Source organism: Escherichia sp. WS2035 (assembly GCF_046487065.1).
Lineage (GTDB): Bacteria > Pseudomonadota > Gammaproteobacteria > Enterobacterales > Enterobacteriaceae > Escherichia > Escherichia coli.
On the sequence record NZ_JBJQKD010000006.1, the window covers coordinates 230,686 to 273,457 of the forward strand.

Below are 42,772 nucleotides of genomic sequence, written 5' to 3' on the forward strand. Positions count from 1 at the left end.
TAAATGGTTCATTGACTGGATTGCTCCTTTCGGGGATAACGGTGCCCTGTACAAATATATGCGAAAAAAATTCCCTGATGAACTATTCCGAGCCATCAGGGTGGATCCCAAAACTCATGTTGGTAAAGTATCAGAATTTCACGGAGGTAAAATTGATAAACAGTTAGCGAATAAAATTTTTAAACAATATCACCACGAGTTAATAACTGAAGTAAAAAACAAGATAGATTTCAATTTTTCATTAACAGGTTAAGAGGTAATTAAATGCCAACAATAACCACTGCACAAATTAAAAGCACACTACAGTCTGCAAAGCAATCCGCTGCAAATAAATTGCACTCAGCAGGACAAAGCACGAAAGATGCATTAAAAAAAGCAGCAGAGCAAACCCGCAATGCGGGAAACAGACTCATTTTACTTATCCCTAAAGATTATAAAGGACAGGGTTCAAGCCTTAATGACCTTGTCAGGACGGCAGATGAACTGGGAATTGAAGTCCAGTATGATGAAAAGAATGGCACGGCGATTACTAAACAGGTATTCGGCACAGCAGAGAAACTCATTGGCCTCACCGAACGGGGAGTGACTATCTTTGCACCACAATTAGACAAATTACTGCAAAAGTATCAAAAAGCGGGTAATAAATTAGGCGGCAGTGCTGAAAATATAGGTGATAACTTAGGAAAGGCAGGCAGTGTACTGTCAACGTTTCAAAATTTTCTGGGTACTGCACTTTCCTCAATGAAAATAGACGAACTGATAAAGAAACAAAAATCTGGTAGCAATGTCAGCTCTTCTGAACTGGCAAAAGCGAGTATTGAGCTAATCAACCAACTCGTGGACACAGCTGCCAGCATTAATAATAATGTTAACTCATTTTCTCAACAACTCAATAAGCTGGGAAGTGTATTATCCAATACAAAGCACCTGAACGGTGTTGGTAATAAGTTACAGAATTTACCTAACCTTGATAATATCGGTGCAGGGTTAGATACTGTATCGGGTATTTTATCTGCGATTTCAGCAAGCTTCATTCTGAGCAATGCAGATGCAGATACCGGAACTAAAGCTGCAGCAGGTGTTGAATTAACAACGAAAGTACTGGGTAATGTTGGAAAAGGTATTTCTCAATATATTATCGCACAGCGTGCAGCACAGGGGTTATCTACATCTGCTGCTGCTGCCGGTTTAATTGCTTCTGTTGTGACACTGGCAATTAGTCCACTCTCATTCCTGTCCATTGCCGATAAGTTTAAACGTGCCAATAAAATAGAGGAGTATTCACAACGATTCAAAAAACTTGGATACGATGGTGACAGTTTACTTGCTGCTTTCCACAAAGAAACAGGAGCTATTGATGCATCGTTAACAACGATAAGCACTGTTCTGGCTTCAGTATCTTCAGGTATTAGTGCTGCTGCAACGACATCTCTGGTTGGTGCACCGGTAAGCGCGCTGGTAGGGGCTGTTACGGGGATAATTTCAGGCATCCTTGAGGCTTCAAAACAGGCAATGTTTGAACATGTCGCCAGTAAAATGGCCGATGTTATTGCTGAATGGGAGAAAAAACACGGCAAAAATTACTTTGAAAATGGATATGATGCCCGCCATGCTGCATTTTTAGAAGATAACTTTAAAATATTATCTCAGTATAATAAAGAGTATTCTGTTGAAAGATCAGTCCTCATTACCCAGCAACATTGGGATACGCTGATAGGTGAGTTAGCTGGTGTCACCAGAAATGGAGACAAAACACTCAGTGGTAAAAGTTATATTGACTATTATGAAGAAGGAAAACGTCTGGAGAAAAAACCGGATGAATTCCAGAAGCAAGTCTTTGACCCATTGAAAGGAAATATTGACCTTTCTGACAGCAAATCTTCTACGTTATTGAAATTTGTTACGCCATTGTTAACTCCCGGTGAGGAAATTCGTGAAAGGAGGCAGTCCGGAAAATATGAATATATTACCGAGTTATTAGTCAAGGGTGTTGATAAATGGACGGTGAAGGGGGTTCAGGACAAGGGGTCTGTATATGATTACTCTAACCTGATTCAGCATGCATCAGTCGGTAATAACCAGTATCGGGAAATTCGTATTGAGTCACACCTGGGAGACGGGGATGATAAGGTCTTTTTATCTGCCGGCTCAGCCAATATCTACGCAGGTAAAGGACATGATGTTGTTTATTATGATAAAACAGACACCGGTTATCTGACCATTGATGGCACAAAAGCAACCGAAGCGGGTAATTACACGGTAACACGTGTACTTGGTGGTGATGTTAAGGTTTTACAGGAAGTTGTGAAGGAGCAGGAGGTTTCAGTTGGAAAAAGAACTGAAAAAACGCAATATCGGAGTTATGAATTCACTCATATCAATGGTAAAAATTTAACAGAGACTGATAACTTATATTCCGTGGAAGAACTTATTGGGACCACGCGTGCCGACAAGTTTTTTGGCAGTAAATTTACTGATATCTTCCATGGCGCGGATGGTGATGACCATATAGAAGGAAATGATGGGAATGACCGCTTATATGGTGATAAAGGTAATGATACGCTGAGGGGCGGAAACGGAGATGACCAGCTCTATGGCGGTGATGGCAACGATAAGTTAATTGGGGGAGCAGGTAATAATTACCTGAACGGCGGAGATGGCGATGATGAGCTTCAGGTTCAGGGAAATTCTCTTGCAAAAAATGTATTATCCGGTGGAAAAGGTAATGACAAGCTGTACGGCAGTGAGGGAGCAGATCTGCTTGATGGCGGAGAAGGGAATGATCTTCTGAAAGGTGGATATGGTAATGATATTTATCGTTATCTTTCAGGATATGGCCATCATATTATTGACGATGATGGGGGGAAAGACGATAAACTCAGTTTGGCTGATATTGATTTCCGGGATGTGGCCTTCAGGCGAGAAGGTAATGACCTCATCATGTATAAAGCTGAAGGTAATGTTCTTTCCATTGGTCATAAAAATGGTATTACATTCAGGAACTGGTTTGAAAAAGAGTCAGGTGATATCTCTAATCACCAGATAGAGCAGATTTTTGATAAAGACGGCAGGGTAATCACACCAGATTCCCTTAAAAAGGCACTTGAGTATCAACAGAGTAATAATAAGGCAAGTTATGTGTATGGGAATGATGCATTAGCCTATGGAAGTCAGGATAATCTTAATCCATTAATTAATGAAATCAGCAAAATCATTTCAGCTGCAGGTAATTTTGATGTTAAAGAGGAAAGAGCTGCAGCTTCTTTATTGCAGTTGTCCGGTAATGCCAGTGATTTTTCATATGGACGGAACTCAATAACTTTGACAGCATCAGCATAATTTATTAATTTAAATAATAGCAATCTTATTGGGCTGTGCCACATAAGATTGCTATTTTTTTGGAGTCATAATGGATTCTTGTCATAAAATTGATTATGGGTTATACGCCCTGGAGATTTTAGCCCAATACCATAACGTCTCTGTTAACCCGGAAGAAATTAAACATAGATTTGACACAGACGGGACTGGTCTGGGATTAACGTCATGGTTGCTTGCTGCGAAATCTTTAGAACTAAAGGTAAAACAGGTAAAAAAAACAATTGACCGATTAAACTTTATTCCTTTGCCCGCATTAGTCTGGAGAGAGGATGGACGTCATTTTATTCTGACTAAAGTCAGTAAAGAAGCAAACAGATATCTTATTTTTGATCTGGAGCAGCGAAATCCCCGTGTTCTCGAACAGTCTGAGTTTGAGGCGTTATATCAGGGGCATATTATTCTTATTGCTTCCCGTTCTTCTGTTACCGGGAAACTGGCAAAATTTGACTTTACCTGGTTTATCCCTGCCATTATAAAATACAGAAAAATATTTATTGAAACCCTTGTTGTATCTGTTTTTTTACAATTATTTGCATTAATAACCCCCCCTTTTTTTTCAGGTGGTTATGGACAAAGTATTAGTACACAGGGGGTTTTCAACCCTTAATGTTATTACTGTCGCATTATCTGTTGTGGTGGTGTTTGAGATTATACTCAGCGGTTTAAGAACTTACATTTTTGCACATAGTACAAGTCGGATTGATGTTGAGTTGGGTGCCAAACTCTTCCGGCATTTACTGGCGCTACCGATCTCTTATTTTGAGAGTCGTCGTGTTGGTGATACTGTTGCCAGGGTAAGAGAATTAGACCAGATCCGTAATTTTCTGACAGGACAGGCATTAACATCTGTTCTGGACTTATTATTTTCATTCATATTTTTTGCGGTAATGTGGTATTACAGCCCAAAGCTTACTCTGGTGATCTTATTTTCGCTGCCCTGTTATGCTGCATGGTCTGTTTTTATTAGCCCCATTTTGCGACGTCGCCTTGATGATAAGTTTTCACGGAATGCGGATAATCAATCTTTCCTGGTGGAATCAGTCACGGCGATTAACACTATAAAAGCTATGGCAGTCTCACCTCAGATGACGAACATATGGGACAAACAATTGGCAGGATATGTTGCTGCAGGCTTTAAAGTGACAGTATTAGCCACCATTGGTCAACAAGGAATACAGTTAATACAAAAGACTGTTATGATCATCAACCTGTGGTTGGGAGCACACCTGGTTATTTCCGGGGATTTAAGTATTGGTCAGTTAATTGCTTTTAATATGCTTGCAGGTCAGATTGTTGCACCGGTTATTCGCCTTGCACAAATCTGGCAGGATTTCCAGCAGGTTGGTATATCAGTTACCCGCCTTGGTGATGTGCTTAACTCTCCAACTGAAAGTTATCATGGGAAACTGGCATTACCGGAAATTAATGGTGATATCACTTTTCGTAATATCCGGTTTCGCTATAAGCCTGACTCTCCGGTTATTTTAGATAATATCAATCTCAGTATTAAGCAGGGGGAGGTTATTGGTATTGTCGGACGTTCTGGTTCAGGAAAAAGCACATTAACTAAATTAATTCAACGTTTTTATATTCCTGAAAATGGCCAGGTCTTAATTGATGGACATGATCTTGCGTTGGCCGATCCTAACTGGTTACGTCGTCAGGTGGGGGTTGTGTTGCAGGACAATGTGCTGCTTAATCGCAGTATTATTGATAATATTTCACTGGCTAATCCTGGCATGTCCGTCGAAAAAGTTATTTATGCAGCGAAATTAGCAGGTGCTCATGATTTTATTTCTGAATTGCGTGAGGGGTATAACACCATTGTCGGGGAACAGGGGGCAGGATTATCCGGAGGTCAACGTCAACGCATCGCAATTGCAAGGGCGCTGGTGAACAACCCTAAAATACTCATTTTTGATGAAGCAACCAGTGCTCTGGATTATGAGTCGGAGCATGTCATCATGCGCAATATGCACAAAATATGTAAGGGCAGAACGGTTATAATCATTGCTCATCGTCTGTCTACAGTAAAAAATGCAGACCGCATTATTGTCATGGAAAAAGGGAAAATTGTTGAACAGGGTAAACATAAGGAACTGCTTTCTGAACCAGAAAGTTTATACAGTTACTTATATCAGTTACAGTCAGACTAACAGAAAGAACAGAAGAATATGAAAACATGGTTAATGGGGTTCAGCGAGTTCCTGTTGCGCTATAAACTTGTCTGGAGTGAAACATGGAAAATCCGGAAGCAGTTAGATACTCCGGTACGTGAAAAGGACGAAAATGAATTCTTACCCGCTCATCTGGAATTAATTGAAACGCCGGTATCCAGACGGCCGCGTCTGGTTGCTTATTTTATTATGGGGTTTCTGGTTATTGCTTTCATTTTATCTGTTTTAGGCCAGGTGGAAATTGTTGCCACTGCAAATGGGAAATTAACACTCAGTGGGCGTAGCAAAGAAATTAAACCTATTGAAAACTCGATAGTTAAAGAAATTATCGTAAAAGAAGGAGAGTCAGTCCGGAAAGGGGATGTGTTATTAAAGCTTACAGCACTGGGAGCTGAAGCTGATACGTTAAAAACGCAGTCATCACTGTTACAGGCCAGGCTGGAACAAATTCGGTATCAAATTCTGAGCCGGTCAATTGAATTAAATAAACTTCCTGAACTGAAGCTTCCTGATGAGCCTTATTTTCAGAATGTATCTGAAGAGGAAGTACTGCGTTTAACTTCTTTGATAAAAGAACAGTTTTCCACATGGCAAAATCAGAAGTATCAAAAAGAACTGAATCTGGATAAGAAAAGAGCAGAGCGATTAACAATACTTGCCCGTATAAACCGTTATGAAAATGTATCGAGGGTTGAAAAAAGCCGTCTGGATGATTTCAGGAGCCTGTTGCATAAACAGGCAATTGCAAAACATGCTGTACTTGAGCAGGAGAATAAATATGTTGAGGCAGCAAATGAATTACGGGTTTATAAATCGCAACTGGAGCAAATTGAGAGTGAAATATTGTCCGCAAAAGAAGAATATCAGCTTGTCACGCAGCTTTTTAAAAATGAAATTTTAGATAAACTAAGACAAACAACAGACAGCATTGAGTTATTAACTCTGGAGTTAGAGAAAAATGAAGAGCGTCAACAGGCTTCAGTAATCAGGGCCCCTGTTTCGGGAAAAGTTCAGCAACTGAAGGTTCATACTGAAGGTGGGGTTGTTACAACAGCGGAAACACTGATGGTCATCGTTCCGGAAGATGACACGCTGGAGGTTACTGCTCTGGTACAAAATAAAGATATTGGTTTTATTAACGTCGGGCAGAATGCCATCATTAAAGTGGAGGCCTTTCCTTACACCCGATATGGTTATCTGGTGGGTAAGGTGAAAAATATAAATTTAGATGCAATAGAAGACCAGAAACTGGGACTCGTTTTTAATGTCATTGTTTCTGTTGAAGAGAATGAATTGTCAACCGGGAATAAGCACATTCCATTAAGCTCGGGTATGGCTGTTACTGCAGAAATAAAGACAGGAATGCGAAGCGTAATCAGCTATCTTCTTAGTCCTCTGGAAGAGTCTGTAACAGAAAGTTTACATGAGCGTTAAGTCTCAGAGCCGCGGTATCCGGCTCATATCTTCTCCTGTCATGTGTGACTGCACTGTTTTGTGGCAAACCAGTACTGACTATCCACTGGAATTCGGTAGTCATTAACTATGGCATTGATGTCCTTTATAACTGTCTTACAGGGCGTATAACACATCCCGCGACGGAAGCTTATCACAGAGGAAGAGATAAGCTTCAGAATGGAAAGTATATGAGAAGACTGTGATTGTTTAAAAATACACAATCCGCTGTGAGGTGGAGTCAGGGGCGGTACTGTCCCGCAGAAGCGGAGAATGGTTTATGTATGAGGTGTGTGTGACATTTTACATGAGAGTAAAACAGGTGATAACCTCCTTTAGTAAGGGGTATTCACAGGTATTATTACAGAACAATGTTGTTTCTGGCTTGTTCTTTTTTTTGGCGACTGGAATAGCCTTTTTTAATATGGGGCACCCCGAAATACTGTATTTCTCAGCCATCAGTGCAGCACTTTCTCCGTTCTTTGCCTGGTATTTGCGGTATCCTGATGAGGAGATTAATGAAGGTATATGGGGATATAATGCTGTTCTGTATGGCATAGCCTGTGGCATGCTTGTCCCTGTGTCAGTCTCCGGAATTGCTGTACTTATTGTCGGAACACTGGAGATGCTCCTTTTAATGGGGTTCAGATAATACTTAACCTGCTGGCCCGACCTGTCCTGGTGATGCCTAGTTTACCAGTTTTCTTTCAATGTGGAATATATTAATAGAAATCCAGTGGTTTTGCATACCGGGATGTTGTGTAGTGCAAAATTTATACTACAGGGATCGGAGTAGTGATGTTTAAGATTCATTAAATAGTTTCAAAGACGCTTTGTATACGACATGATTGCTAACCTCTCGCCCAGTGATTAGGTATTCTGATAAGGTGTGGTAAAATATTAATCTTCACAGAGGAGTTAAAAATATTATGGGTAACCAATGGCAACAAAAATATCTTCTTGAGTACAATGAGTTGGTATCAAATTTCCCTTCACCTGAAAGAGTTGTCAGCGATTACATTAAGAATTGTTTTAAAACTGACTTGCCGTGGTTTAGTCGGATTGATCCTGATAATGCTTATTTCATCTGCTTTTCTCAAAACCGGAGTAATAGCAGATCTTATACTGGATGGGATCATCTTGGGAAATATAAAACAGAAGTACTGACACTCACTCAAGCCGCTCTTATTAATATTGGTTATCGTTTTGATGTTTTTGATGATGCAAATTCAAGCACAGGAATTTATAAAACAAAGAGTGCAGATGTGTTTAACGAAGAAAATGAAGAAAAAATGCTCCCGTCGGAATACCTGCATTTTTTACAAAAGTGTGATTTTGCAGGTGTTTATGGAAAAACTCTGTCAGATTACTGGTCGAAATACTATGATAAATTTAAGCTTTTACTAAAAAATTATTATATTTCTTCTGCTTTGTATCTTTATAAAAATGGAGAGCTTGATGAGCGTGAATATAATTTCTCCATGAACGCCTTAAATCGCAGTGATAATATATCACTATTCTTCTTTGATATTTATGGATATTACTCATCTGATATTTTTGTAGCCAAAAATAATGATAAGGTAATGCTTTTCATTCCTGGTGCAAAAAAACCTTTTTTATTCAAGAAGAATATCGCTGATTTGCGGCTTACCCTTAAAGAACTTATTAAGGATAGTGACAACAAACAATTACTTTCCCAACATTTTTCATTATATAGTCGTCAAGATGGAGTTTCCTATGCAGGAGTAAATTCAGTTCTACATGCAATAGAAAATGATGGTAATTTTAATGAGTCTTACTTTCTGTATTCCAATAAGACACTTAGCAATAAAGATGTTTTTGATGCTATAGCTATTTCTGTTAAGAAACGCAGTTTCAGTGATGGTGATATCGTTATAAAATCAAACAGTGAAGCTCAACGAGACTATGCTCTGACTATACTCCAGACGATTTTATCAATGACCCCTATATTTGATATCGTAGTCCCGGAGGTATCTGTTCCGCTTGGACTGGGGATTATTACTTCCAGTATGGGGATCAGTTTTGATCAACTGATTAATGGTGATACTTATGAAGAACGTCGTTCTGCTATACCTGGTTTGGCGACAAATGCAGTACTGCTTGGTCTGTCTTTTGCAATTCCACTCTTGATTAGTAAGGCAGGAATAAACCAGGAGGTACTTAGCAGCGTTATAAATAATGAGGGCAGGACTCTGAATGAAACAAATATCGATATATTTTTGAAGGAATATGGAATTGCTGAAGATAGTATATCCTCAACTAATGTGTTAGACGTTAAGCTTAAAAGTTCCGGGCAGCATGTCAATATTGTAAAGCTTAGTGATGAAGATAATCAAATTGTCGCTGTAAAAGGGAGTTCTCTGAGCGGCATCTACTATGAAGTGGACATTGAAACAGGATATGAGATTTTATCCCGAAGAATTTATCGTACCGAATATAATAATGAAATTCTCTGGACTCGAGGTGGTGGTCTAAAAGGGGGGCAGCCATTTGATTTTGAAAGTCTCAATATTCCTGTATTTTTTAAAGATGAACCCTATTCTGCAGTGACCGGATCTCCGTTATCATTTATTAATGATGACAGCTCACTTTTATATCCTGATACAAACCCAAAATTACCGCAACCAACGTCAGAAATGGATATTGTTAATTATGTTAAGGGTTCTGGAAGTTTTGGGGATAGATTTGTAACTTTGATGAGAGGAGCTACTGAGGAAGAAGCATGGAATATTGCCTCTTATCATACGGCTGGGGGAAGTACAGAAGAATTACACGAAATTTTGTTAGGTCAGGGCCCACAGTCAAGCTTAGGTTTTACTGAATATACCTCAAATGTTAACAGTGCAGATGCAGCAAGCAGACGACACTTTCTGGTAGTTATAAAAGTGCACGTAAAATATATCAACAATAATAATGTTTCATATGTTAATCATTGGGCAATTCCTGATGAAGCCCCGGTTGAAGTACTGGCTGTGGTTGACAGGAGATTTAATTTTCCTGAGCCATCAACGCCTCCTGATATATCAACCATACGTAAATTGTTATCTCTACGATATTTTAAAGAAAGTATCGAAAGCACCTCCAAATCTAACTTTCAGAAATTAAGTCGCGGTAATATTGATGTGCTTAAAGGACGGGGAAGTATTTCATCGACACGTCAGCGTGCAATCTATCCGTATTTTGAAGCCGCTAATGCTGATGAGCAACAACCTCTCTTTTTCTACATCAAAAAAGATCGCTTTGATAACCATGGCTATGATCAGTATTTCTATGATAATACAGTGGGGCTAAATGGTATTCCAACATTGAACACCTATACTGGGGAAATTCCATCAGATTCATCTTCACTCGGCTCAACTTATTGGAAGAAGTATAATCTTACTAATGAAACAAGCATAATTCGTGTGTCAAATTCTGCTCGTGGGGCGAATGGTATTAAAATAGCACTTGAGGAAGTCCAGGAGGGTAAACCAGTAATCATTACAAGCGGAAATCTAAGTGGTTGTACGACAATTGTTGCCCGAAAAGAAGGATATATTTATAAGGTACATACTGGTACAACAAAATCTTTGGCTGGATTTACCAGTACTACCGGGGTGAAAAAAGCAGTTGAAGTACTTGAGCTACTTACAAAAGAACCAATACCTCGCGTGGAGGGAATAATGAGCAATGATTTCTTAGTCGATTATCTGTCGGAAAATTTTGAAGATTCATTAATAACTTACTCATCATCTGAAAAAAAACCAGATAGTCAAATCACTATTATTCGTGATAATGTTTCTGTTTTCCCTTACTTCCTTGATAATATACCTGAACATGGCTTTGGTACATCGGCGACTGTACTGGTGAGAGTGGACGGCAATGTTGTCGTAAGGTCTCTGTCTGAGAGTTATTCTCTGAATGCAGATGTCTCCGAAATATCGGTATTGAAGGTATTTTCAAAAAAATTTTGATTCGGGAAATTATTTATTGGCCATTGTTATAGCTACTCCCTTGTGCTGTTTTGTTAGCGCAAGAGAGTGTCAGTTCTGCATTTTGATATATTCAAGTCACCATCCTCCAAAGGCAAACAAATGAGAAAAGGTCATCAGGCACAAACATCCAGTGAAAAGCTCCCCAGTCTTCTCCTGCTGGCTTCTGCCCCCTACTTTGCCACAATACTCTGTGCCCCTGTCGGTCAGTATTCTCTACATTGGCAGGTCATGCGACTCATAAAATGGCAGTACACGATCATTCAGCAGGCCAGTCGCTGTAATCGCATTTTGGTGACATACAATTTGCAGTGAACGACCTTTGAGTATGTATCAACAAAGGTCTGGTGATAAATTACGCGACACCTTTCAGGTTGCCTACATAGAACGTGTCCTGCGAACCCAGATATCCCGGATGAGCCGTTTCGATTTCGCCACAGGCCTCGTCATCACTGGCTTTACGCTCCAGTGCTGCGATCTGGCTGTCAGTTAGCTCAATGCCATCACGGGCTACTTTTTCTTCCAGTGCTTTCAGATGTTTTTTGAAATTCTCAAGGTTATGGCGTAACCAGACAGAACGGACACCACTGCCGGAGATAAAAACGCCCTGTTTACGCAGCTCGTTGCTGGTCCGGTGCTGACCGTGTGCCGGGAAAGCGACGGCGTAATCAACAACAGCCTGTTCAGTTGCCTCATCGGTACGGTTCTTAAGGTTAGGAGCGCGGCGACTACGATTAATCAGCGCATCCACACCGCCTTCATCGACCAGTTCGCGGTAACGATAAAATGTATCACGCGAAACGCCCATGATTTTACAGACTTTTGATACGTTGCTGAGTGATCTTACCCACCAATAGTGGACACAGGACTAAGTGAGTAAACTCTCAACCAGAGGTGACTCATGACAAAACCAGTATCAATCAGCAAGAAGCCCCGTAAACAACATACGCCTGAATTTCGTAACGAAGCCCTGAAACTCGCTGAACGCATCGGTGTGGCCGCCGCAGCCCGTGAACTCAGCCTGTATGAATCCCAGCTTTATGCCCGGCGCAGTAAACAGCAGCAACAAATGAGTTCGTCAGAGCGCGAAAGCGAACTGGCCGCTGAAAATGTCCGCCTTAAACGACAACTGGCGGAGCAGGCTGAGGAACTGGCCATCCTCCAAAAGGCCGCGACATACTTCGCGAAGCGCCTGAAATGAAGTATGTCTTCATCGAAAATCATCGGGCAGAGTTCAGCATCAAAGCGATGTGTCGTGTACTTCGGGTTGCCCGCAGCGGCTGGTATGTCTGGCTCAGGCGTCGTCACCAGATGAGCCTGCGCCAACAGTTTCGGCTCACCTGCGATGCCGCTGTCCATAAGGCATTCTTTGAGGCAAAGCAGCGATACGGTGCTCCCCGCCTTGCTGACGAACTGCCGGAGTTCAATATTAAAACCATTGCCGCCAGCCTGCGTCGTCAGGGGCTGCGGGCGAAAGCCAGCCGGAAGTTCAGCCCGGTCAGCTACCGTGCACATGGCCTGCCCGTATTGGAGAATCTGCTGGAGCAGGACTTCAGCGCCAGCGGCCCGAACCAGAAGTGGGCGGGTGACATCACGTACTTGCGTACCGATGAGGGCTGGTTGTATCTCGCAGTAGTCATCGACCTGTGGTCACGCGCCGTTATTGGCTGGTCGATGTCACTGCGAATGAAAGCACAACTGGCCTGTGATGCACTGCAAATGGCGTTGTGGCGGAGAAGACGCCCGGAATGTCAGCGCCAGTGATATAAGACGGTAATTCACCATTTGGATTGTCCGCTCCACCCAACATGTTGTTTCCTTAAGGTTCTCACACCAGAAAGTTTCATCCATTTTCTTCCACCCAAGTTGCGGAAGAGCCGCTTTTCATCCGTCGTTGACAGCTATGATGTCGGAAATCTGTGAGGCACCACACACTCCTGCTTTTTCCTTCATCCGTCACCATGCTCTTCAGTTAATGGTAGGACGTCTTCATTACATTTCTGTAAGCGTAAACTGACCGCCGTATGTAGCCATTAAGCCAGTATTGGTAACGTAGGTGCCCACTTTTTCAACTAGTGGACACCTGTTATGGAACAGAAAATATTATCCGCAGAACCCCGCAGAACCCCGCAGAACATTTTCAAATGAGTTTAAACTTCAAATGGTTAAACTGGCTTCACAACCAGGAGCCTCTGTTGCCCGTATTGCCAGGGAACACGATATCAATGATAACCTCCAGTTCAAATGGCTCAGGCTCTGGCAGAACGAAGGGCGTATATCGCGGGTCTTCCGGTAACAACCTCTTCTGGCGCTGGCGTTGAATTATTACCTGTTGAGATAACGCCTGATGAGCAGAAAGAGCCTATGGCGGCTCTTACTCCGCTTTTATCCACTCCTTCACAAAGCACAGTCAGTGCCAGTTCCTGTAAAGTTGAGTTCCGCCACGGTAACATGACGCTGGAAAATCCTTCACCAGAGCTGCTCACGGTGTTGATCCGTGAACTGACCGGGAGAGGACGATGATCTCGCTCCCATCAGACACTCGAATCTGGCTGGTTGCCGGCGTTACTGATATGCGTAAATCCTTCAACGGTCTGGGTGAACAGGTACAACATGTGCTGGATGAGAACCCCTTCTCCGGTCACCTGTTTATCTTTCGCGGCCGACGGGGTGACACGATTAAAATCCTGTGGGCTGATGCTGATGGTCTGTGCCTGTTCACCAAACGTCTGGAGGAAGGCCAGTTTATCTGGCCTGCGGTGCGTGACGGTAAGGTATCCATTACCCGCTCGCAGCTGGCAATGCTCCTCGATAAACTGGACTGGCGTCAACCCAAAACATCCCGCCTTAATGCACTGACAATGTTGTAAAAATGTCATGGCCGGATTATAAAAACGGTCATGAGTCGGAAATACCTCATTCGTATCACTGAGCTGGAAAGGCTACTCTCTGAGCAGGCTGAAGCCCTCCGTCAGAAAGATCAGCAACTGAGTCTGGTTGAAGAGACGGAGGCCTTCCTGCGCTCTGCACTGGCACGTGCCGAAGAAAAGATCGAAGAGGAGGAGCGGGAAACAGAACATCTGAGGGCCCAGATAGAAAAACTGCGCCGGATGCTGTTCGGTACCCGTTCTGAAAAACTGCAGCGTGAGGTTGAACAGGCTGAGGCCCAACTGAAACAACGCGAACAGGAAAGCGATCGTTACAGTGGGCGTGAGGATGACCCGCAGGTTCCCCGCCAGTTGCGACAGTCACGTCATCGTCGTCCGTTACCAGCACATCTTCCCCGTGAAATACACCGCCTGGAGCCTGAAGAAAGTTGTTGCCCGGAGTGTGGCAGTGAGCTGGATTATCTGGGTGAAGTCAGTGCTGAGCAGCTGGAACTGGTGAGTAGCGCCCTGAAAGTGATCCGCACTGTTCGGGTAAAAAAAGCCTGTACAAAATGTGACTGTATAGTTGAAGCGCCAGCGCCGTCCCGCCCGATAGAGCGCGGCATCGCGGGCTCCGGATTACTTGCCCGCGTGTTAACGGGACAATACTGCGAACACCTGCCACTGTATCGTCAGAGTGAAATCTTTGCCCGACAGGGTGCCGAACTGAGCCGTGCATTACTCTCCAACTGGGTTGACGCGTGCTGCCAGTTAATGACTCCGCTGAATGATGCCCTGTACCGTTACGTGATGAACACCCGCAAGGTTCACACTGACGACATACCAGTAAAAGTGCTGGCACCGGGCAGAAAAAAGGCAAAAACAGGACGCATCTGGACGTATGTCCGGGATGACCGGAATGCGGGCTCATCAGAGCCACCGGCGGTCTGGTTCGCCTACTCACCAGACAGGCAGGGAAAACATCCGGTACAACACCTTCGTCCCTTCCGGGGTATCCTGCAGGCGGATGCATTCAGCGGTTACGATCGGCTGTTCAGTGCCGAACGTGAAGGTGGTGCACTGACAGAAGTTGCGTGCTGGGCCCATGCCCGGCGAAAAATCCACGATGTATACATCAGCAGCAAAAGTACGACGGCAGAAGAAGCTCTGAAGCGCATCAGTGAACTGTACGCCATTGAGGATGAAATACGGGGCTTACCGGAGTCTGAACGTCTTGCAGCCAGGCAGCAGCGAAGCAAAGCGTTACTGACGTCGCTGCATGAATGGATGGTGGAGAAGAATGGCACGTTGTCGAAAAAATCCCGACTGGGCGAAGCGTTCAGCTATGTCCTGAATCAGTGGGACGCCCTCTGTTATTACAGTGATGACGGTCTGGCGGAGGCGGACAATAACACAGCAGAAAGAGCGCTTCGTGCCGTCTGTCTCGGGAAAAAGAATTCTTATGACCTTTGTCAAATATTAAGCCCAAAAAGACCTACGCAGCTCCGGGAGCTTCGTTATATCGCGGATTAAAGAACCTGAAACAGTCAGACTGTATCTTGGATTTTACAAACTCTTATTCGGGGATTTTAGCCCCATGACGATTTACGCAGTGAGCTGGCCTCTTTCTACGTGCAGGTATTAGCGCATTCTGGCTTCCCTGAATTCTTTTACGAGGATCACTCATTCCGTGTCTGACTGCTTCAGGGTTTAATTTTGCTTCTGCTGACTGAATGATGATTGGGCAGCAAGTGCAATATCCCACATAAATCCAGTCAACTCACGAGCCACCGCCGTAATGGCTACTTGTGATTTTTTCCCTTTTGCTGTCAGACTTCGGTAACGAGAACACAATCGTTGTTGAGCTTTCCATGCAATATCTTTGGAATATTGTGTTACAGAGTCCGGTCGGTAATATATAAGCCATGCCCCAACTTTTGCAGGTGTACGATAAGACCAGGCGGCTTCGTAAAGCAGACGTCTCAGTTCGCTGTTTCCAACTTTTGTTATTCCTCTGGGACGAATACTGTTTCCACTGGAATATTCACCTGGCACCAGTCCCAGAAAAGCCATGAGCTGTTTGGGATTGGAAAATCGCGAAAAATCACCCAGTTCAGCAACCAGAGTTATTGCAATTAGCTGACCAACACCTTTAAGAGCCTGCAACTGGCAGACCAGATTGCACAGAGACCACTCAGGTAACAGGCGAGATATTTCCTGGTCGAGTTGAAGTATGCGATCTTCAATCTGCTCCAGACTTTGACAATAGTGTTGAAAAGCAATCTGTTGAGATGGCTGACTAAATGATTGATTAGCTAACCAGGTTCGATGTTTTCCTGTCCAGTGCTTTCCTGCATAATGTTTGTCTGTTCGCAATAGCATGCTCAGAATTCGCTGTCGGGCAACTCTGCTGTCTCGTTTAGCTGCTGCACGGGCTCTGATTAGATCCCGCATAGCTTCATGAGTCAGGTCAGGGATCCAGACAGGGGTAAGTTCTCCAGCCCGCAGTAACCTGGCGAGAGAAATTGCGTCCCGATGATCATTTTTGATTCTGTCTGTCGGTGATTTTGGTATGCGGGAAGGGGCAATAACCTGGCATTTTATATTCATCGCTGTGAGTTGATGATATAGCCCAAAACCACAGGGGCCAGCCTCATAGCAGGAAAGAATGTTTCCGTAAAGTCCCTGCAATTTCTGAAATAATCGACGTACAGCCTGGGCTTCGTTGTTAATCGTACCATAATAACGAACTTCGCCAAGCCGTTCAGGTGCAGCAATAGCAACCGCCAACGTTTCTTTATGCACATCCAGCCCGACGTAAGCCGCAATATTTTCCGAATGCATGATGACCTCCTCTGGAATATCCCACCAATGCTATAGTGAGTATATAAAGGTCATATTATCTACATGTTCTACATGTTCTTCGGCAACGATCATGGAGGCGAGCGCGGAGCTCTGCTGTACGGACTAATCGGGAGCTGTCGGTTGAACGGTATCGATCCAGAAGCGTATCTGCGCCATATCCTGAGCGTACTGCCGGAATGGCCCTCCAACCGTGTTGACGAACTGCTGCCATGGAACGTAGTTTTCACCGATAAATAAGTGTCAATACGGCGCTCTGTTGACGCTTACACATTTCTCCCCCGTTCAATATCTGGCAGAGGGCATGAATACGGAACGTGACTTCGCACTGCTTGCAACATTTTTGTGATGAGGACAGACTGCGTAATTGGAAATGGTGCAGTCACACTCAGGAATGGCTGTATGATATTCGGGGAGCAGGATTAGATGACTTCATCCTCCCGGATATGTATTACGTTTACTACTACTACGCCTCTGAATTAACAGAATGATGGTAACGGAAGAAAATGCCGGAAAGGGCAGAAAGCGGAAGTCTTGAGGCTGGCAGACAATGCTGGAGCTGGACTTTCAGACAACAAAAAACATCACCGTTCTCACCCCTGCCTGACACACAGGTCTTCTGAGCGCCCAGGGCCCATTTTATCCGGGATGGTGGGACTTGCCATCCCTGTCTGCTTCATCCACCCGGCGGCATTATTGATTGTGATGGAGAGTTCATCACCACCAGGGGCGGACACGGTCATCCTCCTCTGATAACCGTGCCTGGTGGCAGCCGCTTTTACCGCAGCAGCGGCGCAGAGTCGTTACAGTATCAGCACCTGAATCTCGCCCCACAATCCGCTCCAGTGACTGCTGACAGATAAAATACACTGTTTTATCTGATGCATACGGGCTGTGACGTTATTATCTTTCCGGTAGCCCTCTGCACAAAACAGCCTTATGCAAGGGTTGCTGCATCTTGACTGCGTAACCGGCAGTGTGGTGGGGCCAGGTCTTTCAGGTTTAAGGCAGCCAGGAGACGTTACCGGGTCATGGTAGGGTATCACTGGTATACCTCCTCCTGACGGCATGGTCATAATACTGACAGTTATGTGCCTATCGGAAAAAAGCACCAATTCCGGCTTCAAAAAGATCGCCTGTACTGACCGGTGCTGCCGGGTTCAGAACTTCGTTATACACCATGCCAAACCAGTTTGGAGCCAGCAATAAACAGGGGAAGCAGAGCAGTTGCTCTGCTTTTAACTCTCCGGCTGATGCTGCCTCCTGAATCAGTTGGGTCATGGCTTGCTGTAGTGGCTGATGTATTTCCCGTAAATAAGCCTGAGCGATTACCGGGAACCGGCTCCCTTCTGTCATAACCAGGTGGGCTATTCTGGCTCTGCCTGTTGATGCGTCGTCAATTTTCCTGACGGCAGGTAACATCACTCTCAACAGATAGGCTTTTACGGTTTCCCCGTTGCGGCGGGGGGAAGATTCCAGTTCAGTACGGACGGTAGCAATGAACTCCTTCAGAACCGCTTCAAACAATAATTCCTTTGTTGGGAAGTAGTTATATACCGTGCCTTTAGCTACTCCTGCGCGCTTGCTGATATTGCTGATGCTGGCGCGAGCGAACCCTTGTGCAGAGAACTCCTCAAGTGCTGCCCGGGCTATCTGCTGTCGTGTCCTGGCAGTTTTTTCCGGGCTGCAACTACGAGTCTTTCGTGCATGATGAGGACGATTCATATTTGCTGGCATAAATAGTGGCCTTCTGTGTTGTGATAAAATTGACTTAGCGGTCACTTTTGATATTCTTATCCAATAAGTAGTGCGGTAAGGCTGACGTCTGCCGCTAATATTGAAACAGCAGCATAGTATGAGCGCTATATGCTGCCCACAGATCCCCAGAAGAACTGATGGAGAATATATGAAACATTTTATAGCAACAGCAGTCATGGCATCATCCCTTCTTTTCGGCTCTAATGCTCTGGCTGCCTCATCGTCGGCAGCACAGAAGGAAAGCTCGCCTGAACAATCCGGCGGTACATTCAAATACTCCACAGACAGTAAGATTGCTACTGAGCAGAAGAACGTGTATGACACGATAATCAAGTATCAGAACGCACTGAATGCCGGGGATACAAAAACCATCTTGGGCCTGTTTGCTGATGAAAGTTATTCCCAGTGGAATGATAAGTTGACGGCTGACAATACAGAAAAACGCCAGGGGCAGTACGATGATCTGTTCAAGCGTGAAAAGTTTGAGACCGATTTTGCGTTTGACTCTATCTGGATCAACGGAGATACCGCGGTTGTCCGCACTCACCACCATGTGGGTTCTGTTGTAACGAACTTTAAAGAGCAGAAAACCATTATTGATCTGAACCGTGAAGTTTTTGTCCTCAGTAAAATTAATGGTGAATGGAAAATTTTCCTTTATACCTTCAACACCAACCCGCTTCAGGGCGTGGCATGATTATTATAAGCCAGGGAGACCTGGCTTATTTATAATATATGGAGCTTATTATGCCTCTTTCCCGACGTAATTTTATTCAGAATGCCGTTTTAGGAATATCTGCCGCAGGGCTGTCAGCTGCGCCGGCCCTTGCCAAAAATATCTCATCTTCAACGGCACATATCATCAGTAAAACGTCTGGACATGCTGATACATCGACCAGCAAGTCTCTTCATATCATCAGTCTGGACAGACTGGAGGCTTCAGCAAAAGATGTGATGACGGAAGCTGCGTATGCATATATTGCTCATGGTGCTGGAGATGAGTGGACGTATCATGAGAACCGCAGGGCATTCAGTGATTATCCTTTGTTACCTCACCGACTCAGTGGAGTTGCTGCCCACAGCATTGATATCCGGACTGACCTTTTGGGCCATCATCTGGAACATCCCCTGCTGATAGCACCTATGGGCGCGCATATGTTCGTCCATCCGGAAGGGGAGGTGATTGCTGCAGCGGGTGCAGAAAAGGCCGGGGCACTTTATGAATCATCAGGGGCATCCAACCGCTCTCTGGAGGATATTGCAAAAGCCAGTAAAGGACCTAAATGGTTCCAGCTGTATTTTAACGCGGATGCTGGTGTTACCCGAAGTTTACTGGAGCGTGCAAAAGCGGCAGGCTATTCAGCCATTATTATCACAGCGGATGCGCTTGGTCCCGGGACAAGTGATGCTTTTCTCAGCATGAGCTCGCCTTTCCCTGCAGGAGCGACGTTCGGTAATCATGACCCCCGTTACGGTGGCAAAGGTGATTTTTTTAACCAAAAAGTTGAGCTGACCCCGGCTGATATTGAGTTTGTAAAAAAAATCACCGGGCTGCCAGTCATTGTCAAGGGCATCCTCAGAGGTGAGGATGCAGTGGTTGCCATTGATGCAGGAGCAGATGCCATCCAGGTGTCTAATCATGGTGGTCGCCAGATTGATGGTGTTCCTTCTGCCATCAGCCAGTTGCAGGAAGTTGCTGCAAGAGTCGGGCACAAAGTTCCGGTTATTTTTGACAGCGGTATTCGCAGGGGGATTGATGTTGTAAGGGCTATCTCTCTTGGGGCAACGGCTGTTGCGGTCGGACGTCCTGTTCTTTATGGCATCGCAGTAGGTGGTGTCGGGGGCGTTGCCGGTGTCATTGAGCACCTGAAGACGGAGCTGAGGACGGCAATGTTACTGAGTGGTGCTCGTACACTTAAGGATTTGGCTCAGGGCTTTATCAGAAACAAGGAGACTGAGCATTGATAGTGGATAAAATCAGGTATTTTAATATGGGAAATTACACGTCGGCATTGTTGCTCCTTGCCCGTCTGATGCTGGCATGCCTTTATATGATATCCGGCGTTCCCAAGCTGCTATCATTCACTGGCACTATCGATAAAATGGCCTCTCTTGGGCTTATATTTCCGGCGATTACTGCAGCAATAGTGGTCCTTGTCGAAATCGTTGGAGCATTAATGATTGTTTTTGGCTTTTTCACCCGGCCAGTGAGCATTATTCTGTGCCTGTATACCGTGTTTGCTTCATTTCTTGGACACGCATTCTGGACGATGCCAGCTGAACTTGCACATGGAAATATGATCCATTTTTATAAGAATATCTGTATTTCGGGTGGTTTTCTTGCCCTTGTTGTATCAGGGCCCGGACGAATCTCCGTCGACAGACGCTGAGTTTCAGTAAATTAGCAAGCGTAGCGTAACAGATATCATAGCAAACAGGTATGTACGTCACCTGACATGGATGTTGTTTATTTTATCCCTAAACCACCTCATGGGGAGGTGGTGATTGCTCTTGTTAGTAGGTATCTATCGGTCAACTCCAATATGGTATTTATAAAATCTTTAAATAAGTTTAATTAATTGTATTCTGTATCTACCATAAAACATCCGGAATAAGATAAAGCTAGGCAAGTTGCAACAAATAAATAATAGTGTAAAAAGGTATATTTTAATTATAAAATATAAATTGGATAGTAGAAATATAGCAATGATAGTAATCAAATACAGACCTACATATTTTCATGAATAGGTCGCTCATTTCAGGGTAAAGCATATTTTTTTGTCATTACCAACACAATAAATATGGTTTTTGATCGTTTTTCCCGATCGTTTTGGCTATCATGATAGGTGTGGTCTATCATGCGCTGGTTATCGATCGGTAAAAACATTTTGAAAATGATTGTTTTGTTGGGGATGATTGCTGAAAAAATGATCATGCCGGAATTAAACAGGAATTCATTTTATGAAAATAAAAGTTATAGCATTGGCTACATTTGTTTCTGCTGTGTTTGCTGGTTCAACTATGGCCTATGACGGAACAATTACGTTTACAGGTAAAGTTGTAGCTCAGACCTGCACAGTTAATACAAGCGACAAAGACTTAGCAGTAACTTTACCCACTGTTGCCACTTCATCTCTAAAAGACAATGCTGCTACGTCAGGGCTGACACCCTTTGCCATTCGTTTAACTGGTTGTGCAACTGGTATGAATAGTGCTCAGAATGTTAAAGCGTACTTTGAGCCTTCAAGTAACATTGACTTAGCTACACATAATTTAAAAAATACTGCTACTCCAACTAAAGCGGATAATGTACAGATTCAGTTGCTAAATAGTAATGGAACTTCAACTATTCTTTTGGGGGAAGCAGATAATGGGCAAGATGTCCAGTCTGAGACAATCGGATCTGATGGAAGTGCCACATTGCGTTATATGGCCCAGTATTATGCAACAGGACAATCTACCGCAGGGGATGTAAAAGCGACGGTCCATTATACCATTGCCTACGAATAAAAAACTTTTTACTCTTTTGTATTTCTGGGCAGGAAATACTGCCCTGTTTTCTTCTGGAGATACCATGCTAAGGTTTGTGCTGTTTTTTTTTACTCTATCTGTATCTGCAGTTGTTCAGGGTAGTGTAGTTATCATGGGAACCCGTGTTGTTTATCCGGCGACTCAAAAGAGTATTAGCATACGTTTAAATAATGACAATGAATCTCCGGCATTAGTCCAGTCCTGGTTAGACGATGGAGATGCAGCAGCACCCCCTGAGTCAGTCCACGTTCCTTTTATCATTACTCCGCCAATATTTCGTATGGACTCTAAATCAGGACAAACAGTCAGAATTGTATATACAGGCGAGTCACTACCGAAAGACCGAGAATCTCTTTTCTATCTAAATGTTCTGGATATTCCAGCAAAGCCCGGGGCAAAAAAAGACTCCGATAACTCAGAGCAGCGGAATAATAATTATTTGCAACTAGCTATTCGTAGTCGCATAAAATTTTTCTTTCGTCCTGCTCACCTGAAGTTAACACCAAATGATGCTTATCTGAAAGTTACCTGGCACCAGGAGGAAGGCCGAATTAAAGCAGTTAATCCAACACCTTATTACATAACCTACAACAAAATTGCAGTTGACCAGAATAAGCACTTAACGCCTGTTGAACATGGTGGAATGATTCCCCCTTTCTCTTCAACAGTATTTGCACTTAAAGGCAGAACTGCGCCAGCCAGCAAAGTTTCCTGGGTTATTGTTAATGATTACGGAGGATATCAGCAAGGAGAATCTGTTCTGGAGTAAGGTAATAATGAACGCTAATAATCTGTCATGCCTGATTTACTGTCGTTGTTCTCTTCTGCTTTTTGCTGCATTAGGGTTAACAGTAACAAACCATTCATTTGCTGCTGAAGAGGCTGAGTTTGATTCTGAGTTTTTGCATTTGGATAAAGGGATAAATGTTATTGATATCCGCCGCTTTAGTCATGGTAACCCTGTGCCTGAGGGCAGGTATTATTCTGATATTTATGTTAATAATGTATGGAAGGGGAAGGCTGATTTGCAGTATTTACGTACTGCCAATACCGGTGCTCCGACGTTATGCCTGACGCCTGAGCTGCTTTCATTGATTGATTTAGTCAAAGATACTATGTCGGGAAACACCTCCTGCTTTCCGGCATCAACAGGACTTTCTTCAGCCAGTATTAATTTTGACTTATCGACTTTAAGGTTGAATATCGAAATCCCTCAGGCACTGCTGAATACACGTCCAAGAGGATATATTTCCCCTGCTCAGTGGCAAAGTGGTGTTCCTGCAGCATTTATAAACTATGATGCTAACTATTACCAGTATAACTCTTCCGGGACGAGTAACGAACAGACTTATCTGGGATTAAAAGCTGGATTCAATTTGTGGGGATGGGCTTTGCGCCACCGTGGCAGTGAGAGCTGGAATAATAGCTATCCTGCCGGATATCAGAATATAGAAACAAGTATAATGCATGACCTTGCCCCATTGAGAGCACAATTCACATTAGGGGATTTTTATACGAATGGTGAGCTAATGGATAGCCTCAGTTTGCGGGGAGTCAGGTTAGCATCGGATGAACGAATGTTACCCGGCTCTTTACGTGGCTATGCTCCTGCTGTCCGGGGAATAGCTAACAGTAATGCTAAAGTAACCATTTATCAAAATGCTCATATCCTCTATGAAACGACGGTGCCAGCCGGACCATTTGTCATCAATGATTTATATCCCAGTGGATATGCTGGTGACCTTATCGTTAAGATAACAGAGTCTAATGGCCAGACACGAATGTTCACGGTTCCTTTTGCGGCCGTTGCTCAACTCATTCGTCCCGGATTTAGTCGCTGGCAAATGTCAGTGGGAAAGTATCGTTATGCGAATAAAACATATAATGATTTAATAGCACAAGGCACCTATCAATACGGCCTGACGAATGATATTACTTTAAACAGTGGTCTTACCACAGCTTCAGGATATACAGCGGGGTTAGCTGGCCTGGCCTTTAATACCCCTCTGGGTGCTATAGCATCTGACATTACATTGTCCAGAACAGCATTCAGGTATTCCGGTGTAACGCGTAAAGGTTATAGTCTGCACTCAAGTTATAGCATCAATATTCCAGCCTCAAACACAAATATAACTCTGGCGGCTTATCGTTATTCATCAAAAGATTTTTATCATCTGAAGGATGCGCTATCAGCTAATCACAACGCGTTTATTGATGATGTTTCTGTAAAAAGTACAGCGTTTTATCGTCCCAGGAATCAATTCCAGATTTCAATCAACCAGGAATTAGGTGAAAAATGGGGTGGGATGTATTTAACAGGAACAACCTATAATTACTGGGGACATAAAGGAAGTCGTAATGAATACCAGATGGGGTACAGCAACTTCTGGAAACAACTCGGCTATCAAATTGGATTGTCTCAGTCAAGAGATAATGAGCAACAACGCCGTGATGACAGATTTTATATTAATTTTACTCTCCCTCTGGGAGGAAGTGTTCAAAGCCCGGTGTTTTCCACTGTTTTAAATTATAGCAAAGAAGAGAAAAATAGTATTCAGACATCAATTAGTGGTACTGGCGGGGAGGATAATCAGTTCTCTTATGGTATTTCAGGAAACAGCCAGGAAAACGGGCCTTCCGGTTATGCAATGAATGGGGGGTATCGTTCACCTTATGTAAATATAACCACAACAGTCGGGCATGATACTCAGAATAATAATCAAAGGTCATTTAGTGCGTCGGGAGCGGTGGTCGCACACCCCTATGGAGTGACATTGAGTAATGACCTGAGTGATACTTTTGCCATTATCCATGCTGAAGGAGCTCAGGGAGCTGTCATCAATAATGCCTCTGGTAGTCGTCTGGATTTTTGGGGAAATGGTATTGTTCCTTATGTTACACCCTATGAGAAAAATCAAATTAGCATCGATCCCTCCAATTTAGATTTGAATGTTGAATTATCGGCGACGGAGCAGGAAATCATTCCTCGTGCTAATAGCGCCACGTTAGTGAAATTTGACACTAAAACAGGAAGAAGTCTGTTATTTGATATTCGTATGTCTACTGGCAATCCCCCTCCAATGGCTTCTGAAGTTCTGGATGAACATGGACAGTTGGCCGGATATGTCGCTCAGGCCGGGAAGGTATTTACCAGGGGACTCCCTGAAAAAGGTCATCTCAGCGTTGTATGGGGACCAGATAATAAAGACAGATGTTCATTTGTATATCATGTTGCACACAATAAAGATGATATGCAATCTCAGCTCGTTCCTGTTCTGTGTATACAGCACCCTAATCAGGAAAAAACATGAAAAGAATCTTTTTCATACCATTGTTTTTAATTTTACTCCCTAAGCTGGCGGTAGCGGGTCCGGATGATTATGTGCCTTCGCAGATAGCGGTTAATACATCCACATTACCAGGTGTTGTGATTGGTCCTGCTGATGCCCATACCTATCCCCGGGTGATAGGAGAGCTGGCGGGAACAAGTAACCAGTATGTTTTTAATGGCGGTGCCATCGCTCTGATGCGTGGAAAGTTTACCCCCGCACTGCCTAAAATTGGAAGTATTACGTATACTTTCCATCAAGGAAACAGCCGTGATTCATCTGATTTTGATATCTATGATATTGGTGTATCCGGACTGGGTATTATTATTGGCATGGCGGGCTATTGGCCCGCAACGCCTCTGGTCCCCATAAATAGCTCAGGTATATATATTGACCCTGTAGGTGCCAATACAAACCCCAATACTTATAACGGTGCGACAGCAAGCTTCGGAGCTCGTTTGTTTGTTGCTTTTGTCGCAACGGGAAGATTACCCAATGGATATATAACAATACCCACCAGGCAGCTTGGTACTATTTTGTTGGAAGCAAAACGTACAAGTTTGAATAATAAAGGACTGACAGCACCTGTTATGTTAAATGGTGGGCGCATTCAGGTACAGAGTCAGACATGTACCATGGGGCAAAAAAACTATGTGGTGCCATTAAATACCGTATATCAATCACAGTTCACATCTTTGTATAAAGAAATACAGGGAGGTAAAATTGACATACACCTACAATGCCCGGATGGAACTGATGTTTATGCTACATTGACAGATGCATCACAGCCAGTGAACAGAACAGATATATTGACCTTAAGCAGTGAATCCACTGCAAAAGGATTTGGCATCAGGCTATATAAAGACAGTGATGTAACTGCCATCAGCTATGGTGAAGACTCCCCTGTGAAAGGAAATGGCAGTCAATGGCACTTCTCCGATTACAGGGGAGAGGTAAATCCACATATCAATTTAAGAGCCAATTATATAAAAATTGCTGATGCAACTACACCTGGAAGTGTGAAGGCTATTGCAACTATTACTTTCTCATATCAATAAAAAACAGTTAATCAGGAGTTAAATTAATATGAAAAATAATGACAGGAAATATATCAGTCTTTTATCACTGCTGCCTTTGCTGATTGCCGGTGTTCCGGCGTTTTCGTAGGGTGACGGGTCCGTGGCGTATCCAGAAGGTAATGGTGTCGCACGGTGTCGAATACTTATGCGACTGTGCCAGGAGCAGAGGCCCGGGCTGCTGAACTTACAACCGCGGTTGGGGCTCATGCGAATTGCATCCGGACGTAGCACCACTGCTGTTGGTTCGTGAATGCATGCCAGACCAGTTCGCATCGCTGGGAACTGCAGCATGCGTTGCCGACAAAGCCGGAAACGGCATGGCTCTCAGCAGTTGGTCGGCGTCAGATGCAACTGGTGCCGTGACGGTGGGAGTTGTGGCCGAAGGGCACACATCAGAACTCAATGGCACAGGGGGAGTTTTCCTGTACAACCCGTGAAAATGAAGTTTACATCGGATATGACTCAGGTGTCACAAACCCTGTCAGTCCGCGGGGACCGGATAAAATCCGGGGTCCCGGTGGTATCAGTGATGGTGCATGGGATACGGAAGCAGCCACTATCAGGCAACTGAATGTAGTGGCACAGTAAATTTGGTCACCTGATTAAAGGTGATATTCTCACCTCAACACAAAACAGGTGACTTAATGAACAAGAAAACCAAACGTACTTTCACCCCCGAGTTCAGACTGGAATGTGCGCAACTGATTGTTGATAAGGGCTACTCATATCGACAAGCCAGTGAATCGATGAATGTCGGCTCTACCACTCTTGAGAGATGGGTACGTCAGCTCAGACGAGAGCGCCAGGGGATTGCCCCCTCTGCCACACCGATTACTCCAGACCAGCAACGTATCCGCGAGCTGGAAAAGCAGGTTCGCCGCCTGGAGGAACAAAATACGATATTAAAAAAGGCTACTGCACTCTTGATGTCCGACTCGCTGAACGGTTCACGATAGTTGCCAGACTCAGTGGCAGCCACACCGTTGTCAGTCTGTGTTCTGCTCTGGGAATACACCGCAGCAGTTACCGGTACTGGCAAAAACGACGCGATACGGTGAATCCGGTGCATGTCAGGTTGTGCAGTGAAATACGCCGGGTGTGGAACCAAAGCCGGGGCTCTGCGGGAGCGCGCACGCTGGCTGACATGCTGACCCAAAACGGCGTCCCGATGAGCCGTTACCGTGCCGGGCGGCTGATGAAACATCTGAATCTGAGCAGTTGTCAGCCCGGAAAACATCAGTACAAAAATGCCCGTCAGGAGCATACCTGCTTGCCGAATCTGCTCGGGCGCCAGTTCGCTGTCCCCGAGCCAGACCAGGTATGGTGTGGAGATATTACCTATATCTGGGCCGGAAATTGCTGGTGCTATCTGGCGGTTGTGATGGATCTTTTTGCCCGCAGGGTTATCGGCTGGAGTCTGTCCGCACATGCCGATACTGCACTGATAAGCGATGCCCTGCGGATGGCCTATGAGACGCGTGGTCAACCACATGATGTTATGTTCCATAGAGACCAGGGAAGCCAGTATACAGGCCTGAAATATCAACAAATTCTCTGGCGTTACAGAATAAAGCAAAGTGTCAGTCGGCGGGGAAACTGCTGGGATAATAGCCCAATGGAACGCTTCTTCCGCAGTCTGAAAACAGAATGGGTGCCAGCGAATGGTTACGTCGACAAGGACGAGGCCCGGCAGCAAATTAATGATTACATATTGAACTACTACAACAGTGTCAGACCTCACCATTATAACGGTGGGTTGACACCGGAAGAGTCCGGGAACAGGTACCATTTTTACTGTAAAACCGTGGCCAGTATTACTTGACCACTACACTTCCCGAAGACAGTTATGTGATTCTCTGTGACCGTAATCTGGAAAGGCTTACATACTCTATGTTCTGTGGGCGTCGGTTTCTTGTCATTCCTGTTTCCTCTGTGAGATGCCTGACAGATATCAGGCAAACCATCCGCCGTGGGGCGTGGCTGTTCGGACATACGGCAAGACCACTGACCCGGACAGAGATGGTGGTGGTCTTCGGGGTTGTTTTCCATGACTACGGGTTTACCTTTCTGGCAGACCGGCTGGGGATAACCATGAAGACGGTATGTGCGCATCTTTACAATGCGATGGAGAAAAATGGTATGCGCGGCGTCAGTATTAAATATCTCTGCAACACCATAGACCGGTAAAAAGATGGTTTTCTGATAAAGGCTGTTGCGACGGGGATTTCTGTGCATGCTGTGTCACGGGCATCCCAGTGCTCCGGATAATAAATGTTATGTAGTCAGGCGTGACAAATTTCATATGGAACAGGTATGCGTTTTATTTGTGATAACAGTTAATGAGGTATTACAGCTGCTTTCCGGATAACATTCGGGCAGTTTTCTTTAATTCTGAAGTCTGAAAGAGATATCAGTAATTGTATTGCTTTTAAACATTGTCAGTATTTATTTTTCCAAATCGTTCACGTTTCTCATAATCTTCCCGACAGTCACCATCACAAAACAATCCTGTCTTAACAGGTTCTCCGCAGTTATAGCAGAATCCCGTTTCAGGGAGTCTATTCCGGATACGATTTTTTAGTCTGATGCTCATGCTGAATTGTTCATTTTCATAAGCAATATCTGCACTATCTGCCATAAACGATCCTCTGAGGAGACCACATCTTTATAACCCACCACCGAAATATTAAAAAGTAATACTCATTGTATAATCTTTAACGGCAGGGGCAGGATAATTGTATCCTGCCCCTGCTTTAATTCTCAGCACAGGTGTTGACTAAAGAGCGTGAAACTTTGCTATTATGTCTTCGTAAGATTCACGGACGGTTATACTTGAGCCTGATTCTGTGAAGTAAACAATAGCAGAAGCATCGTTGCCTTTTTCAATGTATGAAACATTCCAGTCATGGATAGCCACTGCGGGTTGACCATTATCCCGACGGTGCGTCTTAATGAATCGCGGAAGTAATTCTGCAATATCGTTAAAAACACCATTTACGGTATGAGTGATACCACCAACGCAATGTAGATGAGTTGACTCCGGGGTATCATTGTCTGCTTCTGCAAAGAGTATAGCTGTCTTGCTAATTGTAACAGGCGCCTGTGAGCGGGATAATTCGAGAGAAATAAACCCGGATTCTGCCATAAAAACTCCAGTTTGTGATGTTATATCATTTCATGTATTTTTTTGTTTAACAGAAAATCTTTCTCATGTCAATATTGTGACTGGTTTCTGCCTGTAAACTAACTTTCATCTCCCGAAATCTGTGAGAGCCAAGGATCGTGGCGTTTATGATCAGAAGCAGGTTGTAAATGACCGGAGCATTGCGCCGGGATGCGTATGTTCTCCCCGGACAGACAGTCTCAGTTCGTAGAATCTATAAATTACTGCTACTGATGCTGCCGGGGAAAGGCGTAACGAAAAAACAGCCTCCGTTACCGGACAGCAAGAAGGCTGAATGAAGTTTATGGCGTTTGTATTTTGTAATGTCTGGCCATGCAGTAAATCCAGACAGGTTTTTATTATCATGTGAAGTATTCTGACATAAAATACTAAATTTCTATTTTGTGATGAATGCTGCAAAATTGAATCTTCATTCTGATATAACTTTTATCTGTTTCAGTGAAGCATGCCCACAGATTAAGCTATTAAGTTGTGGAAGAACAGTTTTGTCCCACCTGCTTTTCTCCTTTCAGAAACCAGTATGTTGCCATGCCCCGTCTTAATGGTGAGCGCTGAACCATACCTGCTTTTTCCAGTAATAACAGGTAATAGCGTGCCTGATAATCCGTTACCGCCAGCGCCTCCGCAATTTCTGCGGTTTTCCCTCCATTATGTCTGCTCAGAAAACCCATTATTTCATTCTGCATATCATCATCCTCTCTATATAAGCAAAAGGATAATAAGTGGCTGACTTGTTTTTGGCAATTCAAATGTGACTATCATGTTTTTATATTGTATTTGGTGTATTTACTTAATATGCGAAACATATTCGCGATTGGATTTCTATCACATTATTTTTATAGTTTTTTCAATGGTAAGGAACGTTGCAAAAAACGATTTTAACGATCTTTTATACTGAATATTCATTCTTATACAGCATTAATCACTAAGGCACCAATCCACTGCAAGATATAACCCTAAAAATAAACAGCTTTACAGATCAAAAGATCGTCAAAATACATGTTTACAACATAAAAAACTAAATATATCTTAAGGAGCCAGGCCCTCCTGTATGGGGGATGAATATTAAGGCAGCCCTGTAGGTGGCGGGGTGGGGAGTATCGAATGGCACAGCATGAAGTTATTACCCGGGGAGGGGATGCTTTTTTACTAAAATTACGTGAGAGCGCGCTGTCATCCGGCTCCATGTCTGAAGAACAATTTTTTTTACTGATAGGTATTTCCTCTATTCACAGTGACAGAGTTATTCTCGCTATGAAGGATTATCTGGTCAGTGGTCATTCCCGTAAAGATGTCTGCGAGAAATACCAGATGAATAATGGATATTTCAGTACAACGCTTGGGCGCCTTACCAGGTTGAATGTCCTCGTTGCCAGACTTGCTCCTTATTATACTGATAGTGTATCAGCTATAGCTGAAGCTGCTTCCCTGTAAAATACGGACAATAAAAAACGCCGGGGCAATACATAATACGCGAGAAATATAAGCCTGTAGTCAAATGAGAGTACGGGTGTTATCAACGAGGTATGCTTTCAGCTTCTCTGCTTTTGCTAAAGCATTCGGTGTGGAGACAGGAACACTAACCCATAGCTTATCATCTAGGGAATCTTATCTATAGAGAAGATTCCTGTCGGTTATCCGGAAAATATTATCGGGAGATAATGTCATAAATGCTGCCTGAGTGTATTTCTCACATTGCATTTATGAATTTCTCCTGAAAAAAGATTCCCGTCGTTCGGGATATTGATTGTGTCTGTTGTGATGACAGATACGGTGTGCGTAGTTCAATTAAAAACAGGAATTAAATATGAAGTTAAAATTCATCTCCATGGCTGTATTTTCAGCTCTGACCTTGGGTGTTGCGACAAGTGCGTCTGCCGCACCTGCTACTGTCAATGGTGGTACAGTCCATTTTAAGGGGGAAGTGGTTAATGCTGCATGTGCAGTAAATGCAAATTCTTTCGATCAGACGGTTCAGCTTGGTCAGGTTCGTACAGAAAAGCTAAAAGCCGACGGGGATAAAAGTGCTGCTGTTGGGTTCAATATTGAACTTAGTGACTGTGACACAAAAGTCTCAAATGGTGCATCGATTTTATTCAGTGGCACAACTGTTGCAACTAAGAATAATGTATTGGCTCTTCAAGGGTCCGCATCAGGAACTGCAACAAATGTGGGAGTGCAGGTTCTTGACCATACTGGTAGTGCTGTAACGTTCGACGGAAATACTCCAACAGCTAGCTATACATTATCTGACGGAACAAATAAAATTCCGTTCCAGGCTCTTTATATTGCTACTGGTCAATCAACAGCTGGTACAGCCAACGCCGACGCCACCTTTAAAGTTCAGTACCAGTAATATCAGAACAGTGTAACGGATATATACCCGGCCAGGGAGGGCTGTTTTTATCCATGCGGGTGTGAGATTAATGAAAATATCGAAAATGGCAATAATGTTATTTTTGCTGTCTCCCGCTGCACTGGCCGGAAACCACTGGCATGTCATGCTTCCGGGAGGAAACATGCGCTTCCAGGGAAAAATAATTGCTGAAGCATGCAGTCTTGCCCTGTCAGACAGGCAGATGACTGTGGATATGGGGCAACTTAGCAGCAATCGATTTCACGCCGCCGGTGAGTATGGGGACTCTGTGGGCTTTGATATTCACCTTCAGGGCTGCAGCACTGTCGTCAGTCAGCGGGTGGGGATTTCCTTTTATGGCGTGTCAGATATTCACGAGCCGGAGTTGCTGTCGGTGGATGAGGAGAATGATGCCTCAGACGGAATCGCTATCGCTTTATTTAATGAAAGCGGAGAGCTGGTAAAACTTAATCAGCCTCCGGAGAACTGGGTGCATCTTACCCGCGGAGATATGAAACTGCATATGCAGGCGAGGTATAAGGCCACACATTATCCCGTCACCGGGGGAAAGGCAAATGGACAGGTATGGTTTTCTCTGACCTATCTGTAACTGGCAGATATAACGCCATTTAATTAAGGCTGTTAATAACATGATGAAGCACATGCGTATATGGGCCGTTCTGGCATCATTTTTAGTCTTTTTTTATATTCCGCAGAGCTATGCCGGGGTTGCTCTGGGGGCCACCCGTGTGATTTACCCTGAAGGGCAAAAACAGGTACAACTGGCGGTAACAAATAATGATGATAAAAGTAGTTACCTTATTCAGTCATGGATTGAAAATGCTGAGGGAAAAAAGGATGCCCGGTTTGTAATTACTCCTCCGTTATTTTCCATGCAGGGAAAGAAAGAGAATACCCTGAGAATTATTGATGCCACAAACGGACAGATGCCGGAAGACAGGGAAAGTTTGTTCTGGGTGAATGTCAAGGCCATCCCGGCCATGGATAAGGCGAAAACCGGCGAGAATTATCTGCAGTTTGCAATTGTCAGCAGAATTAAACTGCTCTACCGTCCACAGGGACTGGTTATTCCGCCAGAACAGGCACCGGGTAAATTAGAGTTCACCCGTGAAAACGGAGGGCTGACTCTGTTTAATCCGACGCCGTATTATCTGACAGTGACTGACTTAAAGGCCGGAAATAAAAGTCTTGAAAACACCATGGTACCCCCACAGGGAAAGGTCACTGTGAATATCCCTGGAGGATACACCGGAGGAGATATTACTTATAAAACAATTAACGATTATGGTGCTCTGACTGAACAGGTGAAGGGTGTTGTGAAGTAACTCAGTTATTTCTGGTACTGGTTGTGTTTGGCTGCTGATTTTATTTTTTCGCTCAGTGTGGGGGCTGACATGTTTTTCGGAGATGGCGGACAGCTCCTGTCTGATAAATCACTGACCGGCTCTGCTGGCGGGGGTAATAACAGAATGAAATTTAATATACTGCCGCTGGCATTTTTTATCGGGATAATTGTTTCTCCGGCCCGGGCTGAGCTCTATTTTAATCCGCGTTTTCTGTCTGATGACCCGGATGCGGTTGCGGACCTGTCTGCATTTACACAGGGGCAGGAGCTTCCGCCAGGCGTGTACCGGGTGGATATTTATCTGAATGATACGTATATCTCAACCCGTGACGTGCAGTTTCAGATGAGTCAGGACGGGAAGCAACTTGCCCCCTGCCTGAGTCCGGAGCATATGAGTGCGATGGGGGTAAACCGTTATGCCGTGCCGGGTATGGAGAGACTGCCGGCTGACACCTGCACATCACTGAATTCCATGATTCAGGGTGCCACATTCCGGTTTGATGTCGGGCAGCAGCGATTGTACCTGACCGTTCCTCAGTTATATATGAGTAATCAGGCCCGTGGTTATATTGCGCCGGAATACTGGGATAACGGAATTACAGCGGCATTGCTGAATTATGACTTCAGTGGTAATCGGGTGCGCGACAGCTATGGTGGCACCAGCGATTATGCCTATCTGAATCTGAAAACAGGACTGAATATCGGGAGCTGGCGTCTTCGGGACAACACCAGCTGGAGTTACAGTGCCGGAAAGGGGTACAGCCAGAATAACTGGCAGCACATTAACACCTGGCTGGAGCGGGATATAGTTTCCCTGCGCTCCCGTCTGACGATGGGGGACAGTTATACCCGGGGGGATATTTTTGACGGTGTAAATTTCAGGGGGATTCAACTGGCCTCTGATGACAATATGGTTCCGGACAGCCAGAGAGGGTATGCACCGACAATTCACGGTATTTCCCGGGGAACATCCCGGATTAGTATCCGCCAGAACGGGTATGAAATTTACCAGAGTACGCTACCTCCAGGCCCGTTCGAGATAAACGATATTTATCCGGCCGGGAGTGGAGGTGACTTACAGGTAACCCTGCAGGAAGCTGATGGCAGTGTACAGCGATTTAATGTGCCATGGTCTTCGGTGCCTGTACTGCAACGTGAAGGGCATCTGAAATATGCTCTCAGTGCCGGAGAGTTTCGCAGTGGCGGACATCAGCAGGATAATCCCCGTTTTGCTGAAGGAACGCTGAAGTATGGTCTGCCGGCAGGCTGGACGGTGTATGGAGGAGCCTGGATAGCTGAACGCTACCGTGCCTTCAATCTGGGGGTGGGTAAAAACATGGGCTGGCTGGGCGCTGTTTCACTGGATGCCACCCGTGCGAATGCCCGGTTACCGGATGAAAGCCGGCATGACGGTCAGTCATATCGTTTTCTGTATAACAAGTCACTGACGGAAACAGGGACAAATATCCAGTTAATCGGATACCGCTACTCCACACGGGGCTATTTCAGCTTTGCTGATACCGCCTGGAAGAAAATGAGTGGTTACAGTGTTCTTACCCAGGACGGAGTGATACAGATACAGCCGAAGTATACGGATTACTACAATCTGGCTTACAACAAGCGGGGAAGGGTGCAGGTGAGTATCAGCCAGCAGACGGGGGAATCGTCAACGTTGTATCTGAGTGGCAGCCACCAGAGTTACTGGGGAACGGACAGGACGGACCGTCAGCTTAATGCTGGCTTTAACTCATCTGTGAATGACATCAGCTGGTCCCTGAACTACAGCCTGTCCCGGAATGCATGGCAACATGAAACTGACCGGATACTGTCATTTGATGTCAGCATTCCGTTCAGCCACTGGATGCGTTCGGACAGCACATCTGCATGGAGAAACGTCAGTGCCCGTTACAGTCAGACCCTGGAGGCTCACGGACAGGCTGCCAGTACAGCAGGGCTGTATGGCACACTGCTGGAGGACAATAATCTGGGATACAGCATCCAGAGTGGTTATACCCGGGGAGGGTATGAGGGGAGCAGTAAAACAGGATATGCCTCTCTGAATTACAGAGGGGGATACGGTAATGCCAGTGCAGGATACAGTCACAGTGGGGGTTACCGGCAACTGTATTATGGGCTGAGTGGCGGTATTCTGGCACATGCCAATGGTCTGACACTGAGCCAGCCTCTGGGAGATACGCTGATTCTTGTCCGTGCACCAGGTGCATCTGATACGCGCATTGAAAACCAGACGGGGGTGTCTACAGACTGGAGGGGGTATGCTGTACTGCCTTATGCAACAGACTATCGTGAAAACCGGGTGGCACTGGATACCAACACCCTTGCAGATAATGTTGATATAGAGAATACCGTGGTCAGCGTCGTGCCCACGCATGGTGCCGTTGTGCGGGCTGACTATAAAACCCGTGTGGGTGTGAAAGTGCTGATGACGCTGATGAGAAACGGGAAAGCAGTTCCTTTTGGCTCTGTCGTTACGGCCAGAAACGGGGGGAGCAGTATCGCCGGAGAGAATGGTCAGGTTTATCTGAGCGGAATGCCTCTGTCAGGACAGGTTAGTGTGAAATGGGGGAGTCAGACCACGGACCAGTGTACTGCAGATTATAAATTACCGAAGGAAAGCGCCGGACAGATATTAAGTCATGTCACGGTTAGTTGCAGGTAAAGAGGCAGGGAAATGGTGAAGGATATTATTAAAACAGTGACATTCTCCTGCATGCTGGCCGGCAGTATGTTCGTTACCTGTCATGTCTGTGCAGCGGGTTCTGTGGTGAATATTACAGGCAATGTTCAGGATAACACCTGCGATGTTGACATTAACTCCCGAAACTTTGATGTCAGTCTGGGAAGTTATGACAGCCGACAGTTTACCGCAGCTGGTGATACCACACCTGCGTCGGTATTTCATGTCGGGTTAACCTCCTGCGGCAGTGCTGTCCGTGCAGTGAAGCTGACATTTACGGGCACACCAGATAATCAGGAGGCGGGGCTTATTCAGATAAACAGCGTAAATGGTGCACGGGGTGTGGGGATTCAGCTTCTTGATAAGGATAAACATGAGCTGAAAATTAATGTGCCGACAACAATTGCGTTAATGCCGGGAACACAGACCATAGCGTTTTATGCCCGTCTGAAAGCCACTTATCTTCCGGTAAAGGCCGGTAATGTTGATGCGGTGGTTAATTTTGTACTTGACTATCAGTAAATATAACACAGAGGAAAACAGATGAAACTGAAAGCTATTATATTGGCCACCGGTCTTATTAACTGTATTGCGTTTTCAGCACAGGCAGTTGATTCTACGATTACAGTAACGGGTAATGTTTTACAAAGAAGTTGTACTATTGGTGGTGCAGGTGGTCCAAATCAAACAGTATCTCTGGGGGATTTATATACATCAGATTTAATAACTAATGGTAGTACTTCTGCATGGAAAATTTTTAAAATAGAAATGACAAACTGCCAGAATATGAGTACGGTTAGAGCTACGTTTTCCGGTTCGGCTGATAATACAGACTATTACGCAAATGCAGGTACGGCTTCGAATATTATGATTGAGTTACAAGACCAGTCAGGGCAGAATATTCGATATAAGCCAGGCTCTGTAAAAACCGTGAATGTTGACACAAACACCCGCCGGGCCTCATTTGATTTAAAAGTTAGAGCCGTAAGTAAAGGTAATGCCGGTGCGGGAAGTATTAATTCACAAATTACTGTCACCTATACCTATGCGTAAATATTATCCCCTCTTTAAGAAAAGCACAGCCCTCAGGGGCTGTGTTTTATTCACACTTATAATGGCATATTCCCAGCCATCGTTTGCACTGTTGTGCAGAAATAACCAGACCGGTCAAGTATTTAACTCCGGGGATACATCCTTTCGGGTTAATGTCAGTCCTGTTGTGCAATATGATAAATCCATATCTGTATTGGACCTTTCCCAACTGGTATCATGTCAGAATGAGGACTCGACAGGCCAAAACTATGATTATCTGAAAATATTGAAAGGCAGTGGTTTTTCTCCTGCTCTGGATACCAAAACATACGGACGACTCGATTTTACAAGTCGTCCAACGGGGTATGCCAGGCAATTACCACTTCAGTTTGATTTGCAGGTGACAGAGGCGTTTTATCAATATGGTGTCTGGAAACCATTCCCTGCGAAATTATATCTGTATCCTGAACCGGGTGTATTTGGGAAGGTAATTAACAATGGAGATTTACTGGCAACGTTATATGTGAATAAGTTTTCCACAAAGGGGCAGGAGGCAGGGGAGAGAAATTTCACCTGGCGTTTCTATGCAACGAATGATGTCTATATCCAGACAGGTACATGCAGGGTCTCATCGAACAATGTCAAAGTTGACCTTCCGTCCTATCCCGGAGGGCCGGTAACAGTCCCTCTTACTGTACGTTGCGACCAGACACAGTCGGTCAGCTATACCCTGTCAGGTTCTGTAACAGGAAGTGGTAATACTGTATTCGCAAATACGGCAACATCAGGGGCCGGCGGTGTGGGTGTACAGTTGTCGGACAACGCGGGGCCGGTTCCGGCCGGACAACCGAGGTCTCTGGGACAGGTAGGTAGCTCTCCTGTGAGTCTGGGGCTGAAGGCCTCTTATGCTCTGACCGGTCAGGCAAGTCCGACGCCCGGTGCTGTCCAGTCAGTGATAAATGTGACTTTTAGCTACAACTAGAATGCAGTTGTGGCGGTAATGATATTACTGCTCTTTATATCCAGTTTTTCATTTAATGTATCACTGTTTGTGGAGAAAAATAGCTGATAATAGTATTGTTTCCGGTGTTGTGACGGAACGAGTCTGTCATATGGTCTTTGTCAAAGATAAACAGAACCAGTATGAGCCGTATATCTGGTTCTGAGCGTTGTCAGTAATCATAAAGATAATGGTAAATCTGAGGGTTTAAAAATCAAATCAGAAGAACTGCGCTTATCCAGCCAGACCTTCTGGTCGGGAGGGGCTCATATTTCCGGAGGAGTAATGTCAGGGGCAGTTAACAGTATACTGGAGGTGAAATCAGGCAGAACAGAATATATCCTCTCACCGGTTTTTGAGCCTGTATGGAATCAGACCGGGAAAATATTTGCTTTTGAAATGCTCTCGGATATCCGTTCAGCAAAAGACGGGAGGAAAATCTGCGCATCTGTTTTTTTCAGAAGTGCGCCTCCGGATATTCAGTACAAAATACTCATCAGTCAGCTGAAGACTGCTGAAACGCTTCATAAATGGTGTCTGCAGAAGAAAATAATGCTGAGTGTCAATATTTCCCGGGTGGTAGCCCTGTATCTGAGAAAACATGGCATCCCGGGGCGGCCGGGAACACATATCAGGCTTGAGGTCAGTGAGGACTTTCCGGCAGTGGCGTTAAAACCCGGTGATGACCCCCTGTTACGTTTTTTGTCAGAACGTTTCACCCTCTGGCTGGATGATTTCGGCTCAGGAAATGCAGGCTTAATGTGGGGACTGTCCGGGATGTTTGAACGGGTAAAAATAAGTCATGAGTTTTTTCATTATGCCCTGAAAAACAGGAGTGCAATGCCGCTTCTCCATGCTGTGGCAGACACTGTTGCCTGTCATAACCGGGGCGTAATACTTGAAGGTGTTGAAAATGAAGCGTTGTTCCGTATTGCCAGAGACATGAATGTCCAGGGCTGTCAGGGATGGCTCTACAGGCGTGTGGGAGCTGATGAATTATCCGCGATTACTGAGCAGTATGGATAATCCTTTTTCACAGACTTGCCAGCAGCCAGCATTTATGTTCTTTTATCTGAGGAAATTTATCTGTCCGCTGTGCCGGGATATCTCAGTTATACAGAAATCAGGCAGGAATAAATTGTAGTGGAAAGTCGAAGTTTACCGGATGACTGATGCGCGCTTGTACACAGACAGTGTGTTTCAGTAATATGGAGAATAATGAAATGAATAACACAGACACATTAGAAAAAATAATCAGACACCAAAAAAACAAAGACCCCGCATATCCCTTTCAGGAACATTTGTTGATGCAACTCTGTATTCGCGCAAATAAAAGGATGCAGGATAATATATCTGAATTTCTGGGGGCGTATGGAATAAATCACTCAGTGTACATGGTTCTCACCACATTATTCACAGCGGAGAGTCATTGTCTGTCACCTTCAGAGATAAGCCAGAAACTGCAGTTTACCAGAACTAATATTACCCGCATTACAGATTTTTTAGAAAAAGCCGGGTATGTAAAAAGGACGGATAGCAGGGAGGATCGCCGTGCTAAAAAAATCAGTCTGACATCTGAAGGTATGTTTTTTATTCAGAGGCTCACTCTTGCACAAAGCATGTATCTGAAAGAAATCTGGGATTATCTGACCCATGATGAACAGGAACTGTTTGAAGTCATTAATAAAAAATTACTGGCGCATCTTGATGATGTCAGCTCATAAAGCGTGAAATGCCTGAGGATGCCGGATAGCTTCAGGCAAGAGAATAATGATTCTTGCAGACGTGTTTTGCCGGATACAAAAACAAATGATAAAAAATTGCAGCGCCAGGCACCTTTCAAAGCAGGGAGACCTGTACCGCGTCGAAAATTTCAGCCAGTTAATGTCATTGTCTGAACCAGGCACTTCGCCCGGGCAGGAGAAGGAGCGTGGTTGCGGTCATCCTGTATACTGAAGTCGTTATGAAGGAATAATACAAATAATTGCCCGTTTTCTCTGTACGATAGAGGCAGGTGTGTATGATTGCATCACTATGTTTTTGTGATATAAAAAACTAAATGGTGAGATATGCATTTTAAAATATAACAAAAATCACCATGAAATAAGAATAATTATCCACGGAGAACATAAGCTGCAGACTGTTACAATGCATGCTGTTCATCTTGACAATGTCAATGCTATTCTGTTACTTATTCCAGTTTTACAGGGGTAAAAATGAACAGCAACGCGTTGCTCAAAAATTCTTCCTTATTTGTGGCTTATATGGGATGTCTCGGATGGGGAAGTGCATATTTTTACGGGTGGGGTGTCTCTTTTTATTATGGTTTCCCATGGTGGGTTGTCAGTGCAGGTATTGACGATGTTGCAAGAAGCCTGTTTCATGCAATTACTATAATGGTCATCCTGTTTCTCTCATGGGGCGCGGGAGTACTTTTCTTTCTTGGAATAAAAAACAAAGCAAGCATGCATGAATTGAGCTTTTTCAGACTTTTTCTTGCCTCATTCTTATTGTTTGTTCCGGTGGTGATTGAGTTCTCTGTGCTAAAGAATCATCTGGCATTAAAACTTCTTACCTTATCAGTAGCGGTATCCCTTATTCTTGTTTTTCTTATAAGAACCTGTGGCCACCGTGTTTCAGCATCATGTTTTTCAGAGAGTATCTTTGTAAAGAAACATATTTCTGAAATATGTCTTGTCGGCTTTGTCATATATTTCTGGGTTTTTTCATTTTCTGTTGGCTTTTACAAGCCGCAATTCAAGAAAGAATATGAAATGATGAATTATAATGACGGGTGGTATTATGTTTTAGCCAGATATGATACCACACTTGTTTTATCAAAATCATTTAAGTCAGGTAATGGCAGATTTCTGGTGATCAGGTCTGAGCAGTTAAAAGATTATGAATTTAATATGGTTCGGGTTAACCTGTAGGTTGCTCTTCTGCTTCTTAAGTGCTCGCTTTGATGTTACGCTAATGGAACCAGGTTGACACGTTTTTAGTGCGCGCCAGCAGCGATTTAAGTGCTCTGCGTATTTTCATGGAAGGAGATCACCCAATAACCCCGTAACTCACCGATCTCCTTCACGGTAATACGTATGCACAGTATGGTGATTTGCGCAGTTGTGTTTCACCGGAGCGATTTATCCTGTAGCGACAGTCTTGACCGCCAGGCGGCAACTGCATAATTTTAAGCCACACTTTAACACTCCGGTGAACCATCCCGGTTTTCCTGGAGAGTATTTTATCTGTGAACTCAGGCTGCCAGATCATTGTTTCCGATGGAGGCATAATAAGCTTTTTCTGTTTCTGTCGGAGGAATATGGCCCAGCCTTTCCAGTAATCGTCGATTGTTATACCAGTCCACCCACGTTAGTGTGGCCAGTTTCACTTCTGTCCGGTTTTTTCCAGCTCTTACGGTGTATTACCTCCGTTTTGTAAAGACCATTGATGCTCTCCTCCATCGCGTTGTCATACGAGTCGCCAGGACTCCCTGTTGATACCAGTAATCCGGCTTCCTTAAGTCGCTGCATGTAGGCCAGCGATACATACTGAGAACCTTTATTACTGTGATGGATGGTGCCAGATGGACGACGGCCCATACTGCCTGCTCCAGTGCATCCGGCACGAATGTCGTTTTGTAGTGGCACAGTAAATTTGGCCACCTGATTAAAGGTGATATTCTCACCACAACATAAAACAACAAGAAAACAAAGCGTACCTTCTCTCCTGAGTTTAAACTGGAATGCGCCCAACTTATCGTTGATAACGGTTACTCATACCGGGAAGCTACTGAAGCTATGAATGTTGGTTTCTCTACTCTGGAGGCATGGGTACGTCAGCTCAGACGGGAACGTCAGGAGATCACGCCTTCTGCTGCAGCACCACTCACATCAGAGCAGCAACGTATTCGTGAGCTGGAAAAGCAGGTGTGTCGTCTGGAGGAACAAAATACGATATTAAAAAAGGCTACCGCGCTCTTGATATCAGACTTCCTGAATAGTTACCGATAATCGGGAAACTCAGAGCGCATTATCCGGTGGTCACACTCTGCCATGTGTTCGGGGTTTATCGCCGCCCCGTCACCCTGTCTTACGTATCCTGTACGCACTGTCTAATTCTAAGGGAGGTGCGTATGCTTTCTGTTCCAGCATCATCCTGTCGTCTGGTCGGTACTTTGGGGATGCTGTTTCTTTTCACCCTTGCCATACCCGTTCAGGCGGCTGAACGCCGAGGCTTAGGTCGAGCAGGGTAGTAGAGTGGTTTTTTTAACGGCTGGACACTTGATCCCGGACCGTTACGTGCTGGTTGATGCTCATCAACAGCCTGTAGATTTCACTCAAGGTGAATATGGGTTTACTGCTGGCGTTGGCTCAAAACTCCCGACGAGTCTTAATCTGTGAGCAATTGCTGGATTTGATCCACGGTGAGAGCACTGAGGTATTTGATCGCACCATCGATGTATTGATAATGCGTCTGTGTCGCAAAATAGAGATCAATCCCCATTGGTGTTTTGCAAGTCCGATACAACGGTTAGCCAGCTTCTGGTCGAACTTGAGCTGAAGGATCTTAAAACAGGTATCCATAGTGCTCCTGGATATTCTCTTTTTGGACATTGACGTCTCCATTGGTTTAAACACGGCAATGGAGACTGCGGTGAAAAGAGTTAATTCCCGGAGTGACTGGCTGGATGCCAATCAATGATCGGAAG

30 protein-coding genes and 10 pseudogenes (1 of these 40 cut by a window edge) are annotated in these 42,772 nt (G+C 44.5%); 33 read left to right on the forward strand and 7 right to left on the reverse strand.

What is annotated here, in order from left to right; genetic code table 11:
* The 6 genes and pseudogenes from hlyC to cnf1 all read left to right on the forward strand — a co-directional run.
* Positions 1-253 carry the final stretch of an alpha-hemolysin-activating lysine-acyltransferase HlyC gene (gene hlyC, locus ACJHX4_RS12735; protein ID WP_001519143.1) on the forward strand. It extends 260 nt beyond the left edge of the window, so the window shows 253 of its 513 coding nt (coding positions 261-513); its start codon lies beyond the left edge, outside the window; its stop codon occupies positions 251-253.
* Positions 254-264: 11 nt separating this feature from the next.
* Positions 265-3,339, forward strand: coding sequence for an RTX toxin hemolysin HlyA (gene hlyA, locus ACJHX4_RS12740; protein ID WP_001142371.1), 3,075 nt, complete (start codon positions 265-267; stop codon positions 3,337-3,339).
* Positions 3,340-3,409: 70 nt separating this feature from the next.
* Positions 3,410-5,534: pseudogene (locus tag ACJHX4_RS12745) on the forward strand (type I secretion system permease/ATPase).
* 18 nt (positions 5,535-5,552) lie between these two features.
* The gene (gene hlyD / locus ACJHX4_RS12750) at positions 5,553-6,989 is read left to right on the forward strand and encodes an alpha-hemolysin T1SS ABC transporter subunit HlyD (RefSeq protein ID WP_000860468.1); all 1,437 of its coding nucleotides are present in this window, start codon (positions 5,553-5,555) and stop codon (positions 6,987-6,989) included.
* Positions 6,990-7,302: 313 nt separating this feature from the next.
* Positions 7,303-7,659 carry an urea transporter gene (locus tag ACJHX4_RS12755; protein ID WP_218795209.1) on the forward strand — a complete coding sequence of 119 codons (357 nt, stop codon included), beginning with the start codon at positions 7,303-7,305 and terminating at the stop codon, positions 7,657-7,659.
* A 277-nt stretch (positions 7,660-7,936) separates the two neighbouring features.
* Positions 7,937-10,981: a cytotoxic necrotizing factor CNF1 gene (cnf1, locus tag ACJHX4_RS12760; RefSeq protein WP_000528122.1), complete on the forward strand. Its 3,045-nt coding sequence runs from the start codon at positions 7,937-7,939 to the stop codon at positions 10,979-10,981.
* Positions 10,982-11,218: 237 nt separating this feature from the next.
* Here the strand turns inward: cnf1 and ACJHX4_RS12765 are convergent.
* Positions 11,219-11,837: pseudogene (locus ACJHX4_RS12765) on the reverse strand (helix-turn-helix domain-containing protein); the annotation flags it as partial.
* A gap of 63 nt (positions 11,838-11,900) precedes the next feature.
* On the opposite strand from ACJHX4_RS12765, the pseudogene ACJHX4_RS12770 reads away from it, so the two are divergent.
* From ACJHX4_RS12770 to tnpC, 4 genes and pseudogenes are all read left to right on the forward strand, one after another.
* Positions 11,901-12,748 (forward strand): annotated as a pseudogene (locus tag ACJHX4_RS12770) (IS3 family transposase); the annotation flags it as partial.
* A gap of 334 nt (positions 12,749-13,082) precedes the next feature.
* Positions 13,083-13,522, forward strand: a pseudogene (tnpA, locus tag ACJHX4_RS12775) (IS66-like element accessory protein TnpA).
* Complete coding sequence (gene tnpB / locus ACJHX4_RS12780; RefSeq protein WP_000624651.1) at positions 13,519-13,869, forward strand: IS66 family insertion sequence element accessory protein TnpB; 351 nt, start codon at positions 13,519-13,521, stop codon at positions 13,867-13,869. Before tnpA ends, tnpB begins: the two are co-directional and overlap by 4 nt.
* Positions 13,870-13,899: 30 nt before the next feature.
* Positions 13,900-15,324 (forward strand): annotated as a pseudogene (tnpC, locus tag ACJHX4_RS12785) (IS66 family transposase); the annotation flags it as partial.
* A 252-nt stretch (positions 15,325-15,576) separates the two neighbouring features.
* Here tnpC and ACJHX4_RS12790 read toward each other — a convergent pair.
* Positions 15,577-16,710 carry an IS110-like element ISEc45 family transposase gene (locus ACJHX4_RS12790; RefSeq protein ID WP_000555401.1) on the reverse strand — a complete coding sequence of 378 codons (1,134 nt, stop codon included), beginning with the start codon at positions 16,708-16,710 and terminating at the stop codon, positions 15,577-15,579.
* Positions 16,711-16,779: 69 nt separating this feature from the next.
* Between ACJHX4_RS12790 and ACJHX4_RS12795 the strand changes: the two are divergent.
* Positions 16,780-16,968, forward strand: a pseudogene (locus ACJHX4_RS12795) (transposase domain-containing protein); the annotation flags it as partial.
* A gap of 855 nt (positions 16,969-17,823) precedes the next feature.
* Here the strand turns inward: ACJHX4_RS12795 and ACJHX4_RS12800 are convergent.
* Positions 17,824-18,465: a TetR/AcrR family transcriptional regulator gene (locus ACJHX4_RS12800; protein WP_001111227.1), complete on the reverse strand. Its 642-nt coding sequence runs from the start codon at positions 18,463-18,465 to the stop codon at positions 17,824-17,826.
* Between the two features lie 169 nt (positions 18,466-18,634).
* Here ACJHX4_RS12800 and ACJHX4_RS12805 point away from each other — a divergent pair, with 169 nt between their 5' ends.
* The 9 genes and pseudogenes from ACJHX4_RS12805 to ACJHX4_RS12845 form a co-directional block, all read left to right on the forward strand.
* Complete coding sequence (locus ACJHX4_RS12805) at positions 18,635-19,183, forward strand: YybH family protein (RefSeq protein ID WP_000680149.1); 549 nt, start codon at positions 18,635-18,637, stop codon at positions 19,181-19,183.
* 50 nt (positions 19,184-19,233) lie between these two features.
* Positions 19,234-20,451, forward strand: a complete 1,218-nt coding sequence (locus tag ACJHX4_RS12810) for an alpha-hydroxy-acid oxidizing protein (RefSeq protein ID WP_001131384.1) — start codon at positions 19,234-19,236, stop codon at positions 20,449-20,451.
* Positions 20,452-20,477: 26 nt separating this feature from the next.
* The gene (locus ACJHX4_RS12815) at positions 20,478-20,876 is read left to right on the forward strand and encodes a DoxX family protein (RefSeq protein ID WP_001519150.1); all 399 of its coding nucleotides are present in this window, start codon (positions 20,478-20,480) and stop codon (positions 20,874-20,876) included.
* Between the two features lie 571 nt (positions 20,877-21,447).
* A complete protein-coding gene (locus tag ACJHX4_RS12820) occupies positions 21,448-21,996 on the forward strand; it encodes a fimbrial protein (protein ID WP_000695739.1) in 549 nt (182 codons plus the stop codon).
* 64 nt (positions 21,997-22,060) lie between these two features.
* Positions 22,061-22,786: a molecular chaperone gene (locus tag ACJHX4_RS12825; protein ID WP_000943622.1), complete on the forward strand. Its 726-nt coding sequence runs from the start codon at positions 22,061-22,063 to the stop codon at positions 22,784-22,786.
* 7 nt (positions 22,787-22,793) lie between these two features.
* Positions 22,794-25,328 (forward strand): fimbria/pilus outer membrane usher protein, encoded by a 2,535-nt coding sequence (locus tag ACJHX4_RS12830; RefSeq protein ID WP_001519151.1) that lies wholly within the window; start codon positions 22,794-22,796, stop codon positions 25,326-25,328.
* Complete coding sequence (locus ACJHX4_RS12835) at positions 25,325-26,404, forward strand: fimbrial protein (protein ID WP_000821053.1); 1,080 nt, start codon at positions 25,325-25,327, stop codon at positions 26,402-26,404. Before ACJHX4_RS12830 ends, ACJHX4_RS12835 begins: the two co-directional genes overlap by 4 nt.
* 629 nt (positions 26,405-27,033) lie before the next feature.
* Positions 27,034-28,247 (forward strand): IS3 family transposase gene (locus tag ACJHX4_RS12840; protein ID WP_105492717.1). Its coding sequence is split into 2 segments (ribosomal slippage): positions 27,034-27,328 and positions 27,328-28,247, totalling 1,215 coding nucleotides; the frame shifts between segments, so codons are not numbered across the junction.
* Positions 28,248-28,255: 8 nt separating this feature from the next.
* Positions 28,256-28,612: pseudogene (locus ACJHX4_RS12845) on the forward strand (LuxR family transcriptional regulator); the annotation flags it as partial.
* A 241-nt stretch (positions 28,613-28,853) separates the two neighbouring features.
* Here the strand turns inward: ACJHX4_RS12845 and ACJHX4_RS12850 are convergent.
* From ACJHX4_RS12850 to sfaC, 3 genes are all read right to left on the reverse strand, one after another.
* Positions 28,854-29,063 carry a hypothetical protein gene (locus ACJHX4_RS12850; protein ID WP_001304636.1) on the reverse strand — a complete coding sequence of 70 codons (210 nt, stop codon included), beginning with the start codon at positions 29,061-29,063 and terminating at the stop codon, positions 28,854-28,856.
* Positions 29,064-29,201: 138 nt separating this feature from the next.
* Positions 29,202-29,570 carry a hypothetical protein gene (locus tag ACJHX4_RS12855; protein ID WP_000841004.1) on the reverse strand — a complete coding sequence of 123 codons (369 nt, stop codon included), beginning with the start codon at positions 29,568-29,570 and terminating at the stop codon, positions 29,202-29,204.
* A 503-nt stretch (positions 29,571-30,073) separates the two neighbouring features.
* A complete protein-coding gene (sfaC, locus tag ACJHX4_RS12860) occupies positions 30,074-30,358 on the reverse strand; it encodes an S/F1C fimbrial major subunit operon transcriptional regulator (RefSeq protein ID WP_151074906.1) in 285 nt (94 codons plus the stop codon).
* Between the two features lie 355 nt (positions 30,359-30,713).
* Here sfaC and ACJHX4_RS12865 point away from each other — a divergent pair, with 355 nt between their 5' ends.
* The 11 genes from ACJHX4_RS12865 (at position 30,714) to ACJHX4_RS12915 (ending at position 40,994) form a co-directional block, all read left to right on the forward strand.
* Entirely contained in the window at positions 30,714-31,043 is a 330-nt protein-coding gene (locus tag ACJHX4_RS12865; RefSeq protein ID WP_000046975.1) for an S/F1C fimbrial major subunit operon transcriptional regulator, read from the forward strand.
* A 373-nt stretch (positions 31,044-31,416) separates the two neighbouring features.
* Positions 31,417-31,965, forward strand: a complete 549-nt coding sequence (gene fimA, locus ACJHX4_RS12870) for a type 1 fimbrial major subunit FimA (RefSeq protein WP_021527427.1) — start codon at positions 31,417-31,419, stop codon at positions 31,963-31,965.
* Positions 31,966-32,035: 70 nt separating this feature from the next.
* Positions 32,036-32,575, forward strand: a complete 540-nt coding sequence (sfaD, locus tag ACJHX4_RS12875; RefSeq protein ID WP_000703304.1) for an S/F1C fimbrial minor subunit SfaD — start codon at positions 32,036-32,038, stop codon at positions 32,573-32,575.
* A gap of 40 nt (positions 32,576-32,615) precedes the next feature.
* Complete coding sequence (locus tag ACJHX4_RS12880) at positions 32,616-33,311, forward strand: S/F1C fimbrial biogenesis chaperone SfaE/FocC (RefSeq protein WP_000975445.1); 696 nt, start codon at positions 32,616-32,618, stop codon at positions 33,309-33,311.
* A 69-nt stretch (positions 33,312-33,380) separates the two neighbouring features.
* A complete protein-coding gene (gene sfaF / locus ACJHX4_RS12885; RefSeq protein WP_247773287.1) occupies positions 33,381-36,011 on the forward strand; it encodes an S/F1C fimbrial usher SfaF/FocD in 2,631 nt (876 codons plus the stop codon).
* A gap of 12 nt (positions 36,012-36,023) precedes the next feature.
* Positions 36,024-36,551, forward strand: coding sequence for an S/F1C fimbrial adhesin minor pilin SfaG/FocF (gene sfaG / locus ACJHX4_RS12890; RefSeq protein ID WP_021531200.1), 528 nt, complete (start codon positions 36,024-36,026; stop codon positions 36,549-36,551).
* 21 nt (positions 36,552-36,572) lie between these two features.
* Positions 36,573-37,082: a fimbrial protein gene (locus tag ACJHX4_RS12895; protein ID WP_001560440.1), complete on the forward strand. Its 510-nt coding sequence runs from the start codon at positions 36,573-36,575 to the stop codon at positions 37,080-37,082.
* On the forward strand, positions 37,075-38,043 hold the full coding sequence (gene sfaH / locus ACJHX4_RS12900; protein ID WP_001234178.1) for an S-fimbrial adhesin minor pilin SfaH: 969 nt from the start codon (positions 37,075-37,077) through the stop codon (positions 38,041-38,043). The genes ACJHX4_RS12895 and sfaH overlap by 8 nt, the downstream gene beginning before the upstream one ends.
* A 303-nt stretch (positions 38,044-38,346) precedes the next feature.
* Complete coding sequence (gene sfaY, locus ACJHX4_RS12905) at positions 38,347-39,087, forward strand: transcriptional regulator SfaY (protein WP_001533911.1); 741 nt, start codon at positions 38,347-38,349, stop codon at positions 39,085-39,087.
* Between the two features lie 146 nt (positions 39,088-39,233).
* Positions 39,234-39,785, forward strand: a complete 552-nt coding sequence (gene sfaX, locus ACJHX4_RS12910; RefSeq protein ID WP_050567132.1) for an HTH-type transcriptional regulator SfaX — start codon at positions 39,234-39,236, stop codon at positions 39,783-39,785.
* 492 nt (positions 39,786-40,277) lie between these two features.
* Positions 40,278-40,994, forward strand: a complete 717-nt coding sequence (locus ACJHX4_RS12915; protein ID WP_001087510.1) for a hypothetical protein — start codon at positions 40,278-40,280, stop codon at positions 40,992-40,994.
* Between the two features lie 323 nt (positions 40,995-41,317).
* Here ACJHX4_RS12915 and ACJHX4_RS12920 read toward each other — a convergent pair.
* Positions 41,318-41,704, reverse strand: a pseudogene (locus ACJHX4_RS12920) (integrase core domain-containing protein); the annotation flags it as partial.
* A gap of 32 nt (positions 41,705-41,736) precedes the next feature.
* Between ACJHX4_RS12920 and ACJHX4_RS12925 the strand changes: the two are divergent.
* Both ACJHX4_RS12925 and ACJHX4_RS12930 read left to right on the forward strand, forming a co-directional pair.
* A pseudogene (locus ACJHX4_RS12925) lies at positions 41,737-42,061 on the forward strand (transposase); the annotation flags it as partial.
* Positions 42,062-42,328: 267 nt separating this feature from the next.
* Positions 42,329-42,567 (forward strand): annotated as a pseudogene (locus ACJHX4_RS12930) (winged helix-turn-helix domain-containing protein); the annotation flags it as partial.
* Between the last annotated feature and the right edge of the window lie 205 nt (positions 42,568-42,772).

Coding starts and splice junctions, on each gene's coding strand:
- hlyA (WP_001142371.1), top strand. CDS start 265: ATGCCAACAATAACCACTGCACAAATTAAAAGCACACTACAGTCTGCA.
- hlyD (WP_000860468.1), top strand. CDS start 5,553: ATGAAAACATGGTTAATGGGGTTCAGCGAGTTCCTGTTGCGCTATAAA.
- cnf1 (WP_000528122.1), top strand. CDS start 7,937: ATGGGTAACCAATGGCAACAAAAATATCTTCTTGAGTACAATGAGTTG.
- tnpB (WP_000624651.1), top strand. CDS start 13,519: ATGATCTCGCTCCCATCAGACACTCGAATCTGGCTGGTTGCCGGCGTT.
- ACJHX4_RS12790 (WP_000555401.1), bottom strand. CDS start 16,710: ATGCATTCGGAAAATATTGCGGCTTACGTCGGGCTGGATGTGCATAAA.
- ACJHX4_RS12800 (WP_001111227.1), bottom strand. CDS start 18,465: ATGCCAGCAAATATGAATCGTCCTCATCATGCACGAAAGACTCGTAGT.
- ACJHX4_RS12805 (WP_000680149.1), top strand. CDS start 18,635: ATGAAACATTTTATAGCAACAGCAGTCATGGCATCATCCCTTCTTTTC.
- ACJHX4_RS12810 (WP_001131384.1), top strand. CDS start 19,234: ATGCCTCTTTCCCGACGTAATTTTATTCAGAATGCCGTTTTAGGAATA.
- ACJHX4_RS12815 (WP_001519150.1), top strand. CDS start 20,478: ATGGGAAATTACACGTCGGCATTGTTGCTCCTTGCCCGTCTGATGCTG.
- ACJHX4_RS12820 (WP_000695739.1), top strand. CDS start 21,448: ATGAAAATAAAAGTTATAGCATTGGCTACATTTGTTTCTGCTGTGTTT.
- ACJHX4_RS12825 (WP_000943622.1), top strand. CDS start 22,061: ATGCTAAGGTTTGTGCTGTTTTTTTTTACTCTATCTGTATCTGCAGTT.
- ACJHX4_RS12830 (WP_001519151.1), top strand. CDS start 22,794: ATGAACGCTAATAATCTGTCATGCCTGATTTACTGTCGTTGTTCTCTT.
- ACJHX4_RS12835 (WP_000821053.1), top strand. CDS start 25,325: ATGAAAAGAATCTTTTTCATACCATTGTTTTTAATTTTACTCCCTAAG.
- ACJHX4_RS12850 (WP_001304636.1), bottom strand. CDS start 29,063: ATGGCAGATAGTGCAGATATTGCTTATGAAAATGAACAATTCAGCATG.
- ACJHX4_RS12855 (WP_000841004.1), bottom strand. CDS start 29,570: ATGGCAGAATCCGGGTTTATTTCTCTCGAATTATCCCGCTCACAGGCG.
- ACJHX4_RS12865 (WP_000046975.1), top strand. CDS start 30,714: ATGGCACAGCATGAAGTTATTACCCGGGGAGGGGATGCTTTTTTACTA.
- fimA (WP_021527427.1), top strand. CDS start 31,417: ATGAAGTTAAAATTCATCTCCATGGCTGTATTTTCAGCTCTGACCTTG.
- sfaD (WP_000703304.1), top strand. CDS start 32,036: ATGAAAATATCGAAAATGGCAATAATGTTATTTTTGCTGTCTCCCGCT.
- ACJHX4_RS12880 (WP_000975445.1), top strand. CDS start 32,616: ATGATGAAGCACATGCGTATATGGGCCGTTCTGGCATCATTTTTAGTC.
- sfaF (WP_247773287.1), top strand. CDS start 33,381: ATGTTTTTCGGAGATGGCGGACAGCTCCTGTCTGATAAATCACTGACC.
- sfaG (WP_021531200.1), top strand. CDS start 36,024: ATGGTGAAGGATATTATTAAAACAGTGACATTCTCCTGCATGCTGGCC.
- ACJHX4_RS12895 (WP_001560440.1), top strand. CDS start 36,573: ATGAAACTGAAAGCTATTATATTGGCCACCGGTCTTATTAACTGTATT.
- sfaH (WP_001234178.1), top strand. CDS start 37,075: ATGCGTAAATATTATCCCCTCTTTAAGAAAAGCACAGCCCTCAGGGGC.
- sfaY (WP_001533911.1), top strand. CDS start 38,347: ATGTCAGGGGCAGTTAACAGTATACTGGAGGTGAAATCAGGCAGAACA.
- sfaX (WP_050567132.1), top strand. CDS start 39,234: ATGCGCGCTTGTACACAGACAGTGTGTTTCAGTAATATGGAGAATAAT.
- ACJHX4_RS12915 (WP_001087510.1), top strand. CDS start 40,278: ATGAACAGCAACGCGTTGCTCAAAAATTCTTCCTTATTTGTGGCTTAT.